The sequence below is a fragment of the Pedobacter sp. UYP1 genome (assembly GCF_040547305.1).
Classification (GTDB): domain Bacteria; phylum Bacteroidota; class Bacteroidia; order Sphingobacteriales; family Sphingobacteriaceae; genus Pedobacter.
The window spans coordinates 230687-288357 of record NZ_JBEPPL010000001.1 but is presented as its reverse complement, the minus strand read 5'-3'; the positions used below and the strand labels follow the sequence as shown (position 1 = coordinate 288357).

Below are 57671 nucleotides of genomic sequence, written 5' to 3'. Positions count from 1 at the left end.
GCTGCGGAATGATTATATTACCAGTTTGGATTTTGTTTTAAATTGGGATTTAGCAGCAGATCCTGACTTGGCAGAGGAAAAAGATAATCTCTTTCCTCTCTGAATGTTTTTGGTGTGTTAGGGTTAATTACGATATGGCCGCCGGCAGATCCGTTTTCCAGGGAGATATCAACATCCAGCTTCAGAAATTGCGCATCTGGCACAGTCGGTTGATTCCCAGTATAAATTACCAGGTCTGTCTTACCATCGCCGTCAAGGTCATAATTACCTGTGCCAGGAAAGTAAGCACCCTTAAATTGTTCTGTAAGCAAATGACCTTCCTTCCAGCGGATCAGGTCATTCCACCTGAATCCTTCCATCACCAGCTCGATCCGTCGTTCTCTTCGCAATTCCAGAATGATTCCTTTATTCGCACTGCTGACCTGTATATACTGTGCCGCAAGATAAGGATCAGGGTTATTATTGGAAAGCATAAGATTAATACCAGGCATATTTACACGGTCCCTCAGTTTTTTAACGGATTTATCGAGGTCTCCTTGTGTTAAAGTACCGAGTTCCGCTTTTGCTTCAGCAAAATTGAGCAACACTTCTCCGTAACGGAAAACAGGAAGGGGATTGGGTGATTTACTATTCGCATCATTAACAGCTGAGGTCACAAATTTAGTAAGCTGATAACCGGTTACTGTACCACTGTAAGAAGGAGCAAGTACCGTGGTGCCATCTACTCTTTTATAACCGGATGTTCTGATGGTTTGCGCGAGACGTGGGTCTCTATCCTTGGTTTCGTCAAAAAATCCGTATGTATTGTATCCCGGTTTGTCTGTAAATCGGGAACCATCTTTCATGAGGTAACTGTTGACTAGTTTTTTTTCTAATCCTGGTTTACCAAAGGAAGGTGATACGGTGTAGTAATTTACGTTATGGTTGATCTGAAGATTGGTGCTGTACTGTCTGGCCAGGATCACTTCTGTTGGATTAATTACCAGGGCATGAAAAAGATCTGCATAAGCCTTGTCCGGACTGCTGGTGTAAACGTTATATGGGCCATTGTCAATCAGCTGTTCTGCTGCATCTGCTGAGGCTTGTAAAAAGCGATTGGCATCTGGCAAACTAAATTCTGTGTGATACTTTCTAAAGGTCCCCTCAAACAGGCATAATCTTGATTTTAAGGCCAATGCAGTCCATTTAGTAACTTCTGAAGCTGTTTGTCCTGTTGGCAAATTAGCAATTGCAAAGTCGATATCCTTCAGTACTGAATCCATAACCAGGGTACGTGGATCTCTGGCTTTAGTGAGCGCTTCGTTGTCATTGGTCTCAATTGGTTTAGCATACCAGGGTACATCCCCATAAGCTGCTACCATATTGGAATAGAAATAAGCTCTGAAGAATTTTGCAACAGCAGCATATTTAATAGCGACAGCAGGACTTACTCCACCACGCTGATAATTTTGAAGAAAGTAATTAATATTTCTCAGGTCTGTCCAGTTCCAGCCGCCACCGGCAACAGGAACCAAGCGGTTACCCGTTATCTTTTTGTCCAATCCATTGAGTACAATATTATCACTGTTTTCGGTATACAAACTTGTAAAGGCTTTATCTTCGTTGTCTGCGTTCGGTAACATCTTATCATAAAATGAAGTGACATAGAGTTTGAGTTCATTTTCTGAATTGAAACTATTGTTTGGTGAGATCTGGGAAAGTGGTTCCAGATCAAGCGATTTTTTACAGGCCGTAATCAGTGTAATGCCTGCCAGGGCCAGGTATATAATTCTTTTCATGTTTTCTGTTAAAAAGTGACGTTCAATCCAAGGGTATAAGTTTTCATGAAGGGATAAGCCCTTCCACCTTTATCTGTACCGTCTGGTGTAAGTTGTTCAGGGTCGATGTATTTTGTTTTAAGTTTGGTCAGTGTAAGCATGTTTTGCCCGGTAAAGAAGAATCTGAGTCTTTCTATTTTCCACTTTTTAATAATCGAAGGGGGCAGATTATATCCTATAGTCAGGTTTTTTAAACGCAGGTAGGCTATGTTTTGTAAGTATTTATCGTTGTTGTAATACAGTTCGCCTCCGTCATAGGCAGCATATCCCCGGTTGATAGGGAAGTAAGAGTCAGGATTTTCAGGACTCCAGAGCTTGCTTTCGAAGTCTTTAGGGATGAAAGAAGAATATGGTCTTCCAAAAGTTCCCCAGAACATGCCGGCTTCTGTATTCGGATACCAGTCTTGCTTACCGATTCCTTGCAGGGAAACAGAAAGATCAAAATTGCTCCAGTTAAAGCCTGCATTAATACCGAATGAATATCTTGGCAGCGAATTCCCGATCTTACGAAGATCGCCGTGATCCTGTAAAGTGTTTTTTCCATCATTGATCACGCCATCTCCATTGAGATCTTTAAATTTCAAATCACCGGCATGTAGTTTACTCCATTCTCCAGGTGAGCCGGTACGCTGTCCGTCCACATAGTCCTGGTTTATTTTCCAGTTTTGTGCTTCCTGATCAGATTTGAAATAACCGTCTATGCTGTATCCCCAGATTTCTCCAAGTTCTTGTCCTGCATAATAATTGCTGAGCAAGTTGTTCGGGTTGTCAAACTTGGTAATCTTTGCGGTATAATCTGAAAGGACTATACCAAAGTTATAGCCAAAGGGTTTCCCCATTAAAGTACCGCTATCTTTCCAGCTTACACTGATATCCCAGCCTTTAGTTAGCAAATCCCCGGCATTCTGCTTCGGTGAGTCAGCTCCGTAAACAGATGGAAGTGTTTTGCCACTGATCAGCATGTCGGTCGTTTTACGTCTGTAGATATCAAGAGAGGTTTGAAGGCGATTATTAAAAAAGGCCATATCTGCACCAAAATTGAGTGATGTAGATTTTTCCCAGGTAAAATCGGGAACAACAGGATTCGGAGCGCTTAGTGTTTGTGCCTGATTTCCATTAACGACCCATTTGGATAAGGTTGAATTCATGACTGGGATATAGGGATAGAGGTTGTTATTCCCAGTACCTACATCCTGATTCCCTAAGGTGCCATAAGAAGCTCTCAGTTTAAATTCTGATACAGCAGGTTTTAATGCTTCAAAAAAAGATTCTTCACTGATTCTCCATCCGCCGGATACTGAAGGAAAGAAACCAAACCTGCTTTTTTCCGGAAAACGTGATGTACCGTCGTATCTGCCATTTACTTCAAGCAGATATTTACCTTTATAGTCGTAATTGATCCTGCCGAAATAACCTAATAATGCCCATTCACTCGCATTACCTGTGGACTGTTGTGCTCCTGTACCTAAATCTATCTGGTTCAGGTCGTCAGATAAGAGGTCGAAACGAAGTCCAGTATTGGTTTTGTATTTCTGTAACTCATAATTATAACCAGCAGTGACTTTAAAGTTGTTTTCTTTAATTTTCTTCTCATAAGTTGCATACAAATTGACAGAGTGATGCTGGTCCATATCAGTTCCTTCTTTGTACTTATCATTTCCTTCGTACTTGATAATACCTGGGTTTACAGACCAGGGGATTACTGCCTGACGCTGGAAATTTGAAGAAGGACGAAGTTGATAAGCGTAATTTCCGGTGAAAACTAATCCTGGTACTATGTTGGCGTTAAAACCAATGGTATTTGTTAAATCATAGTTTTTAGTGCCTCCAAAAGATTTTTTGTTTTGCAGACTGGCGTATTCGTTTGCCCCATAATTATTAAGGTTTGTACGGTAGGTAAATGTGCCGTCCGGATTTTGAGGTACATAGGCGGCCATTGCATGGTTATAGAAACCCGGGCCATCTGATTTATATCCATTACCTGGATAGGTGTAATCTGTGGCGGCAAATTGTGTATTGGAAAAGACAGTCAGCCAATCAGAAAGGTGCGCATTAATTTTTGCCCTGAAATTATAAGCATTGTAAACGTCTTCGCGCAAATAAGATTGAAAAAGTCCTTTTTGCTGATAGTATCTGCCTGATAAGAGAAAGTCTACCTTTTTGTCTCCACCGGTAACATTTAAATAATGTTCCATAGTAGGCGCATCTTTTTTAAACAGAAAATTCCACCAGTCTGTATTTCCGTAATAGGAATACTGGTCTTGTCCGTTCCTGTTTTGTATTACTACCTGTGGTAAGGTTTTATCTGTTTGTCTGAGTTTAAGTTGCGCATAATCATCTGCATTGTAACCGCTGTAACTATTTCCCACATTTCGGGAGAAAGCTTCATCTACTAATCTCATTTGAGTATAACCGTCGGTAATAAAATCTGTTTTTGTGGTTACTTGTTGTAAACTGAAGTTACTGCCGTAGTTTACGCTTATTTTTCCCGCGACAGCTTTCTTAGTGGTAATCAGGATGACACCAAATGCAGCTCTCGCGCCGTAAATAGCTGCGGAAGCCGCATCTTTTAATACAGTTACATTTTCAACGTCATGAGGGTTGATCACATTCACGTCACCAGGTATTCCATCAATCAGGATCAGGGGAGAGCCGCTTACGTTAGTAATAGAAGCGAAACCGCGGACGTTAAATTTTCCAGGGCTGCCGGGCTGACCATCCCCGAAAGTAATATTCAGGTTTGGAATAGCACCTTGCAAGGCCTGAGCAATCCCAGCGACCGGACGATCTTCAAAGACTTTAGAATCTACCTGGCTTACTGCACCGGTAAGATTTACTTTCTTCTGCGTTCCGTAACCAACTACGACCACTTCATTCAACCCGTTTTGTGATGGTAAAAGTTTAATATCCATAGTTACAGTCTGACCTGCTTTAAGCTGAATATTCTTAAGTGTCTGGTTTTCATAAGAAATATAACTCGCCTCAATGCTATAGGTTCCGGCTGCGGCAGCAATCTTATAGTTACCTTTTTCGTCAGTTTGAACAGATTTATTGAGTTCAACGATTTTGAGTGTTGCACCAGGCAGGGGCAGACCCTTTTCGTCCAAAAATTTACCGGAGAGTTTGCCTGGTTCCTGAAGTTTTATTTCTTCTTTACTCAGGGCATTGATCACAATAATTCCGTTCACCTCGCTGAAGCGCATTGGTTTGGATTCGAATAGTTTTTTTAAGATGTTTCCAATTGTTTCGTTTGAAAAAGTAAAATCACCGGAGTAATAGTTTTCCAGCAGGTGGCGATCATAGGCAAAGTTCACTTTGCTCTGGTACTCCAGGTTTTTGATCGCGGTTTCTATGGTTGCATGTTTAATGCTGACCGATATTCTTTTATTCAAGACCTGCCCGTTTCCGGCAAATGACGGAAATAGCAGTGAAATGGTACAAAGAATAGTTAACAAGACAAAAGTGAATCTCATCGCTTGAATTATGACATTGTTAAGTTTTAATTTCATACATTGTATGGCTTTTAATTGTGAAATGATTGAAGTTTTTTTTGCCCTTAACGGCTTAAAAATGAAGACAGTTGTTAGCGCAACTGTCTTTTTTTTATTAGTAGATTTCTATGTCGTTCCTCCTTTTTTTAATTTTTAACTGATGTATTGCCGCAACTATCTCCATGGCTTTTAATGCAGGAGTAGCGGTGCTTATGGTTGTTGTGAAATGTTTTGTTTTGAGATTTTGCTGGTTGGTATAAACCTGGATACCAAAGTTTTTGGTCATCAGGATTGACATCTCTTCAAAAGAGGCATTGTTTAAGACCAGGTTGCCTTTTTGCCAGTTCATATTTTGTTCATCCAGGGGCATGAGTTGTATAGTTTGATCATCGCACTGATAGTTCATTTGTTGTCCTTTTATTAAAAAATGACTGTGTTGTTTGTCTACCCGCACACCAACTTTACCCCGGAGTACGCCAATAGTCATTTTTCCAAGCTGGCTATAGGCACGGATATTAAACGCAGTGCCGAGTACCTGGGTGGTTAACCGTCCGCTTTTGATAATAAAAGGATGTTTAGGATCGTGTTTTACATCAAAGAAAACTTCCCCGTCGATCAATTGAACGAGACGGTTAGCCTGGAAGTTCTGTGCTATCCGTATGGTGGAAACACTGTTTAGCATCAGGTTTGTTCCATCAGGCAGGGTAACATTTTTTCTTTCGCCGGTCTGGGTAGAAACAGTTGTAAAGCAGCCTCCGGGGCAGGCATCTTTCGCAGATTTTCCCGGGACTGGTGTTTTCCAGAACAATAAAGCTAATGATCCTATAGTCGTCAGGATTGCAGCAGCTCTTAGCCAGCTCAGACGGATCTTTCTGGATCCTGTTTTTAGTCCGGGTGTTATGGATGCCCAGATTTCTTCTTTAACCTGTGCTTCTTTTTTAGCATCCATTGGCATGGTTTCTACATCATCCAATTGCTGATACCAGTTGTCTACTACTTCTTTTTCGGCTTCTGAGTTTTTATGTTGCAGGTAATCTTTTAACAATTGCCTGTTCTTGGTACTGTTCATAACTATCCTTTTAACCTACTATCTAAAAAAGTGGTTTTAGGTACTATACGCAGTGTGTGAAGTGTGTGTTAAGTTTTTATGAAGCGGATAAATAGCAAATCATAAACACGGGAATTACCCAGTCACCTTTGTGGTGATCAAGGACTGTGGTACGGAGTCTTTTTAGTGCTTGTCCGATTTGATTTTTCACGGTTTGTTCGGAGAGGTTAAGCTGAGCAGCAATATCAGCGATAGAAAAATTTTCATCTCTGCTCATGCGGAATATTTGCTGCATTTTACCTGGCATCTTTTCTACTGCGGCCTCAATAACGGTTTTGAGTTCTTTGTTTTCGAGCAGAATGTCGGGAGCTGTATCCATTTGGATTTCCAGGAGTTCAGATTTTCTGATCTGACCAGAAGTGTGTGCGTAATAGGTGATTATACGGTATTTTAAAGCTGTGAAAAGATATTTTCCAAGATCGTCTTTTTCTGTTGCCTGGATATGTTGTCTTCTGTTCCAGACCGAAAGCATTACTTCTTGTATCATGTCTTTAGCTTCATCTTCGTCTACTCCTTTACAAGCCCTGAGGTACAGGACTTTCCAATATTTATCATAGAGTAAACGGAATGCGGCCTGATCGTTTGCTTGTATCGCAGCGATTAAGTAGGTATCAGAGGTATGATTGAAGTCCACGATCCAAAATTAGAGAGTTTAATGGTTGGTTGGTGGTAGTGGTATGTTAAGGATTTGTTATAATTAAGGTTTAATTACAGTTGTACCTACGGTGTAGTTCAGATCAGCAATAGCTTTTTGAAGACTGAATTCTTGTTGTAAAAGTTTTAGTTTGGTGTCTTTATAAGAGTCAAAGAAGTCTACAAATTCAACCAGCCCGGTTTTTCCGCTCTCATAGTCCCGCAGGAGTGTTTTAAATAACTGATCGTATTGCTCATTAAACTCCGTATGCCTGCTGGAAAGCACTTGCTTACTAAGCTCATATTGTTGAAAAGTTGATACTACGGCATTTTCCAATCTTAATTCATTTTCTTTGAGCAGACTTTCTTTATTTTGTACAACATAACGGGAAGAACGGATATTACCCTGATTTCGATTAAAAAATGGTAATTGAAATCCTATTTGCATGCCAAAATAATCTTTAGAATAACTATTTGTATGGTCATAGTCTATACCAACAGTTATGTTAGGCACAGCTAATGCCTTTTGATATTCGAGGTTATGTTGAGCATAACTAAAAGCGAGGCCCGAAGAGTGGAAATCTGCCCTGTGAATTTTTGCCTGATTGATAAGCTTATTTAGCTCTAATTTTACCGTCTCTGTTTTGGCTTGTTTGACAATTGGAGCAATGAAGGCAGTAGATTTTGTACGAAGTAATACTTTAAGTTCGGTTTCTAAAATATTAATCTGCCTGCTGTTTTCTATTTTATCATTTTCTAAACCAAAAAGCAGCGCTTTTAACCGGATATAATCTTTGAATTTCGTCTTGTCTGTTTTATAAGTGTGTTCAATTCTGGTAATCAATTGATCACCTGCACTAAGCTCATTCTGATAAACTTTGGCCTGATCATTCAGGTTTGCAAGCTGTGCAAAATCGAGTTGCAGGTTGTAATGTAAATTGCGCATCAAATCATTAAAAAGAGCTTCTTGAATTTCTGCCTGATCTTTAGCGAGCTCAATTTCTTTCCCTCGTTTTCCAGCTGTTTTAATTACCTGACTTACTACAAGGTATACCTCTCCGTTACCATCTGTATGATTGAAAAATTTGCGGGTATTGTCGTATAGATTTTGATCTGTCGCTAAATAGGGATTATCCCAAAGCTTTGCTTGTTGTATCAGAGCTTTTGAAACCTGAATATTATATTTTTGTGCGATCAGGCTAATATTATTTTCTAAAAAAGTTTTTTCTGCACCAGGAAACGTAATCTTCAGGGTATCCAATTGTGCACTGGCTTGAAAAAACATAGAATTCAGAAGTAAAATCAAAAAAATGGTATAAGTTTTTCTCACGGAAATTCTTTTTAAAGTTATTAATGTGATTATTTGATATTCGGATAACATTTCATGTTTTAAAGTAAAAGGCCTCCTGTATGGGGAGACCTTTTACTTTAAAACATGTTCGTTGTTTAGCTGTCCTGTTCCGAAAGACCCGCATATGCTTTGAAGTCTGCTGCTTCTGCATAGGATTTGAAATTTTGGATGTCCTGACGGATCATACGTTCAAATATTCCATTAAACAAAGAAGTGATCCCTCTGCCTACACTGCCAGCGGGAGGGAAGTAATCGATCTCAATTTGCATCTCTGTGCCTGTACCATTTAAAGAGTTTTTGAATTCTATTTTACCTGCGTTGTCAATCATAGATCCTTCAAGGGATTGCCAGCCCAGGTACACGCCTTTTTCTTCACGGGTGATTTCGGCATTCCAGGTCAGATCCAGCAAACCGCCTGGTGTATTGGCCTCCCATAGGGATACTTCATCATTTATTTCTACTACACTTTTGAGGTGTTTCATGAATTTTGGCAGATTGGAAAGGTCACGCCAAAAGGCATATACTTCTTCTTTTGGTGCATTGACGGTGATATGCTCAGTAATATTGATCGCTTGTGGATCGGTCGTATCTTTTCCCAGTTGCTTGTAGATTGGGCAGAACCCGGTAGCGCCACGATAAAGCATAAGCCCGCCTGCTGCTGCACCTTGAATTCCCAGAAATGGGTGCTTCCCGATTTTCTTTATACTTTTATAGACCAGCCATGTTCCGGCTATCAGCGAAACGATTCTTTCGCCCCCGTCGATATTTTCCTTTCCTGTTGACTGAAAGCCAAAAGCTGTTAATTTGTCGATGATTTGAGTGCTCAGTTCGTTTTTCATATGTCCAGTTTTGTAGTACAGAACAAAGCGGGTGTACTTTGGTTTAAAAATTATGAAAAATTATTTCCCAAAACATTTACTGGAATAACCATAGTTCAAATTAGGTGAATAAGGTTTGAGGATTTCGGAAATAAATCTTTGCTGTTAGGTTTTAGTAGCTGAAGTAATTAAATTTACGGGTTTCTAAAAATAAATTTATTTTAGCGCTTCTTTTTAATTCTGATGAATAAAACAACCTTATTGAGCTGTAATCAACTTCTTGATATATTTTCTACATCGCATATTGCCACTGCAATATATACTACCGACAATTTAATTATTGAAGCAGCAACGGATGCTATGATCCGCTTTTGGGGAAAGGACAGATCTATTATTGGTTTGCCATTAGCTCAGGCAGTTCCGGAATTACAAGGCCAGCCTTATATTGATCTGCTAAGAACAGTTTTAAAAACGGGTGTAATGAATACTGGGAAAGGTGTGCCTGCAGTATTGGAATCAGATGGTGTTTTAAAAACGACCTACTATGATTACGAGTATAAAGCTGTGAAAAATGATCAGGGTGAAAGTTATTGCATTTTACATTATGCAACAGACGTAACAGAGCGCGTTTTAGGATTACAGGCATTGGAGAATGAGAAGCAACTACTTGTTAATTTAGAAAATGAGCAGTCTTTAAATGAAGAATTACATGCTATTAATGAAGAATTAAATAATAGTAAACAGGAGCTTTATAAGCTTAATGCTGTGTTGGAAGACCGTGTAGTTGAAAGGACAAAAAGTCTGGCCAGGAGTGAAAATAATCTACGCTATCTTATCAATGATGCTCCGGTAGCTATTGGCGTGTTATATGGGACTGATCTTATCATTGAATCTGCTAATCAATATTTACTGAAAACCTGGGAAAAATCAAGTAAAATTATAGGAAATACACTTTATAAAGCTATCCCTGATCTGTATGAACCTTCTTTTTTCTCGTCATTGGCCGAAGTAATTGAAAGTGGCATTCCTTACGTAGGAAGTGAAGTTCGGGGAATAGTAGAAATTAATGGAAGGAAAGAAGAAATTTATACTGACTTTATTTGTAAGCATTTATTAGATGAATCTGGTCAGACAGGAAGAGTCATCGTCATTGCAACGGATGTTACAGAAAAGGTTAAATCAAGGATTATAATAGAACAGGGAAAACACAGGCTGAATGAGATGATCATGACGACCCCTGTGGCAATGGCACTATTTAACGGTAAAGATCTCATCATTGAACAGGCAAACCATGCCATGCTTGCCGACACCTGGCATCGTCAGAAAGATGAGGTACTAGGCAAGAGACTAATTGAAGCATTTCCAGAACTGGAAGGACAGCAGTTTCCACAATTATTGAAGGATGTATTTGATTCCGGAATTCGTGTGGCCATGCCTGAAGTACCGGTAAAAATTGTACTTTCAGATGAATCGGTTAAAGAAATTTATGTTAACTTTTCTTATGATCCGCTGAAGAATAAGGATGGTCAGGTGGAATCAATTTTAGCTACAGTTATCGATATTACAGCCACTGTGACAGCAAGACAATTGCTGGAAAGGAGTGAAGTTAAACTTCAGGTGTCATTAGAAGAACTTGCCGCAACTAATGAAGAGCTTCAGGCCTCGTCAGAAGAATTAGCCGCAACTGTAGAGGAGCTACAAGCTTCTTCAGAAGAACTGGCTGCTACAAATGAGGAACTTCAGGCATCAATGGAAGAATTAGCTGCAACCAGTGAGGAAATAGCAGCTTCACATGAAGAATTGTTGAGTACGAATGAAGAATTGCTAACTACGCAGGATCAGTTAGAACAAATGGTTTTAAAGATCAGAGAGAGTGAAAACCGCTTTAAATTTTTATTGAATTCTATCCCTCAACAGGTCTGGACAGCATCACATGATGGTGCGCTGAATTATTTGAATGAAAGGGTATGTACTGATTTTGGTTATGAGAATGAAGTGATTATTGGTCATGGATGGCAAAAATTCATTCATGCTGATGATTTGCCAGCGGCTTTGGCTAGTTGGGCAGATGCGCTAAAAAATGGTAAAGAGTATTTAGTCGAATTCCGTTTGTTATTTAATGATGGAACTTATAGGTGGCATCTTGCAAGAGCGCTTCCTTTAATAGAGAATGGCAACATAACTTTATGGATTGGTACAAATACAGATATTCATTTGCAAAAAACCAATGAGCAATTGAAGGACGAATTTATATCAATTGCCAGCCATGAGTTAAAAACTCCATTAACAAGTATAAAGGCTTTCAATCAGTTGATTGTTAAGACTAAAGATCAGAATAGGTTAAATGCGTTTGTGATTAAATGTTCTGATAATATTACCAAGCTGGAGAAACTGATCGCTGATTTGCTTGATGTAACTAAATTAAATGCGGGAAAGATTGAGTATAATATGGCTCCGTTTAGTTTTAAAAAACTATTAACTGATACTATAGAGAGTGCTCAGCATATATTTCCTTCTCATCAGATTATACTGGAGACATGTTGTGATTTTGAATTTACTGGTGACCAGTTCAGGCTGGAACAGGTAATCAATAATTTCCTGACCAATGCGGTGAAATATTCTCCTCAAGGGAAATTTGTCCTGGTTAATAGTAGCCTGGATGATGAACATGTTTCAGTTTCTATAAAGGATTTCGGTATTGGTATTGCTCCTTCCCATATCAACAGGTTATTTGATCGTTATTTCCGGGTTGATAGTACGGCTATGCGATTTGAAGGTTTAGGCCTTGGCTTATTTATTTCTTCTGAAATATTAAAACGACATAGTGGTGAAGTAGGAATAGAGAGTGAACTTGGAAAAGGGTCAACTTTCCATTTCAGACTTCCGTTAATTCCAAAAACAGCAGCACTGGAGATCGGATTTTAATAGTTTACCTGATTTGATATCCTAAAGACTGGAAAGTTTTAGCTGATCCATCGAACATTGGTTATCATAGTTTCGATTGTATCAGCTAAAACATTTATTTCATTTTCAAATCTATACTACTTATCTTTCAGGAAAATCACTTAGTTTTTGAGATTATAAATTTACACTACTGATGCGTATTTTAATTATCGAAGATGAACCTGCGGTTCTTAAAGAATTAGTGTGGTTTATTAAACAAGATCATCAGCTTATTTTACTTGGTACTGCTACCAATGTTAAAGATGCTTTGGTACTAATTAAAGCTACTGGACCAGAGCTTATCTTAATGGATATCCAGTTAGTGGATGGTACTGCATTTGATATTTTAAACCAACTTGCGGCTATCTCTTTTAAAATTATATTTATTACCGCATATAGTCATTTTGCTATTAAGGCGATTAAATACGGTGCCTTGGATTACTTATTAAAGCCATTAGATGAAATGGAGTTAAAAGAGGTATTAAACAGTATTAAACGAGATAAAGAAATTGAAAGTTTACAGTTGAGTGAGCAATTGGCTATTGTGAAAAATAATGTGGAATACAAGGATATTAACCTGGAGAGCAGGATAGTTTTACATTCTTTGGATTTTTTGCAGATATTACAACTTAAGGAGATTATTTATTGCCAGAGCGATGGGGGATATACTACTTTTTTCTTATCAGAAGGACGGAAGCTGATGATCTCTAAACCGTTAAAGTTCTATGATGAACTATTGCCGGAAAAGTGGTTTTTAAGACCGCATCAATCTTACTTGGTTAATGTCCTGCATATCGATAAATTCTTGAAGGCTGGTACCATTGTAATGAAAGATAAAACTGAAATACCGGTGGCTAGCAGAAGAAGAGATTACATTATACAGCATTTCAAACAGATTGTTTAATGAAATGTGATTATCAAATCGTATGGTTACTCGTTATACTTTGCTGCTTTTCCTGCAAGCGTGAAGAAAAAAAGGTCTCAAATGAGGGAAGGCTAAGAAAACTCGCAGCATTAAGAGACACGGCCGAGGTACAAAAGAAAAATGCAGATCTTGATAGTAGACTGGCTTTCTGGAATGAGCAAATAAAGGATCCACACTATATTAATGATCCAGTTTTACAATCCAAAATACATTATTACATTGCAGGAGTCTTTTATGGCAAAAATAAACTGGACTCTATCAAATCCCATATGCACATAGCCTGGGAACTAATGGAGAATCAAGCTGGATACGATGCAGAAATGGTATTGTTGTATTCCGGACTCGGCAATATCGCACATAAAGAGCAAAAACTCCATCAGGAGAATTACTATCTTAACAGAGCCGCCCAAATTCTTTATGCAGATAGCACATTGGATGTTTTACCAAAGGCGAAAACTTCGGTCTATTTTGCAGCTGCACAAACCAGTGCAAGACTAAAGCAATTTCAAACTGCTTTTGAATACAATAGAAAGGCCCTTGCCTTGTTACCAAAGCTGCCAAATGATATTGATGCTAAATTTAGAGGTTATAGCCAAATGGCATTATGTTTTTTCAACTCCAATAGTAATCTGGATTCCCTTCATACCTATATAAAAAAAATGGAAACAGTTTACCAACTGCAACCTGATCTTGAAAAAGAAATTTTTATCGCAGACAGGAAAGTAGGTTATTTTATAAAAAAACATCAAATTGATTCTGTATTCTTTTACAATAGAAAGCGTCTGTCATTGAATCTTACTGATATAACCAAAAATGGAGAAACTGCAAATAGTATTACTTCTGGTAGTCTGTTTTCTATTTATTCGGATATCATATCCTTATTTATCAATCAGAAACAAATAGATAGTAGTTCATACTATCTGAAAAAGTGTGAAGAATTCAAAAAGAAGTATCCCAATGTAATAGATGACGAACAGGCATTGTCCTTGCATAAAAACCTTGTTAACTATTTGTTTGCGACTAAACAATATGCCAGGGCTGAAAGAGAGCAAGAATTGCTTTTGCAAAATAATATCCGCATTTACGAAATTGAAAGTGCCCGCTCTATTTCCGAAATGAGCACAGTTATCAATCTGCAGGCAAAGGATAAATCAATTATTAATTTGAATGCTACTGTTGCATTATCTCAGGAAAGACTTCAGAGTAATCGCTTATGGCTGGCGCTATCTGCATTGGCAACCTTGCTGGCTGGTGTTTTGGCCGCATTAATTTATTACATACAGAAGCAAAAATCATTTCGAAATGAAAATGAAAAAACACAGCTTGAGCAGCGTTTGCTTCGCACACAAATGGAACCTCATTTCATATTCAATACGCTATCTGCACTACAAAGTTTTGTAAGGTTTGATGAGAAAGAGAAAACGCTAAAATATTTAAACCAGTTTGGAAGACTATTGCGTAGTAGCCTGGAACTTTCCAGAGAAAGTCTGGTTCCTTTAAGTGACGAGGTTGAAACTTTAGAAAATTATTTAAGCTTGCAACAAATGCGTTTTGATGACGCCTTTGATTATGAAATTAATCTCCATGACCAACAAGAACTAGATAGCATTTACATACCACCCATGCTAATGCAACCATTTGTAGAGAACGCATTGTTACATGGCATCGACCAGAATGCTAAGAAAGTGCGTATCTGCATTGATTTTATATTTCATGATAATTTACTGGAAGTGACCATTATTGATAATGGTAAAGGGATTACAACCCATCCTGAGATGGAAAAACACACCTCATTATCAACCACTATCAGCAAACAACGATTGGCAATCCTGGCCAAAGAAACTGGGCTGCCTGCAGGTATTATTGTGAAGAGTAAATCTGGTGAAGGAACTAAAATTACGATCACCATCCCTTTCATGGCTACTAAAATCGGATAAAAACTCTTTACAAATAATAAAACCGGGCTGACGTATACTTAGTAAAGGTTAACGAATAATAGGTTGTGAAATCATTATAAAACAGAGGTTGTATTTTTAGTTAACTGATGGATTTGATTCATGCGAATGTCGAAACTCAAATCCAAATAAATATCAAGGGATAAATAGTATGAAAGTCCGTTTATTAACCATTTGTCTGCTGTTAGCGATGCTAAAAACTTTTGCAACTTTAAGTGATAAGCTTGATACTTTACATATAGATCTTGATAAAGATTTGGTAGAGGACAGTGTGATTTTCGATAGAAACAGCGCAAAATTAATTTGCAAACTATCTACACAGCAATTCAAAACGGTATCGAGCAAAACTTTTGATTTTGAAAAAGTATCATCTGGTATTCATGCTACCAAAAAAGGATTTAAGTTTAGTAATAACTATATGCGAACCGGTTACGACAGTGAATTTGCCTATAATAAATATACTGGACAAATACAGCTCATTGAAATGAAAAGGTATGAATTTGGTCCTGCAAATAATGATGGTAGTGGTGAATCTATTATTGATATGCTAACCAATATTTATATCGCCAATTGGAACTATTACGATTTGAAAAAAGACAAGCTGATTAAAATGCCTCCCATTCAACGAAAAATGATTTTGCCAGTAATCTATTTATCAGACTATAGTGACGATATTCTTTTAAAATACCAGGATTTAAGTGTAAATATTTTCGAGGCTCATAAAGCGCTGCTAATTAAGAAAAGTAATACACAGATATCAAGAAAAACTTTCACAAATACGCTTGGTAAAAACGTTTTACAAGTAAATGTCTTTAATCCCTGTGCTTCAAATATCCCGCCATGGGATGCAGATTCATGTACTATTGAGGCTAAATTGACAAATAGTAAAGGAGTGATGAAAGTGCTTTATGATTATCCTGAAGCTAAAATGAGCTTAATATATTTTGATTCACAAGAAGTTATAGTGCGAAAAATAAATGGTTTAAGTGCGGTTATTATTCCGTTTTATTATTGTGGTAATAGTGAGGAGTATGACCGAAAAGTATCTTATATTATATTTTATAAAAACCTATCTTATCTGTGCCATTTAAATTATAGTTGTGAGAACGAAGATGATTGCAGACTCCAGGCCAAAAAGGTTTCAGGCGGGAATCTTTTCCCTTTAGCCTTACAGAGATACTTTCTTCAGTATGTGAGCGCTAAACATCGAAACAAAAAGAGCTTTCATCAAGACTGAAAATTGAATGAAATAATAAACAAATTATTCAAATATTGATCAAAAAATATAGTTATATGAACAAATTGCGCTTGTTATTTTTACTGCTTGTCATTGTAAATTCTTACAGTTCTACGTACGCTTTTGCAGAAGCTGATGAACCGGGTCTGCCTGAAAATGATTTCAATAGAACATTTGTAGGTACGATAAATAACAAAATAGATGTAGTTTTTAGTTTGAAAAATAAAAATGGGCAGTTAACGGGTTTTTATTATTATAATAAAATAGGTGTGGAGATTAATTTGATTGGAAATATTAATCATGGTAATGTTGTGTTGTATGAGCTGGATTACCAGAATATTAAAAGAGCTAAAATTACGTGTCAGCTTCTTAAAAACACTTTTTTTGGTAAATGGGAGGATTTATCAACTGGAAAACTTCTTCCAGTACAATTAAAGCAAACTAATCAAAGTATTCCTCTTTTGCCCAAAACCTTAATTGGAACCTACAGATTGGCTAAAGAGGAAGGCTGTAACTTAACTATAGAAATTTCTAAAAGTAAAGGTGGATATTATTATCATTTTAAAAGTACAAAAAGAACTTTAAAGGGTAAAGTTACATTCAGCAGAAGCTTAAACGAAAAGGTCGTATATATCAATTTAAATGGAATAGAATGGGCCGGGTATAGGGGAGATATAAGCAGATTAGATCCTGAAGATGAAGGTCAAAAAATCGAAAACCTGCCAACAACAGTTGAGGGCTTATTGAGCGATAATGAAATTATAATACAAAATTACGGTAATGCAATGAATTCTTATACGAAACTTGGCGAGTGTAGTGATGAAAAATATATTCACCTCAAAAAGTATTGATAATTGTAAAAACATTAACCTATATAGACTCAAAAATGGATAATAAACCTTTGTCAAAACACCTTAATACCAGAGTTGGAATAATTGTTTTCCTGGTTATCATAGAATTGATTTGTGCTGTTGTATTGGAAAATAGTGCGCATAAAGATGGGGAAACTTACGTGTTAATCTATTCTTATGTCGCTTTTGTTTTTCCTGTACTATTTGGTTTATGGTTTTTAGCACTATTGGCAGATACGATTGTTTTAGCTTTTAAAAGGAAAACTTATTTAAGAAATATCAATTTAATAATCATTTTATTCACTGTAGTTCTATTGTTTATGGTCCTGGCTTTCTTTAGCAAAAAGTAAAACTTAGCACCAATATTATGATATTCATGCAAAATTCAACAAAGAAATCAGAGCCATTATCCGCAATTTTTAAATTAAAATATTGCGTACTGGCAATTTTGTTATATACTCCGACTGGCTGTTTATTTGCACAGGGAGATAATCTTATTGTTGCAATATCAAGTTCAATAACAGAATCAGATATTGTGATCCCAAAGAACTGGAAAAAAATAGTGCAAAGTAAAGGTGATTTAAATAATGATGGTTTAGCTGATTTGGTTATCGTAACACAAGATACTGTAGATGATACTGCTCCCTATAAATTACAGGTGTTTTTTACTCAGCCTGGTGGTCAGCATAAACTAATTGTGGTTTCAGATAAGATCATTAGCCCCCAGTTTCCAAACGGTAAACATGGATTACGGTCGGATGCTGGTTTTGACACTATTACCATCAATGAAAATGTGATTACCATCAAAAATCAGTTAACAAGAGGAATGTTTTTACACAAATTTAGATATCAACATGGAAATTTTGAATTAGTCGGGTTTAAACATGAAGGTTCTGATGGTTTAGGTACCTTTTACAAAGAAGATTTTAACCTGTCAACAGGTATTCATTTTTACAAAGAGGAACGTTACGATACTGGTACCGTCACTCTTAAAAGAAAAGAGAAAAAACTGATCAGGCCATTGCCCAAATTACAAAATTATGTTCCTTTTGAAAAGGATTTTTAATAAATGTCTTTCTTCCAAAGGAGTAATAACTTATCCATTTGCTTTATGAAATTCAAACTCATATTTTGTTTAGTATTTTCTCTATTGATAGTCAAGACTTCAGCTCAAACTCAAAGCGTTTATGAAAAGACTACTGATTCGCTATTTCAGACTGGCCAGCAAGAAAAAATAATCCTATATCTGGAAAAGGAGGTGAAAAAGCATCCCAAAAGTGACACATTATTGCGGTTGATGGGATCATATTATCTCCAAAAGAAGAACTTCGAGCTTGGCGAAAAATACTATCGTGAGGCTTTGGTAGTTAATCCGGCATGTGCACGTTGCTATATGAATATTGGACGTATTAGTGCCAGTAAAAGAGATTTTAGCCAAGCTTTAGCAGATCTGGATAAGGCGGTTAATATGGCGCCAGGAGATGCATTAATTATCTCAAACAGGGCAAAAATAAAAGAGTACACTGGTGATCTTTCTGGCGCATTGTCGGACTATAACAAAGCAATAAAACTAGCGATTGGAAATACTGATAATTATTTGGAACGTGGCTTGATTTATAGCCGTTTAAATCAAAAAGAGAATGCTTTACAGGACTACTCGCAAGCTATTAAATTAAATCCTGTAGATATTTCAGCTTATTTAAACAGGGCAGAAGTTTATTACGAACTAGAGAATCTGGACGCATCTTGTAAAGATTATGGCACTGCTAAAGCACTTTTACAAAAGGGAAAAATTGATAATCCAGCACTGACAAAAGCCATTGAAGCATCAATAATAGATTTTTGCGATGTTAACAGCGCAAGCTATTATTACCAGCGAGGTATAGCGTATTATAATTTAAAACAATATGATAAGGCGCTTAAAATGTATACTTTAGGTTTAGAAAAATTCCCTAAAAATGCGATGATACTATCTTTTAAAGGGAATACCTGCCTTGCTTTAAGAGATTATAAAAATGCTTTGTTAAATTATGCTTTATCGTTAGAAAATAAGGGGAATTTAAGTGCAGAAATACAAAATAATCATCGCTTTGCATCCACTGCTAATCGTATAGATGCACAGGCATTTTATAAGGCTACAATAGCAGCTGTTTATTACAATATTGCAGAGTGTCAGATTTATCTTGAGGATTTTAATGAAGCCTTGATAAAAATGAATGAGGCCTTAGCAGTTGCGCCGAATAAAATCAATTTTAATAAAGAAACCTATTTTAACAGGCGAGGAGTTATTTACTTAGGATTGAACCATTACGACCTTGCACTATCAGATTTTAACAGGAGTATTGAGATCAATAAAAACTATGCCCCAGCCTATGTAAACCGCGCTTTAGCCAGAGTAAGCATTACTGAGAAAGTAAAAAAGACAAGTTTTAGTTTGGTTTCCAACTTACCAGACCAGCCTTTTCACCTCCATTGGCAACCGAAGAAAAAGACATTGTCACAGAAAGAAAATCTCAATATTATTTCAGCACTAAGTGATTGTAATACCGCAATTGCTTTAGACAAAAACCAAGGTTCTTTTTATTATGTCAGGGGACTTGTTAAGCAAATTTCAGGTGAAAATGATTACTGTATCGATTTGCTGATGGCAAAAAAAATGGGGTTCTTAATAGAAGAATCACTGCTAAAAACATGTAATAAGAAGTAAATGTTTAATTAAACTACATTTCGACTGGCAATGAGTTTGTCCCGGATAAAATAAATTGGCTCGAATAATAGATGATCAACAGCGATTTTCACTTTGAAGTCTGCGAATAATAGTTTACGGCAGCTGGCTTTTTTTCTTAAGGAAATAACATATTAGCTTTGATTGAGCAAATAAATTTTTATGACTTTAAAATCTGTTATTTCCGCTATTCTTGTCGCCGTATTTAGTTTGTTTTGTATGCTAGGTACACAAAATGCTGATTTAAACTTAGGTTTTGCAGCACTCTGCTGTTCTCCCTATGTTATTTTGATGACCATGCTCTATTTTCATTTTAACTTTATTCGTAAAAAGCTAAACTTTCTCCAAAAGCCAAATATCTTCCTCGAACTTTTTTATGGTTTTGTGTTTTATCTTGCTTTTAGTCTGCTTTTGCCAGTGCTGTTATTTGTGAATTCAATCGGTGATGATTATGAACACAGGCTATATGCCGGCTTATGGTGGAACATTTCAGAAATGCTTCCTATATTTTTAAGTCTGAGCATCTTCCTGACTCTTTTTAGCAGTATCATCATAGTTTGGGCTCTTAAATCATCTAAAATACTAATTCCTGTTCTTATTGGATGTATTATTTTGACACTGATGGTATCCAGTGTAACGAGTGACATACAGTATCATAATACAACAAAAAAAGAGGTTGCAAAAATTACGGGTAATATACAAGATGATAGATATGAATTCTACGGTTCAATGAGCAATCCGACAGGCTACCCTGTGCAGTTGTACAAAGGTCGTTTTATATTTCAAGACGATGATGGTTATCAATTTACTTTTAGTGAGGGCAACGGTGTAAATTACAAAGCGAAATGGGGGGCAGAAGGAACTAAAACTCGTACCCAAGTAATGTCGCTGCCCAAAGCAATAGATATTACCTGGTATTCTTTTGTAGAAGATGTTTTTTACAGGGTGAATAGCCCTGTAGATTATAATAAGTTGCTTACACTATTCAGCAAACCTTATGCGGAGAAAAGACGCAAACGGATTGTTGAGGAAAACTATAACTGCATTGTGATGGGGTTGGCGCCAGGTGGTGTATTGGTGGTTTGGGCGACTGGTAATGGGCGTCGTAAAGTGGAGATTGGTTGCTATCAAGGTGAAAAAATAGTGATTGCAAAGAAGGTCTCTGATACGAATGAGATGGAATATGGTGACGTGTTTAATCAGAAATGGCGCAAAAAAGTATTAACTGACACCTTGATAGTACCTTCAAAAACTCAGCAACTTACAAAAAACAAACCCATTCCTTACGGGTATTGGGATAAACTAACAACAAGTTATAACTGGCGTCCTAAATTTATAATATCACCTGAAATAAAAGTCTATGATGCGGATTTTAGTTTTTACAACGCTGAGCGCTTTGTGTTCTTTGATGAAGGTTTGCATAATAGTGTATATGAGAAGCGTGGTGTACCGGAAAATGTATATATCAAGTGGTATGATAATAATGACAATCGCTGTGCTGTAGATTTTGATTTTAATGAAGAGCAGGTATTTAAAAAGTTTAATACCTTTTTTAACGTCAAAAAGAACACCCGTGCTGAAATAGAATTTAGCATTGATAAAGAGAATAAAATTGGAAGAGCCATACTGAAAAATGGAGAAAATCAGCTTCTGCTTTTAGAAACTGAAATTCTGGAATATGGGAAGAGTTTTTAAAGGATGGAATAAATAGATAATTTTCAATATTATTTTAATCTGCATTTCTAGTTATTATATTTCTGCTCTGAAATTTTTACCCATTTCTTTACCAAGTGTATAATAATGTCTGAAGTTATATATAAGTGGAGACCATGCAGATGGATTAATATGATCTTGATTGATTACTAAATTTTCATGAGCCCTTACATTGATAACTTTGACTTGTACTGCAGCAATTAAAGGAATTCCGTCAACACCATACTCTATGATATAATAATTTTGCAAAATACATTCTAATTGCATAGGACAATTAGCTAGTGCTGGTGGAGTAACCATTTCAGCATCCATAGGTGAAAAATTTCCTGCTGAAAACTTATCTGCCTCATATCTATATTGGTGTCTTTTACTTTCCGGTACAGGATTTAATCCTGTTAAATTGGAAATCTTTTCAATGTTTTCATATAGGTCAGCAGAAGGTAAGTTGACTACACATTCTTTATTTTCAATGATATTTTGGTAAGTTTTACTATCACAACCTAGTCCTAAAAGTAAATTGTAGCCTAAAGCCCAAACAGAAGATATAGGTCCAATATTTGCCTTTCTCTCTTTATCAATGGTTGTAATTAGTGCTACAGGAGTACCAAAATATAGTATTTTGGGTTTTATAGTTAAAAAAGGGAATTTATCTGTTTTGTACATAATGAAATAAAATTTACTATTCACAAATGTCTGCCATTCCTTGAATATATAGTTCAATCTAAACTGAACTATGTATTGTTGTGCTTGAAAAATGGAAAAGTTTTAGAGACAATGATGTACAAGTTTTACGAGGTTCCCTATGCGTATAAAGATGGTATTAAAGATTGTTTAACAGCTTAGAAAGATGACATGTAACATCAAAAATAGAGATACATGCCATCCTTTATTTTTATAAAAAGCAAATCAAATGATTTTGGTAGTCGAGCAGATAATGATGGTCATTAAAGAACACAAGTGGCAATATGGTCCTGTTTCCTGGACCTGAAACAGTTTTATGCCGGGCATCAACGTAATATTTATAGGAAAAGTCCTTTAGGTTAAATTGCATTTCCGTTCCGGGCTGAACATCTGATACACTGGTGAATGCAGGATTATAAAGATAGGTACAGCCAGGTGTTCCGGTATCAAACAATACATTGGTTTTTATAGCCAGACCATTACATTGTACATCTGTCGTTGCTGTAGATGAATAGGAGCCATTCTTTAATCTTTTCTGTTCATAGATGTGGAGACCACTTTCCATTCTATCAGTTATTCCTATTTTAAGCATCGGAACAGGGTACATACCATCTTTAACATTCCCATAGATATAATCATTAATGGGATCCAATTCAATCCCTGCATGTAAATCGCCTGAATAACTGACATAATCAAAAGGGCTTTTCAGTTGTTTACGTGAGGTTGCGTTATCATCGTTAGAAACGTAGGAACTGAGAACTCCGCAAATGCCGTCGTTCACTGGATCAACTTTTGCTGGTTGTTGTGTAAAAATTACTATTCCTTTGTAGACCAGCAAAAAAGGCATTTCCCTGGTGGTGACATTATTGGATTCATCTCCTAAGGTTACTGTTGCATAAGCGATCTGGCCGAAGTAGCGACGCTTTTTCTCTTTGATTGCACCGTAAGCGCATGAGTCTTGTATATCCGTGATACGAATCCCGTTAATTGTTATTGAGCTTTGACCGTTCATTGTGATTCCATCTTGTGTGATCATTTCTGCGGGCAACACTCTGGAAGCGTTAAGGACGAGTCCTTGTGATCCGGTATCAAATGTGGTGTTTAGTTTGAATCGTTTTGATCCAATTTGCACAATTGGAAGGATCAGTCTTTTGGAGGTATTATTTTTCTTTTTTACGAGTAAGTTAATTGTGACGGGATGATTTAGTGTGTTATTGGGATCTTCATTTTTAACAGGGGTACTGTTGGTTTTAGTGCTAATTAGCAATAATAGTGTAAGTGAAAAGATTATAGCTATGTTTTTAAAGTGAGGCATAGTAGGATAAAATATAAGGGTGTGTTATATTTTTGAGAGTTGGGATTTGTTGAAAAGATTAATCGGTTATTGTAAAATAAATGAGAGGGGGATTAATTCGCAATTTCAGGACATAAAGATTTCTGGCACTAATTGCCAAGTTCCAATTGGTTTTTAACCAGATTGTAGTATTCTTTTCTTTGTTCAACCAATCTCTGGTGACTACCTTGTTCAACAACTTCGCTATGTTTTAGAACAATGATATGATCAGCATTCTTCACTGTTGAAAGACGGTGAGCAATGATAACAACGGTTTTACCTTTAAAAAAGGTTTGTAAATTGTCATGAATTATTTTTTCATTTTCAGCATCAAGCGCAGATGTGGCCTCGTCAAAAAAAATGTAATGCGGATTTTTATATACTGCCCTGGCAATTAAAATCCGCTGTTTTTGTCCTCCGGAAATTCCATTTCCAGAGGCTCCAATTTTGGTATGGTAACCCAATGGCAAATCATTAACAAACGATTTTATATTGGCAACTTCAGCAGCATGTTCCAATCTGTCGTTATCAATATTCAGATCGCCAGTTGCTATATTTCTTTCTATAGTATCAGAAAAAATATAACCGTCCTGCATAACTACTCCACAGTTTTCACGAATGTTTTTGGGAGATAAACTCAAAATATCATCCCCATTGTAAAAAATACTTCCATTCGTGGGGTCATAAAATCTTAAAAGCAGTTTCATGAGGGTAGTTTTCCCACTACCACTGGCACCAACAACTGCTGTAACTTTCCCTTCAGGAATAAATAAGTCAATATCTTTTAGTACAAAAGGTGATTTAGGGCCTTCATATTGGAAAGAAATATTGGCCAGGCGGATGCCTTTCAGCATACCATTGCCTGTTAATGAATTGTTATCAAACTGCAAATCATTAAAATCAGATTTTTCCTCTTCGGGATGATTTTGAACTTCATTAAGTCTGGACAAGCTTAATTTAGCATCTTGTAAGGAACGGAAAAATGTGATTAGCTGACTGACTGGAGTATTCATTTGCCCTATAATATAAGAGACACTAAGAAGTGCCCCCAGGGTCATGTGGCCTGATATAACAAAAGAAGCTGCAAGAAAAGTAACCAGAATATTTTTTAACTGGTTGATAAATTCAAAGCCGGATAGCTGTACTTGATCTAATTTTAATATTCGAATATTTATGTTGTATAATTTAAGCTGTATCTGCTCCCATTGCCTGCGTTGAAAGTCTTCGAATTGGTTAAGCTTCATTTCCGATACTCCATTAATGATCTCATAAATAGATTCTTGATTTTCGCTTCGGCGCTGGAACCTAAAGTAATCTAATGCTTTTCTCTTTTGCATCCAGAACAGAGACCAGGTAATAGATATAATGGTTAAAAACACATATGTAACAAGAATTCTGTAATCATAATACCATAACACAGCAAAAAAAACGGAAAAAGTAAGCATTGAAAAAAGTGTTAAAAGGCTTTGTGAGGTAAGAAATTGCTCTATACGCTCATGATCCTGGATACGCTGATTAAAATCACCTAAGAGTTTTGTATCAAAAAACCTGATAGGGAGCTTCAATAGCTTTCTCAAAAAATCAGAAATAATTTGAATATTAATCTTTGTCCCTACAGTGAGCATAATCCAGTTTCGGAAAATTCCAGTGACTATACTGCCTATGAAAAATGCTAGTTGAGCAAGTAGAATATAACTAATCAAGGATAAATCTTTTTTATTCACTCCATCATCTATGAGCATTTGTGTCAAAAGAGGGAATGCTAATGTAATTAGCGTTCCTGCAAGTAAAAGCATGAATAACCAAAATATATTATGTTTGTGTGGCTGCAGATAACGAAGCATGTATTTAATCGAAAGGTTTTCCTCTTCAGGAGGCTGCTGCTGAAAAAAAACATCTGTTGGTTCAAGAAATAAAGCAACACCCTTTTTGCCATCAGAAAGCCATGCTTTTTTAAATTTCTCTTCAGATAAGTTAATAAGCCCGTGCCCGGGATCTGCCAACTGGTATATGTTTTCACCTGTAATTCGTCTTTTTTTTATTTTGTAGAAAACGACAAAATGATTCTGATTCCAATGAATTATGCATGGCAGCATATGGTTATCGAAGTCTTCAATTTCTAATGTTGCTGCTGTACATTCAAACCCAATCTTGTCTGCCGCTTCTTTTATGCCTAAAAGTGAAACACCCTCCCTTGTAATAAAACTTTGATCACGGAGATATTGTAGACTGAAATCCTTTCCATAGCTGGATGCAATCATCGCGAGACAGGCCGGACCGCAATCCATTTGATCGTGTTGAGGAGTAAATTTCATAAATCGGTTATATCCCTGTTAATAATAATTCATTTAGTATAGGTAGTTCTCTATTATTTCCATGCATAAGTGTAATTCCAATTCCAGCTATTCCCCAAAAAAAAGAATATTTGGCAGACGGATGGATTTCCAAATTATCTTCGTATTCAAATTGAAATCCAGCTAAAGTTTTTTTATTGGGAGTCCAATAATCAGGTATCTGATTGTACCAATAACGCGATGTTTCATAATAGATATTGCTGGAGGTCTTATTAAAAAGATCACTAAAAACATGAAACAAGCCAGAACAGCCATATAAAATACTTGAATCTTGTGTATGCGAACTGTCTAGTTTTCGTAAAGAACTAGCAACTAGCATTTGTTCGGTTATTTGGGTAAACTCATGAAATTTAAATTGTTTTATAGCATTGTGAACAGCAAATAATATCCCAAGATCTCCATAACACATGGAAAATTGAGTTTCTACTATAGAATCTGGCTGAGGAAATCTATAAGGAAAAAAACCATTGATCAAATTTCTCTTTCTATTCATCACAAAAGAAATCGCTTTATACATAACCTCTCTGACATCTGTACAATTCTCTCCATATATTCCGTAGTATGAAGTCTTTGTTAGAAAATTAATAATCATAGCTGAGCCATGTGATAAGCCCAGATAGATTTGATTATCATATGTTGGGGAAGTCCAGTAGACTTCTCTTTCATTATAAACAATAGCACTATTAATAATTGATGTTACAATTTCGTTTAGAACCTGTTTCGAGTAGGAATCTCTATCATGTTTATATTTGTTTAAGAAATAATAGCCTCCCGCCAGACTTCCACTAAAATAGTCAAAATCCTTTCTATCAATCGCCTGTTTAACTGTTTCATGTAAAACATCAGTGAGATATAGATGATATTCTGAAAAATCATAGTGGTGATCAAAGTTGTTTTGTATGAATAAAAGGCCTTTTCCAAAGCTTGACAATGTCTGAGCTACTGAATCACCTTTATATTTTGGTTTATATTCATTGTTAATAGAAACGTCTGAAAGGATATTGATTGATTCTTCAATCATCAATTCCCCTTTTTTTAAGAATTCCTGATCATCAAAATACTTCTCGCAATAATAGTAAAATAAGGATGCACCCATCTTTCCATATTCAATCGATGCATCAGAAAAGATAGGGGTGTTCTCATCTATTTCTTTTATAATACCATCAAGAAGGCCGGAAATCTCATTTTGCTTCATTATTTCTATGTTTAATTGAATAATAGGTTTTAAACATGAAAAAGTAGATGATGAATTCATGCATTCTGGCCTTTGTTAAAAAAACACGGTTCATATTCATATGAACATAATCCTGCAGTAAGGTGATGTATGAAGAATCAGATTTTGTGTCTTTTATTAAAGAGGTCAATTCCCTTATATTTTCTGATCTTCTTAAAAACGGCTCAATAAATTCCATTATTTCTGTATAATCTTTTATCCGCAGGATGGATTCCAGATAATCTCTGTTTTCTCTGTATTTTTTATCAATTGATTTTTTAAACTTTTGTACGTATTCAGCATTTGAAATATCGACATGTTCAGGCATAAATGTCTGATATAAATGTTCAAATAAACGAATTCTATCTTCAAGTGAAACTTGAAAATCGTTCATAAGCAAATCAAGTGAAAATACGCCCATTTTCCACCTTGTATCTTCTGTCAGATCATCAATTCTGAGAAAATCTAATACCGCCAGGCTATCATAATGAAATAATCTCTCTGACAATTCGATGTTTTCTGCTCCGTATCTCTCTATTTCACGATTATAAGTGTCAATCTCAAAAGATGAGATAATTTCATTATCTATAAGATCTGAAAGCTGTTTATTGAAATATTGCAGGCTTTCTTCATTAATTCTTTTCTTTATACGGAACCGCACATGATATTCCGGATCCTGAAATCTAAGAAAAAACCAGGGACATTCTTCGTCATCTTGTTCGAAACTATTGATATAGTCACCAAGTACTTCTTTTATGATAATGTCAGCGTATTTGTGGCTTGTGTAGATTTTATAGAAACTCCATTCGTCGCCAGGAATATATTTTCTTTTTTTCGTTTCTTGCTGCGCTGTAAATTCTTTGGACAACGGAATATTTTCTTCCCTGGAAGTAAAAGGAAAAATAAATTCAGATGCAAATAGTTTACCATTTTCGTCGGGTACCTGAAGTGGTTCAAAGTATTCATATAAGTAAATCGTTTCCTTAGTAATCTGTCTGGTTAAGATATGCAGACAAGTATCATTTTTAGTATCTAAAACCAGAACATTATCTCTTTCTTTGATAGTACATAATTGGGGAATATATTTATCTTTTATGACCTTTCTTAACTTTTCGACAGTCATATCCTTATCCATATCAATTCTCCAGCATGCCTCTTTCAAAATGAATTCTTTATATTCTACTCTTGGAAGAAAGCTGTTTTTTTCCAGAAATCCCCAATTCCATATAAATCCCAAATCGACTCCATAGAATTGAAAATCTCCCAAAAATTTTATAATAGGCAACTGATTCTCACCATAATTGTAAGCATTGGTGAATTTTGGTTTTATTTCTTTATTTAGCTTTTTTGATCTTAACTTTAGCTTGCCATCTTCAAAACGGATGTAAATGTCGCTGATCAGTATAACACTGTCATCATTACTTTTACTTTCCGAAGCATATGGTAATTCATAATTATGAAAATTAGGACGCTGCAGGACATTTCCTAATCTATCTTCCCGATGATGAAGCAGTTCTACATAAATGGTATTCTCGGAATCTTTTTCAGTAACTCTCTTTATATTTTCAGTTAATTCAGCATCATGATAAGCGAATCTTGATAGCACTATATTAGCAAGTGGAGTGGGAATAGGAGATACGGTAAGAAATTTAAAATTTCCAGTATCGACATCTCTTTGTGATTTACAGATAAATGACCCAAATATATGATTGTTAAATCCAAATGAAAGGGGTACGTCCTGTTTTCTGCTCGCCTGCTTTATATCTTGTTCGGTTAAAACTATGGGAGTAAAGGCATTAGAGGAAAAGCAATGGGCATATTTATCAAGAACTAGTTTAACTATAGGGGCAACACTTTCATTATTGTTTGTTTCTTTAAAAGTGAAATAGATTTCTTCCAATAATGGAGTTTCTTCAAGATTACCGCTAACCTGAAAATCATATCCTACTCCAAAATCTGGATCGAGAGCTTTAACAAGTGGCACTTCCCTCATTTCAAACTTTTTGTTGAATCTATTGGTAAAATTAACAAGTCTATGATTAACAGTACTTCTTATTAATGGAATCAATTCTTCGGCTCTTTTAGATAATAGTGAAGTAACATTCTGGTTGACAGATTTATGAGACAATGTTGCTATGGAATCAATTTGAACGATCTGCCTGTTCTCATCTATGATTTGTGTGAATTCATGAGCCTTTTTTTCGATTTCCTTAACAATGATGTTTGAAGTAAAAACATCATATATATTATTTTGAATCTTATTTATTGATTGTAAAGAGTCCGTTTTATATCCATATTCGAGCAGATATTTTTCCAATTCAGACAATGGATCTTCCAGACTGGTCATATAGGGAGGTAATTTATCAACTAATATTTTACCTTCTATCAGGGAATCAATATAGTCCATGACTTCACTGTCCTCAATATCCGGTATTTCTTTTAAAATAAAGTTTCTGATCTCTGATTTTGTAATGCCATTTTGAGATAGATCAATTATAGAGTTCAAAATAGGATTCAATGGAACTTCGGCAATCTCGTAATCATAGCGTTTAGTCCAGCTGATATATCTCCAGTTTTTTCCACTTGTATATAGCGTGTTATTTTGGAAAAAGGGAATATTATCATTGTTTTCAGCTATAATAATGTCTTTCAATTTTCTGAGAAATAACACATCCGTCCGGACCTTCAGAAGAAGGTGACCGCTCTTTAATAGTATATCAGTTTCCCCGTGGCGCATATTTCCCGATGCAAATGCCGCGAATAGACCATAAGGTGTGCATCTTGTACACATCCGGGAATAATATTTGTATAAGCTCTGCAGAACCCGGTCAGATGGATCGAAGATAGTTTTGCTATTATCCAGCCAATTCAATGTGATGTAATAGAATGTTCTTGAAGCAAAGTATAAGGCATTGAGGAAAATTGTTTCACTAAAGTATTTTTTGACTTCATTAATATCTTGTGCCATCATCGCATCATTCAGATGTTGCATATTGGCTAATGGCAGGGTTGATATTCGGACAACAAAGAAGTTGGTGGGAATCAGCGTGTTTAGTTTCAATTTCTTATGTTATAGGTGAGTAGTTCTTTAGAAAAACCAATAAATTCCATGGAAAACTATTGGCTGAATAAAAGGGAAACCATCCCAATTTCTCAATTGGGATGGTTTCAGGGGCTTATAATTGGTTAGTAGCTCCAGTTGTTGAAGTCGTAGTACAATTATTGGTTGTTGAAGTGGTTGTACAATCACCTTCTTTTACTGGTGATATTGATTTATTACCACCTTTTACAGTACTTAACTGAGCTTCGTTTAATTTTGCAATTGTTTTTTTGTTTAATTGCAATTTGCTGAATTTTTGGTCCATGATTTTGTAGTTTTAAAGTTTAATCTCTACTCTCTTAAAGGATTTTCGAGTTCCTCCTACACGCGCGTATCTTTTTATATTATTTAATTTGCTCTTGATTTCTCCTCAAATTTGATACTCTTGCCAGCCCCCTTTACCTTCTTATTCCCAAAAGAATAATTGAGGCTTAAATTGAATCTTCGTTGATCAAAGTAATTGTAAAATTCATTACGATAACCTGCATTATATGAATATCCTTCACTTGTCAATGTTCTGAAAAGGTCACTTACCGTTGCGCTGATATTCAACTTCCTGTCAAGCAGTGACGTTTTGATGCCAGGAGAAAAGTTCATTTGGGTTTTAATTTTTATGTTGGAATATACATAGGGCAGGTCATGCCAGAAATTCAATAACACAGACCATGTTTTTGCTTTGTTCAAATTGATCGTGTTATATATGGAATAAGAAAAAGAGGATATCCTGAGCCTTTCAGCCTCCAGAATAATGGGTTTGGTGGCCGTGTATGTTCCAGTCGCGCTCACTGATGTTTCCCATACATTGAAAAAAGTTTCATTATAACTTAATTGCAGTCCGGTTTTATTTTCATTATAGGCATTTTCAATCAAATTGGTATAAAAGCCATCAATAAGACGGGCAATATTTGAAAGTCCATCTTTGTTATACTGATTGTAAAGAGTTGCACTAAACTTGCTTTTTAAAGTATAAGTTAACTCGATGTTATCATTAAAAGAAGGGGATAACGAAGGTGTACCTGTGAAGTACATGTAGGGGTTTGTATACCATCTGAAAGGATTAAGAACCTGAAAACCTGGGCGTTCTATTCTTTTGGAGTAGCTAAGAGTAAACGTGTGAGCATCATTAGCCTTGTATCTGATATATGCTGTCGGAAATAGCCTCCCATATTCATCTTTAGCAATATCATTCAGTGACCCGGGCGTTGTACCATTAAGCTTGGTATATTCGTACCTCAGACCTGCTTTCGCAGACCATTTTTCATTGAAATCCTTTTGAATACTTAAATAGGCTGCATAGTTATGTTCTTTGTAATGAAAAACACTACTATTAACAGGTTCAATTATGTAATCAGATCCAATAAGATTGTAATATTCAACAGTAGACTTATTATCAAATGAAGTATATTTAATTCCAGTTTCAATATTGCCCCATTTGTAGGGAAGTGTAAGATCTGCCTGTCCTGAATAGATATTATATTCCATATGACTGCTATTCCGGACATTAGATTCATTACTTGTAAAATTATTCAATGTATTGAAATCGTTTACTTTATCGGGAGCATTGCTGAGGTAATTTGCTGTTATACTAAGTTTTTTCCCCAGCGTGTCTAGTTTAAAATCATAATACGTATTAAGGGTATGAGTTGGAGTTCTCCATCTTTGCTGCTGAACTGTACTGAGTGTCGAGTCTATAGCTCCATGATATTGATAGGTACTCGCTCCATTAGCATCCATATTGTTATGACTTTTATTGAAGTCATAAATGATGCCGATATTTTGTTTTTCATTTATCTTATAATCCAGGCTATAATTAAGACCTATTGCATTTGGGTGGTCTTTCCTTGTCTCGCTGGTATAGATACTGTTATCCGTACCTATCAGGTTACGTGTTCCTGTCGGCTTATAGGATTGATCGTATTGACGGAGTTTAAGGGAAGTACTTATCTTTTTCGATTGATAATTGAGTGTACTGCCAAAACCAAATCCATAATAACTTGTTTTTTGATAAAATCCATTTACATTTCCACTCCAACCGAGATTTGGATTTTTCTTTAATATGATGTTTATCAATCCGCTATTACCCTGAGCTTCATATTTTGAAGGAGGAGTAGTAATTACCTCTATTTTAGCTATATCATCTGAACGAAGCGATTGTAGATATGCCGTTAATTCACTCTGTGAAAGATTAAGCATCCGCTCATTGATCATTACCAACACATTGCCCTTTCCCACAATGGATATATTTTCATTTTGAATCCTGATTAATGGGGTATTTCTTAAAGCATCAATTCCACTCATCCCCTGTGAAGCAATGGAATTCTCAACATTGAAAACCAATCTATCCACTTTGCGCTCAATCATTTTCTTACCTGCTGTAATCTGTACCCCATCCAACTGAACAAACTCGTCAATTTGCAGTTTACCTAAATCAGTGTCAGCATTTAAATGAATTGTTCTTTTAATAAATTCATTCTTAAATTGTTCAATTAATAAGATGTAATTACCTTGTTCTACTTTAAAAGAAAATGACCCAAATTTATCAGTTACTGATTTTTTTACCGGAATTGTGTCATTTATCAGTAAGCTAACTTTAAGGAATTCAACAGGTAAGTTGCTTTTATTAAGTATGTTCCCTTTTAATATATACTGATGTTGTGCATAAGCAAAATCACACCATAAAGTGAGGACAATTATAAATAAATATATTTTATTTGCCGTTTTCATACTTATTTGGTAATAACTTTATCTGCATAGAGAAATGTTTCTATTTATTCAATATTACAATTTTTTTTTGATTAATTATGAGATAAGTAAAAAAAATGAAAATTATTATCATTTATCATTAACAGACTGATTTATATTAATAATTTTATTTTTTTTATGGGTTTAATTTCAATTATTTTCATGATTCATTGAAATTTATTTTCAATATTATATATTTTTATTAATCAATAATTCATATTAAAAAAAATAGAAATCCATCAATATAATTTGAAAAGATATTGGATAAATAATGTGATCAAGAAAGTCCAGTTGGGATATCTCGCAAAAGGGATTAGCTCAGTACTCTCGCTGATCCCTCTGGGGGGAGGCTTCAGTCAAAAATGCTTTTCGCTGCGCTCAATGGCAATTTTTTGTTTTTAATCTGGCCTTTGAGCTGAAGGGCTCAGGCCTGTTTAAAACAAAAAATGCCACCCGAAATGGGTAGCATTTTTGTTTGGCGGAGAGTGGGGGATTCGAACCCGCGGACCCTTTGACAAGTCAACAGTTTTCAAGACTGCCGCAATCGACCACTCTGCCAACTCTCCGCGACAAAAGTACAAATAATGTTCATTTCTGCAAACAATGGCCTGGGTTAATTGTTTAACAACCTCATTATGAATTATAAAAAATGCAATTAGCGCTTTAAAAACCTACTTTTTAATGAATTTAAAGGCTCCAGAGTTCATGCAATACCGTAATCCGCCTTTATCTTTTGGCCCGTCATCGAATACATGACCAAGATGAAGGCCCGTTTTTGCTTCTACAATCTCGTCTCTGGACATTCCAAAGGAGTTATCACTGACCACTTCCACGGCTTTATTATTAATGGGTTTCGTGAAGCTTGGCCACCCTGTTCCTGAGTCATATTTATCATCGGAGCTGAATAAGGGTTCACCTGTCGCGGCACTCACATAAATTCCTTTTTCGTGGTTATTATAGTAAGCGTTGTGGTATGGTCTTTCTGTTCCTCTTTCTACCATGATCTGATAGGCGGTAGGGCTAAGTACCTTTTTCCACTCTGTATCTGTTTTAGTAAGGGGATATTTTTTCTGATGAGTACCATTTCCTGGCTGCTGCCCGCATGCGGTTAAAAACATCAGGACAATTATTGTTATACTTGCTATCTGTTTCATAACTTCTGTATTTATTATCTTTATAAACGTTAGCGAAGTATCCATGGATTTTTAATCACCTATTATGATGTTATCCTTACAAATTTAACTCTGGCCAGATTGTTTGAATTTTGCAATTAACGGTTTGAATAGCGCAATTTCTCTTAAACCATATCACACTATCTTTGTAAAGAAAATTGCTTAAATTCATATGATGGATAAGACACAAACATTAGAACACTTTTATCAGCAAAAGTTTAATAGTGTTCCCCAGACCTTACAGAATGGTGTAGGGCATTTTAATGTTTTTCGTATTGAAGATTGTCATGGGCCAGGTGCTACTCCTGTCACCTACAGCCGCAGGGATTTCTATAAAGTGAGCCTGGTACGTGGAGAGTATTTGTATCACTATGCAGATAAAAGTTTGGTAGTTAAGGGCACGACCTTAATATTTTTTAATCCTAATGTTCCTTATACTGTACAGGCACTTTCTGAAAGTACTACTGGCTACTTCTGCATCTTTACAGAATCTTTTTTTACAGAGAAAATCCGTGGGAGCCTGAATGAATTGCCGATGTTTAGTATAGGAGGGAAGCCGGCTTATTTTTTAAGTGATACGCAAGAACAATTTGTTGCTGGCATCTTTGAGAAAATGCTGGAAGAAATAAATTCCGATTATGTATTTAAATATGATCTGCTGCGTAATTATGTGACAGAATTAACGCATTACGCATTAAAATCTGAGCCTTCCGAAAGTCTGTACCAACATCCAAATGCGCAGTCCAGGATCACTGCTGTATTTACGGAGTTACTAGAGCGCCAGTTTCCAATTGAAACGCCTTCTCAGAGATTTGCACTTCGCTCTGCCAAAGATTTCGCGGAGAAGCTGGCAGTCCATGTAAATCACTTAAACAGGTCTATTAAGGTGACTACTGGTAAAACAACCACAGACCTGATTTCTGAGCGTGTGCTAACAGAAGCAAAGTCTTTATTAAAACACACCGATTGGAACATTTCTGAAATTGGCTACTGTCTCGGCTTTGAGGAAGCAGCTCATTTCAACAATTTCTTTAAAAAGCAGACAGCCTTTACTCCGGGACATTTTAGAAATGTTTGATTTTAACAGTTTCTAAAATCGAATAAAACATAAAAAGCCTGAACATATTAAATGTTCAGGCTTTTTAAATAAAATAAATAATGGCCTAATCCATGGCGGGTATACCCATTTGTGCCCATTCTTCTTTAGCCGGACCGTATACACCTGGAACTGGCAAATCTACCATACGCATCACTATTGTCATTTGAGCACGGTGATGTGTCTGATGCGCAACAAATACAGATAGTACCTGTCCTTTAGTCCAAACCTGGCCATACATATCTACCTTATCTCCTAAAGTAGAGTCTGTCCATTTTGACTTCACTCTTTTGAGTAACAGGGTATTGTATTCCTGGTATACATTAATAATTTCTTCAAAGCTTTCTGGTATTGGTAGTCCATCCAGCAAATTTTCTGTCATCAAGCCAGCATGTAATCCCATTTCAGGAATAGTCTGGGTAATATGCCAGGCTAATCTGTCTAATGCTCTTACATTCTCGTGGATTTTGATGGATTTAGTTTCATCCGTAATGTTGCGGAATATCTGAAGGGTACTATTCTCTTCATTTTTCCAGTCATTTTCGAAATCTTCAATACTACGGTACATAGGGGTAAGGATTTAATTAGTGTCTTTCAAATTGTTTAATGGGGGTAAAGCCCAGTAAATATGGCATAAGTTTTAGGTGGTAACAATATAGGAATATTTGCAATTATCGTCTGCAAAACAGGAATATTTAAAAATATTACAAATTATTTTATCAATTTATTTGTATCAAGTCTAAATAATGTGAATCTTTGTGTTATAATCATAAATGTGAATGCAAAACGTAGCCGTAGCACCTTCAGTTGAATTATTAGAAGTATTCCAAACCAGGAATGGATCTGTATCTCAGTCGGATTCTCAAAAATGCTGGTACGTAAATTTCGCAGGTCATAACAATCGTTTCGATTACCGTTCGATTATGAAGCTTAGAAAAGCCATTTATGGTATCGATATCGAAGCTTTACTGCTAAGTTCTGATAAGGCTCCTGATTTGGAAATTGTTTTTATCTGTGCTTGTGATCATTGCTATGTATTAACTTTACTGGAAATTATCGCCTTCAAAGAATTAATCGAAGGTACGTTTGTAATGTTAGAGCTTAATCGCATCCTCCACGATAGGGTATATAGTCTAACTGCTTAAGCTTCTTTAGACTTAGAATCTTTCCATATTTCTTTTAAATGCTTTAAAATTGATTTATAGCACTACTTTTGTCATACGATATAGGTAATAATTAATTTATAATCATATGAAAGACATCATCCGCGTTAAGTGTTTGCTTTCTACTGAAGTAGAAAAACTCTTAAATCAACAAATAAAAAAAGAAGCTCAATCTTCATCAGCATATTTAGCAATGGCATCTTGGTGTAACCAACATGGCTACGATTTCTCTTCTGACTACTTTTTCAAACAGTCGGACGAAGAAAGACAACATCAGCTTAAAATCTATAAATATGTTTTAGATATGGGCGGTACTGCAATTTCTCCTGAAGTATCAAACATCAAACTTGAATACAACTCTTTCAGAGAAGTTTTTGAAGAAGCTTTAGATCAGGAAATCAGCGTAACTCAATCTTTGAAAAATATCGCAGCTAACTGCCATAAAGAACAAGATTACATCACTGTTGAATTCTTAAACTGGTTCTTCAAAGAACAACGTGAAGAAGAATACAAAGCTAGACGTGCTCTTGAATTGTTCGATGTTATCGGAGAAGAAGGTACTGGCAGATGGCAGATCGACAAACATGTTGGTGGCATTGTTTATGACAGCGAAGCATAGTCTGAATTAAACACTAAAACATATAAAACCGGTTATCATGAGGATAACCGGTTTTTTTATGCCCTAAAATCAATACTTAAATGTGTTTCCTATTTCATAGCTTAGTGTAATATCTACATCTATTAATCCATTAATCCTATGAAAATGAACAGAACTAAATCCTGGCTGATTTGTCTCGGCCTGGTACCACTCACAGCATTTATGATCCAGTGTAAAAAAAATGTGGCTGCTGACGGTGCAAGTGGCACAGCCAGTAACCCAAGTTTAAACGGGGCACAGGTAATTGCGTTTGTACATCCTGCACTGCTGAATACTCAAGCTAGTCTTGACTTGATTGCCTCACAAACCAATGGTGGTGATGCTGATCGCACTGCGGCATATCAAAAAGTGACTGATTTTATCAACAGTCATAAATATCCGACATCCTTCCCGGCAACCGTTGTGGTGGGCTCAAACGGAGCAACATCTCCTTCAAAAAATCAAATTAGAAGCGATTCTGAACTCGCTTATGCGACTGCTTTACGTTGGGCTAAGACAGGAAATGCAACTTATGCTACACAAACTATTGCTATTTTAAACGGTTGGGCCAAAAATTTCAAAGACTATGCTTTACTGGACGGGGATACAAATGCTAACCAGCCAGATCTGGAAGCTTCCTGGACAACGCCTACTTTCGTTGCTGCTGCAGAAATTATCAGGTATTATAAAGTAAATGGACAATCAGCTGGTTGGTCTGACGCCGATATAAACCAGTTTTCTGCATTTCTGACCCTTGTTAAAGACAATTACATCAATAAGATCCCTAAATATAATAACAACTGGGATGCTTCTGCCGGATATGCTAAAATGGCTATTGGGGTTTTCTTAAACAGTACAACAGTCTATCAGAATGGATATGATTTTGTTAAAACTTATCTTCCTGTTGTGATTAATCCAGACGGTACTTTACTTGAGCTTTGTGATAGAAAAGATTGTGTACATTACCAATATTCTCTAACTGCCTTTGCTTATGCAGCTGAAATTGCAAGGCTTCAGGGAGATAATTCTCTTTGGACGATGAACTCAAACCTGATTAGCAAAGGCTATGATTTTATGAGAAAAGCTTATGACCGTACTACAGGCTGTAATTATTGCACCGTGAATAGCCCAGTGTTTCCAGGTACTGAAGTGGCTTACAATTATTATAAAACAGCAAATCTTAAAACTTTAAGAGAACTGCAGCCGCCTCTTGGTGTGCCGAATGACAATACCTTTTTAGGCTTTACTACCTATACTCATTTCGGAGTTACAGGGCTTTAAATTATTAATCGGGAGCTGAATAGCGCATTAACTATCTAGCTCCTGATTTATTTAAGCGATCAGATCTCTTAAATCCACTTAGATAATCCATTGCATTACTGTAGATCCGATCAAACCGACAATCCCCTTTAAATTTTGTGTTTGCTTTTCTGATGAACTTTTCGAGTCTATAGTAATCACTGCCGAAATCAACTTTATCGTTAACAATTACAAAGGAAACCGGGTTGGTTACCGTATCTGCGTAATTGATATAATTCTGATTATATTCCTGATACAGGGAAGATAAAGTAGTGCTATCATTTATTCTGGCCGATTGAACAATCTTTTCTTGTATCACAGCTTGTTGATGCTGAAAATTAATCAGACTATTTGTAGCCGGAGAGCCTTTCACCTGGTAAGTTCTTGCAAAAAAGTCTGTAAGAATTGTTTTATTTCCTTTATCATTAATGAAGAATACACTGAAATCATTGAACGTTGAACTCAGGGCATAAATCTGTTGTGTTGCAGAATAAATAGGAAAGGTAATTTCTTTGCCGTTTTCCAGAACAGTGATTGAATCTATCTTTTTGTATTCACCATCTATGGTTACGGTATTCAAATAGATCTTTTCGCCTATACCAATTTTTGGATATATTGATATTTTTTGGCCTCCGTTGGAACATCCGGAGGCCAAAAAATAGAGAGCTATTAATATAGAAATTATTGTTTTACCCATTTTTCATAAACTTGACGGCTCCAGCTTGACTGACCAGTACCACCTGAACCTATATATCCATAAGCCAGGTAAAATGTATTTTTCGAAGCATCATAAGAATTAGTATAGGTCGATGCTACCCATTGGCCCTGTCCCGGCTGATCTGCACTAGCCGGATTATTGCCCCAGCTTGAACTGGCTTCAGGATGATCTGCGGTCAAAAATCCAGAGTTTAAACCTGCAGGAGTTGCACCTGATGCTTTATACCCAGTTAGCTTTGAACCGTCAACAGTGAATTCTATAGCGTAATTTGAACTCCCTAAGTCTCCCAGTGCAGCGGATACACTTTGTTTGCCTGTTGTAGCTAGTTTTTTTACCAGGTTCAATGCTCTGCCAGCAGTAGGATGGAAGAACCACCCTGTAACTTTATAATCACCTTCATACGCGTTTTTAGCAACTACGCGATAGATTCCTGTGCTATAATTACCACTAACTACTCCGGCTGATGCAGTTCTTATGGTAACTCCCAACGCATACGATTTTGTAAAATCAAATTGACTCGTTTTTAGTTTGATCAGAAAAATTCCAATCTTAGTGCCCTTTGGTATAATTACATTGTTTGAAGTAACTGTATAAAGAGTTGCTGGAAGTGGCGTATAAGCGGTTTTTAAAGAGGTGTTATATTCCGTTACTGCATTGTTATTAATTTCAGTAGTGACTGTTACATCATTAGGAGTTCCATTTACGCCTGTATAATTGATCGTTATAGGGAAGTCAATTTCATCCTGCGCGGCAAAAGAAACCGTGGCAATTGAATAAATAGTTGAAGTTGTTCTTGCTGGCAAAGTCAGTTCAACTATTCCGCTGGAACCATTATCCTTAAACACACCTTCTTCTTTAGTGCAAGAAGATAGCATAACTGTGGCCAAAATCAACAGGCTTGTGTATTTGATTAAATATCTTTTCATTTTTTTATGTTTAAATAAGTTTATTAATTAAGATCCCAGAAAATCGGATTGGAAAATGCATTATTAATAACTGGAGTATTCGGATTCAGATTATATTCCGTTTGTGGATAAACGTCACGTACTGGCAATTTATCTGGTCTTGGAGACGCAGAGGAAATAGAAACAAATGTAGTTGTAGGAGAACCATTTGCCTGTATTTTAGGGTAGGTAGTTCTTCTGAAATCAGACCAGGATTCAAAGCCATTAATCGTATTGGAAGCGATATATTTCTGCGTAATAATTGCTTCCAGACGTTGCTCTTTACTGGATGCGAGATCATAATTGACCAGGTAATTGTTCTGATTTGCAAGTTGATATGCTTTTAAGTCAGTCGAAGGATTTTGTCCGTTTTCGATTGCATTATTTGCATTTGTTTCCAGATATTGATAGGAAGCCAATATTCCTTTGTCAAAGTTCGATTTGGCATCGCCTGATAAAACATGACCGTTTAATGCCGCTTCTGCCAGTAGAAAATAAATATCTGAGGCGAGAAAAACCGGCATGCCGAATGCACGGCCTTTCAGTACGCCAATTGTATTTGTTGCCGTTAAACCTGTACCAGTTCCTGTATACCATGCAGAATAAGTTGGAATTGCATTTGGGTTGTTTCTTTCGTCTCCAAGTTGTCCGGTTGGTGTGGCAGGAAAGTTCCTGTAAATCAACGATCCTCTTTTAGGATCGGTCAGTAATGGCCCATTATAAAAGGTATAGATATATTTAGAAGGAATATAATAAGTAGCTATACTGGTGGCTTCACCTGTTACTGAACTATGGTAAGAATTCCAGAAAGGGTTTTGTTTGGAAGACGCATTATAACCAGGGTTAACTATTGCATTTTCCAGCAAGAAACCTTCTGTAGAAAAGGTTGTGTAAGCTGCAGTGACAAAACTGCCTATGGATGAACCATCTGCACGAACCAGCAAACGAAGTTTAATATTATTAGCGAACTGTATCCATTTGGTTAAGTTCCCACCAAATAATACATCAGAACCGCCATTAAGCTCTGTAACAGTTGTTCCAGCATTAGGCGCATTCGTTTTAATTTTAGCGATGGCCTCATCTAGTTCTTTAACAAGGCTCTGATAAACAGTTGCAGCAGGATCGAATTTTGGGGATACATTTTCGGCTCCTGATAAGCCTTCGGTATAAGGGACATCTCCATAAGCGTCTACCAATCTTTGATAGTTAAACACTTTACCAATATGCGCTATAGCATTAAATAACGCAAGTTGAGGATCGTTCTGAGATTTAGAAATAATATATTGATAGTCTTTAAGATTCGTAAATACATTATCCCACAAGGCAGTATTCGAGGAAGAAGTAAAGTTGTAAGAATATATATCGTTAAAACCACTTACGCCTCTGCCTGGTAAATGATAACCAATCAAAATAGAGGCATAATTGTTATAGGTGAGCGTATTAGCAGCCGTTACAGTAATTGCATTAGGTAATATTAGTGCAGGCTGTATGTTAGAGCCAGTCGCACTGTTTGGGTTATTATTGATGTCAAGATCTTTTTTGCAAGCGCTGAGTAAGCTTAACAGGATCAGCAGGGTAAATATGTTGAGATATTTTTTCATGGTCTGTGGTTAAAGGGTTACGGATAGTGTGGCTCCAAAATATCTGGTAGGAGGGGTTTGATCCAGCGTGGATACACCAACTGCGTTATTGTTATTTGCACTGTAATCCGGATCTGTATATTCATTTGATTTTGGAACCCATAACAGCAGGTTACGGCCCTGAACACTTATAGTCACTGCTTTTACAGCTTTCATATTAGTCAAAAGACTTTTAGGCAAATTATAAGCTAAAGATACTTCTCTCCATTTCCAGTAATTTCCTGAATACACGTAATTACTTGATATACTTCTATTTGGAGCTCCACTGGTCCAGAAAGCTGTTCCTCCATCAGATGTAGTTATACTATTATTGGCGACATATTTACCAGTTGCAGGGTCAAGATAGGAGGAGTTTGGAAACACAAAACGTTCTCTGTTATAATATGCGCTTCTGGCAGATGCTCCGGCGAAATCCAGGTTATTACCTAATGATATTGCCGCTACTTTATAACCGCCTCTGTATTCAAAGAGTGAGGTTAAAGTAAAGTCTTTCCAGGAAACCTGAAGATCAAGTCCCAAGCGGTATTTTGGAGAAGTATTGCCCAGATTTTGAGTTGTAGGTGCTTTACCAGGATATCCTGTATTTGGATCAACGATAACACGGCCCTGGTCATCACGCAGATAATCAGTTACAATAATCGAATTGACTTGCTGGCCTTCGACCGCATAAATTACACTGCTTTTATTGATACTAATTGTTTTTAGGGTAGGATGCAGGGACTTCAGGAGGTTTTTATTGCTGGTAAAATTACCACCGACAACCAGTTTCCAGTCTTGTGTTCTGATTGGGGTGAAATGTAAGGTGGCTTCAAGACCTTTATTGGTAACTTCTCCTGTATTGATCAGGTAACTTGAAAAACCAGTAGAAATTGGAATACCTGCATAGATAGCCTGACCTTTAGTACTGGTATAGTAATAGCTTAAACTTGCATCTACACGATTGTCTAAAAGTCTGAAATCTGTTCCCAGCTCATAACCTGTAGTTGTTTCTGGTTTAAGGTCTTTAGACGCCAGTGTCCCATTTTGTGTAAAATAAGTACCATTAGAAAAGCCTGTTACTGAATCGAAAACAGGATCAAGAGCGTAAGGGTCTATATTGACTAATCCGGTTTTAGATACGGCACCTCTGATTTTAAGGTAATCAACAATTTTATTTTCTTTTAATTCGGGGAAAGCATCTGATACGACAAATGATAAATCAGCTGAAGGATAAAAAAACGACCTGTTATCTTTATTTAGTAACGAAGTCCAGTCATTTCTGCCACTTAAATGCAGATATAAATAGTTCTTGTAGCCCAGGGTCGCATCTGCCCAAAGTCCATATAGTTTACTTTTAGTATTCGATTCCGAAGGGATATCTACACCTGTGCGGTTACCGATGTTATACAAATCCGGAATCACCAATCCATTACCAATTAACCCAATGTCTTTAGAAGTCTTGTTCACTGAAGAAGCGCCTAATATTAAATTCAGCGAGAAATCTTTGACATCTTTTTTAATATTCACCAGGAAATCGTTGCTGAATCTTGAAGTCTGATCAGCATCATCACCTACAGAACCGGCAAAGTTTGTTTTACCTAAAGACTGAGAATAACTACTGTAAATACCTATCGCAGAATGCGACTTCTGTGTAAAGTACCTGTTTGATAAACCCGCACGATAAGTGAAGTTAAGCCATTGAAGTGGAGCCCAATTTAATTCTACTTTTCCTGTAAGATATGCGTTCTTTGATTTTTGACGTTGATTTGCAGCATCCCAATAAGGATTCAAATAAAAAGGGCTGTAAAAACCATCTAATGATGCATATTTATCATTTTGCCAATCTTTATAATTTAGTATAGGAATATTTGCCGGAACATTTACTAAATCAGCATAAACTGTGGCTGTTGCACTGGTAATATCATAATTGTTTTCTACATAATTGCTGGAATAACTTACGGTCAGGTTTGGAAGAATTTTTCGCGTTCCGTTAACTCTAAGAGAGAGCCTGTTAAATTTATCACCTGGCGTTGTTCCTGTGCCTTTCAAATACTGTCCGGCAAGATAGGTAGTAGATTTGCTATCTCCAGAAGATGCTGAGAAATCTGATTGATTGGTCACGCCTGTCTGCCAGAAATCTCTCCGGTCTGATCTTGCAGAATAAATAGCCTGTTGTTGTTCACCATTTGCCAATGGGAAACCTAATGGTTTTAAGCTTCCATCAAATGCAGGGCCGTATTGTTGATTCTCTGTAGGACTGAAAATTTGCCCGTCGGCAGTAGACCCGGCACCAAACCTGGTTTGAAGTTTAGGGTAGAAACTTACTTGTTCCAAAGTAGTTGTATTAGAGAAACGGATAATTGGTTTTCCTTCTTTACCTTTTTTAGTGGTCACAAGCAGCACTCCGTTAGAGGCTTCTGAACCATACAATGTAGCGCCGGCAGCACCATTTAAGACAGAAATTTCTTCTACATCTTCTGGATTGATATTGCCTAATATAGAACTGGGTACCACGACATTATCTACAACTACCAAAGCCGTATTGTCTCCTGTGAGTGAGCGGTTACCTCTTAAAACAAGCCTGTAGTTAGGGTTAACTCCGCTGGTAATTGCGTTTGCTTGTAACCCGGCAACTTTTCCGACCAGACCGCCTGCAATGGTAGGGGACTTACCCGCAGTCAGCTCTTCGCTGTTTATCCTTGTCGCAGTATACCCTTGTTCTTTGGGTTTACGAAGGATACCCCCAGCAGAAACAACAACTTCATTCAGATTGTTATCATCTGGTTTAAGGCTTACATCAGCAGTACTTTTTCCATTTAGTTTGAATTCGTGTTTCTGGAAACCTATAAAACTGATGAGCAGTATATCATCTGGTCCAGGGTTTTTAATAATAAATGAAAACTTTCCATCTGCACTAGTTACAGCACCCAGACCTGTGTTTTTTAGTTTGATACTTACGCCTGGTAATGGCAATCCATCTTCTTTAGAAGTTATTGTACCGGTTATTTTTCTTTCTTGTTGTGCTTGAGCAATATTTGATATTACAATTACGGACAGAAATATAAAGAGTTTGAGTAAATTCTTTCTCATTGCATAGTTTTAATAAAGTTTGGGGTATAGTCGTTCAGGTCAGTTTAGAAGACTAAATGACTGGGTTAATAAATCGGGAAATGTGCAGGTGCTAATTCAACTCCAAACAGTTATAAAGAGGACATGTTCTGATGAAAAGAATTTCCAGGGATATACAATTCTGAGTACAATAAGGTGTCAGGCAGGTAGTCGTAATTTTCATTATATTTGTTTGAGTGGTTTAAAACATTAATTCGCATTTGTGTTCGATGACCGTTATAACTCAATAAGGGGCGGGCTCTAACCGCTCCTTATTTTTTACGGTATTTTTTTGAAATTTTAAGAATTGTAATTTATTGCATAATGCTCCTTTCCTAAAAGAATTTATTTGTTAAACGTTAATTTTATTCTTCTCTCTATAAAGCCAATATGGTTTTATAGCTGAATCAGGAAGGGATGAATGCTTCATTGAATTGAATACTTCATACTTATCTTTATCACTTGTGTAATAAGGAATTAGCACCTTGTAAGAAACAGGTTGCTAAGACATCGATGGGCCTTTCCCTCCGTCTTTCTTGATAAGAATTATAATAATAAGAACTGCTTATAAAGCAAAAGTAGTCATAAATAATAAAAACTACTAATCTGGTATACTATTATTTTTAAATGGTCGTTATCTCTGTTTTTCTGTATAATCATTGTGTATTTATACAGAAAAACAGGAATATGCTATTTTGATTTTGCATCAAGTATCTCTGCAAGTTTCTTCTGAAGATCTTCTTCTCTTAAACCTTTAGCTATAATTTTTCCAGAAGGGTCAATCAGAAAATTAGCAGGTATCGATCTGATACCATAAAGTTTTGCTACTGCGTTATCCCAGAATTTTAAATCTGAAACATGAGTCCAGGTTAGCTTATCATCTTCGATTGCTTTTAACCAGGCTTCTTTTTTACCAGGCTGATCTAAGGAAACTCCTAATACTGTAAATCCTTTATCTTTATACTTATTATAGGCAACAACTACATTTGGATTCTCTCTTCTGCAGGGACCGCACCAGGAAGCCCAGAAGTCAACCAAAACATATTTTCCTTTAAAGTCAGCTAATTTTACAGGTTTATCATTTACATCATTCTGCGTAAAATCCAAGGCTTGCTGACCAATTTTCGTCTTTTTTGCAGCTTCAAAGAAACCTGCAATACTTTTCCCTGTACTGGTTTCACGAACTTTTGGTGAAAGCCCATTGTAAAGCTGTTCTGCTTCTGATTGTACTTTATCGTCTGTGGCTAATTGAGATAAGACAACGAGACTTACATAAGATGATGGGTTTTTACGGACGAAGTCCAGATAAATCGGGGTCAGGCCTTCTGAGATTTTATCATAACGATCAGAGAAATTTTCCACGAACGCTTTATCATTTTTTTGTTCTGGAGTGAACTTTGAATATTCTTCATTAAGTGTGTTCAGCTGATCCTGAATAGATTTAGAGTTTGCTTTTAGTTTACTGTTATCAGCATTGACTAAAGAACCACTCACAATAGCGTGTTTAAGAGAGTCTGCAGAAGTTACTTTAATATTTGCAGGCTCTATATAGAATGATAAGGCATCGCTTTTGGTTCCTTTAGTGGGAGACTTTTTATATAAGACACTTCTTACCGGATCTTTAATTTTGCCAGTGAAGGTAAAAACACCTTTCCCTGCAATTGCAGAATCCAGTATACTTTTTCCATCCGAATTATAAGACAGGAAAATTTTATCTCCTGGTAATAGTCCTTTTATTTCTCCCTTAATGCTGAATGGTTCCTGGGCAAATAAGGCGAATGGGAGCAGGGCTCCGGCGAGCAGTGTAGAAGTTTTTTTCATTTATGGTTGGTTTAACAGGATTAGTTCACAAAGATAAATAAAACACTACTATTTTAGTATACTTTATTTATAATAATATTTTTTACTCATTTATTGGGATCAAGTCATCAACTTGTGGATCAGGGATTAAATTTCAAGTTTTGGGTTTGATATTTTTTGAGTTCAAAGCTGCTGGTTACGATTTTTTAATAAGCTAATTGCTTCCTGATTTTATAGTTCAATTTATCCTTATTAAACGCTCCTGATTACTTTGATAAGAGATCGGTCAACCCTTCAGCGGAATTCTCAGGGGGAGGAAAGATCCTGATTTTTCCAGGCTTGCTACTTTGACGAAAGTTCTCTGATGCCTTTCGGTTTCCCATTGATTTTTTCATTGTGCCCGGTACAGAACTTTTGAAACAACCTGTACTCCAAACTGCTGCTTTAAAAATGAAATCGTTCAGGATTCCCTTTGAAAATTTACCCGTTAAACTTCCCATAATAAATAAATGCCTTTCCACCAATGTAAGCCATTAGCGTTAAAGATTATCCTGATACGTAAAAAATGTCCGCAATTGTCCGCAGCTGTCTGCAATTGTCCGCAGTTGTCCGTGGGTTAGTCAAAGGGAAAATTATAATTCCATTAATCTTCATCCGGTTATGCTTTGGTTGTGCCTGAGTGGTGGTCGGTGTAAGACCAAGCTATAAACGGCCTTTAAGCATGGATACTCTAAGCCATTTCAACTAGTTGTTTTGACCTGGACCTGCCATGCTCTCGCGTTACTTTAGCACTGCTCTTACCCTAACGAGTACTCGGACAGTACTCAGGCAGTACTCAGGCAGTACCCGGCCGATATAACTTTATTATTTAGCTATTTTGAATTTATTTACGAACAGCACGGCCTTGTTTCCACTGAGTCATTCCCATGCAAATTGAAAGTTTTCAGCGCAACTTCCAGAGGCATAAGAGCATCCGTGATCGTAAAGACTTTCTGTTTAGCGTGTCAAATTTATGCTTAAAAAAGAGCCTGCTCCACAAGTTTATGACTTGATCCATTTATTGTAAGATCCGGGCAAGAATTGCAATTATAAAAAAAGCCCTTTCACCATTGAAATCAATCATTGGCAAAAGAGCTTTCCTTTAATAAATTTACGATCAGGCTAAACTACTGAGTCTTAATTCCGCTTCATCCAAATCTTCATCATGATCTATACAGAATACTTTAAAATCTGGTGTCTTAGGTATTTTCTGAAATTCTTCTGACTTCGTAAATTCTATTAATGTTTTAGAAAAATGCAACAAAAGATTATCAGTTATTGCATTTTTCGGTTCCCCATCATCTTTGTCCTCATTTTCATCTTCTTCATCACCAAATAATTCATCCTCAGAAAGCACATACTGAGTTGAAAAAGATTGGTATTCCCAATCTCCGGTATTATATCTCAATTCATTAATCTGTTCTTCACTTTGATAAGAAGCTTTATACTTTCCACTTTGAGATTCTTGCAGGAGCGCTGAAAAAGCACTTTCTGTGTTAAAACACAGGTTTACCTCAGCATATTCTGCGTTACAGTCAAATGCAAATGCATAAAAAACTTCATTTGGGTGCTCCGCTAAAAAATTGCTTACTTCAGTTTTTGTGAAAGCCAGCAATTCTTCTTGTATTTTATTGTAATCTATTTCTTGCATAAGTTTAATTTTATATAAGCGTATATATTTTTAAACGATATATTTATTATTTTATGATACAAATCAAATAATAAATTGAGATATTAACTGCATCCTGTAAATTAACGTTATTTATAAGGAGTTATTCATAATGAATTGGTTATGGCGATATATTGCAACAGATATTCAAGCAGAATCTGGGCCTGAGGACCACCAAATATTACTTTTTATATTTTTAAATAGTTAATAATCTATTAGTTGTATTAATGTTTTGATCTTCTGAAAACCAATAGTATATCATCTGTCGTAAATGTGGTTAAATATCAAAACTCAGATGAAAAAAACATTTATATCAGCATTTGCTTTAGTAGCTATCGCATTTGCTTCACAAACACAAGTTCAGGCACAATCAAAAATGAGTATGTCTGGTGGTACTAAAATGGTGGGTGGTGCAGCAATGTATCCTACAAAAGATATCATTGATAATGCGGTAAACTCTAAAGATCATACCACATTGGTTGCCGCTGTTAAAGCTGCAGGTTTAGTGGAGACTTTAAAAGGAGCCGGTCCATTTACTGTATTCGCGCCAACTAATGAGGCTTTTGACAAATTACCAAAAGGTACAGTGGCTACATTAGTTAAACCTGAAAACAAAGCAGCATTAACTAAAATTCTTACCTACCATGTTGTTGCTGGTAAAATGGATAGTAAAGCCATTGCAGCTGCAATTAAAAAAGGAAAAGGAAAAGCTGAACTGACTACTGTTGAAGGTGGAAAACTTTGGGCCTGGATGGAAGGTAAAAAGTTGGTGCTGAAAGATGAAAAAGGTGGAATGAGCACTGTGACTATTGCAGATGTTTACCAGAAAAATGGTGTAATACATGTGGTAAATAGTGTATTAATGCCAAAATAGATTTAGTTATCTTTATATCAGAAAAGCCGCTAAACAATTAAGTGGCTTTTCTGATTATTACTTGTAAGGTTTTCTGTATTTAACAGACTAAATGATAAAAAGAAGATTATGAAACCTATATTAAGTTCCGCAATTCTGTTATTGTTCTTTTACACTGGCTACGGTCAAAGTAAAACCACAAAAAACCCTTATTATTCAAGAACGGACACTACCGTATTAAAAGTGAGTAACGCGGTATGGAAAAAAATACTTCCTGCTGAGCTTTACGCAGTCGCAAGAACAGGGGCAACCCAGCAGGCTTTTACAGGAAGTCTTTGGAATTCTGAACGCAGAGGAATGTATTATTGTGCTGTTTGTGGAAATGCATTATTTAAATCAGATGCAAAGTTTGCCAGTACCTGCGGATGGCCAAGCTTTTTTGAGCCCATAAGAACTAAAAGCACAATCTACAAAGCAGATAACTCTTTAGGTATGGAAAGAACTGAAGTGCTTTGTGCACGTTGTGGCTCACATCTTGGACACATCTTTGATGACGGGCCAGCACCAACACATAAACGTTTCTGTATGAACTCTGTATCTCTTGACTTTGTACCTGATGGTTTAGGCAAATAAAGATTAGCTCATCAGGAAGAAACCGGACGCGAAAAATGCATGCTGGTAATGATATATTTATGATTTAAATATAACCGGTGTGCATCATTTCTGGCAGGCCCACTATCGAGTTCGACTTTATTCATACCTGCTGCTTCTGCTTCTTGTTGAATATAGGTTAATAAAGAAGCGGCATAACCTTTACCACGGTATTGAGGCAGGGTAAACAGATCATCAATATAGATCGTTTTTCCTGTAAAAAGCTTCTGGATGTACCGATATCCAGCAAAACCTGCAATTTCCTCATTATCTATAATGTAAATTAAATGAAAACCATCTTTAATCATTTCTGATAATTCCTGTTGATAAGTATCTTCAGTAAGATTGGTTCTGAAAGTACTCAGCACATTCCAGAATCTGGAAAGCTCATCTGTTGGTTTTAATCTTAATATTTCCATGTTTTAAGTTGTTTTTCGTAGTTTACAATGTTTCTTTGGAAAAATAATTATCCAAACTCCATTTGTACACAGGGACACTGGCCAGTAAAAGACTTGCCGCGCTGTCTGCGAATACTGAATAATTAAATGGTGCTCTTATCCCTAAAAAAATGGCCATACAAAGTCCAAAGCTTAAGGTAAGTAAAAAGCTACCTTGCGCCGCTAATCTGGTTTTATAGCCAGTGATTAATAATACTGCAAAAACTGCTTCAGCCAGCGTTGCAATCATTCCCATAAATCCAGCAGCAGACCTGCCTAAGAAGGGCATAAGTGTATTGGTGTAACCGATAAAATTTCCCCAGTTCCCCCAAGCGACATTAGTTGTACCTGCAGGCCCAAGAATTCCCAGACGATCTAAAACAGGAAGGATAAAACCCAGACCTAATGCCAGGCGTAGAAACAATTGTGGAATCGAAAATTCGTTTTTCATTTGCTATTGATTTGATCATTCAAAATTAGCTTGCAATTTTAAAAGATTCATGTACCAGTTCTGCCTGATTGGATAGTCCAGAATAATAGGGAGATTAATCATACTAGTTTACCGGGATAAAGAAATTTGTATCTTTAAAATCGGCTGAGTCATATTGAATCGGCTAAGTTATGTTGAATTCATGCTCTTCCGCAGGTTCTTATTATAAATTACAGCTTAAAATAAATGCTCCCTTTTAAAACCCTGATCACAATTGACGAAAGCAGTACTATAGCTGTATATAGGCAAATTGCTGATAGTCTTATTGTTTTGATTACAGATGGAGTTATACAACCCGGAACCTTTTTACCGAGTACAAGGGAGATGGCTGCGCTGCTTGATAAACATCGCAATACAATTGTTGCTGCCTATGAAGAACTGATTACACAAGACTGGATCGAGACATTACCCAGAATAGGGATCAGGGTTTCTATACATTTACCATTAATTAAACCCAGATCTTTTCAGGAAGGTGGAAAAAATCAAACCTATTCCAGCCCTGCAAAATTCAGTTTTAAACATATTCCAGGTCCTGAACAGTATAATTTTCCATTAAAGCGTACATCAATAATTGTCAATGATGGCTTTCCTGATGCAGATCTTGCTCCATTTGATAGTATGCTCAGAGAATACAGGAAACTAATGCAAGGTTCCAGCCTCAAAGCATTAATGTCTCTTAAAGATTTTGGAGGTACAAAAGCACTGAAAAACTCTACGGTTAATTTCCTGAATGATTCCCGCGGTTTAAATATCTCAACTGAAAATATTCTGATTACCAGAGGTGGGCAAATGGCCATTTACCTCGCCGCAAGTATGATTATTAAACCTGGTGATCATGTGCTGGTTAGTGATCCCAGCTATTATATTGCTGATGAGGTTTTTAAACAGATGGGAGCCCATCTTATCCGTATACCGGTTGATGAGCATGGTATGCATATTGAAGAAGTGGAGAAGGCTTTAAAAAGCACAAAGATCAGTTTACTTTATATTATTCCTCATCATCATCATCCTACAACCGTAACGATGAGTCAACAACGCAGAATTCGGTTACTTGAATTGATAAGATCCTATCAATTACCTGTCATAGAAGACGATTACGACTATGATTTTCATTATAGCAATAGCCCCGTTCTTCCGCTGGCAAGTTCAGCTCACGACAGTAACGTAATCTACATAGGTTCTTTTACAAAGCTTTTAGCACCTTCGTGCAGAATTGGTTATTTGATAGGCCCTGCCAATTTTATCACTCAGGCTACCAACCTGAAAAGATTAATTGACCTGAGAGGGGATACCATAATGGAAGAAGCCCTGTCTGTTATTATAGATAGTGGAGAGTTAGACAGGCATATCAAAAAATCCAGAAAAGTATACAACGAGCGTTGTGATCAGACCTCACTGGTGATAGCCGATCAGCTTGCTCATGCAGTAGATTTCACAAAACCACAGGGAGGTTTAGCACTGTGGCTGAAATTCAAAGCAACATACCCACTTGGAGAGGTTATCGCAAAAGCACGAGCATCGGGACTGTTATTTACTGGGACTGCCTATTATGAAGGAGCAGATCAAAAACATAATGGAATGCGTTTCGGTTTTGCTTCCTTAAAGGAAGGTGAAATGCAACGTGCGGTAGACATTCTTCGTAAAATCACAATCTGATCAGGAAAACTAAATAAAAAAACCGGCCTTATAATTAAATAGGGCCGGTTTGATTAAGCTGATAAAGCTGTATTATTTAGGATCTTGTGTTGATTTTTCTTTAGCAGCTGCTTCAGCTTTAGCTTTCTTTTTAAAGAATCCTCTTAACAGGAAGTTATGTTGTAAAGCCTCCATATTTTCATCCAGTTTTTTAGTACTTGATTCCAGATTAGAAACTGTATTTTTCAATTTAGCAGCAGTTTGTTCATCATTCAGTAAAACACCGACGGCATTTTTATCCGAATTAAGTTTATTGCTGGTTAACTTTAGATTATTCGTCATTTCAGAGGCCGATGCCGCTGTATTCTGTAAACTTTTAACTGCTGTTTTCAAACTCGCAAATACAGTAGTATCGGTTAACAATTCGTTAGTCAAAGTACCTTTGGTATTCAATTTAGATGTATACTGCGCAACTGCTGATGTTACTCTTGCAGTACTTGCCGAAGCATTTTCCAGGTTAATTGTCATTTGACGTAAGCGGCCTGCCATAACAGTATCGGCTAATAAAGTCCCTAATGTTCCTTTTCCTTGTAGCATATCGGTCGTTACCTTTTTAAAGTCTTCAGTAATCACCAGGATATTTTTATTGTTTGCCTGTAAAGTCTTCATGATATCTTCCGGGCCTAAAGCAGTAGCGACATTAATTCTATCTCCGTCTTCTACTTGTGGCGCATCACCCTGACCTGGCAGGATCTCAATCATTTTATTTCCTATAAAACCTTCAGAACCTTGTTTAGCTACAGAGTTCTTGTGTATATATTTTTGTGCAGCTTCTTCGATGTGCATCGTAACTTCAACTTGTGCGTTCCCGTAAAAGTTGATTTTGCTCACTGTTCCGATTTTCACCCCCGAAAAGAAGATATTATTACCAGCCTGTATACCATTTACATTATTGAAAACTGCTTTTAAAGTAATACTACTTACAAATCGTTTTTGCTTTCCACCTAAAGTAAGTACAGCGGCGATGAAAATAGCAAGTCCGATAAAGATGAAAATTCCTACAACTATTGATCTTTTGTTTTCTGTAGCGCTCATTTATTGTGTAAAATTATAATTGTAAAAAGATTGAACACGTTCGTCTTTACTTGCAAAGACTTCATCAAATGTTCCCTGTATAGCAAACTGACCATCCAAAAGCATAGCAATTCTGTCGCCAGTTTCTTTGGCACAGGTCAAATCGTGTGTAATAATAATAGATGTTGTTTTATATTTTTCCTGAACTTCGTTGATCAGGTTGTTAATTTCTATACAAGTAATAGGGTCAAGGCCGGCTGTTGGTTCATCATAAAGCATAATTTCTGGCCTCAGGATTAATGTACGGGCAATACCAATTCTTTTACGCTGTCCACCGGAAAGCTCTGAAGGCATCTGTTCAATCGTCTGTGACAGACCAACGGCATCCAAGACATCTTCCACTTCACGATTGATTTCTTTACGTCTCAGATTTCTTGAATTTCTCACTAAAGGGAATTCAAGATTCTGACGCACGGTCATACTATCATATAAAGCGCTGTTCTGAAATGAAAAGCCTACTTTAAGCCTTAATGCCATCAGTTCTCTGGTACTTAAGTGTTCTACGCTTTGTCCCAGTACATCTACATCTCCTGCATCAGGAAGGAGTAAACCAGAAATTACTTTGATCAATACAGATTTACCTGTGCCCGAACGCCCCAGTACAACCAGGTTTTCTCCCTGATACACCTCCAGGTCAACACCCCTCAATACTTCAAGGTCACCAAAAGCTTTCTTTAAACCTTTGATAGAAATAACTGCATTATTTCTGTCGATTGCTTTCTGTTCTCTTACCATATTAAATTAACGGAAAGCATTTACAATTTGAACAATAATAATTTCTTCTACAAAGATCAGGAACATCGCAGCAACTACTGCCGAATTCGCTGCTCTTCCAACACCTTCAGTACCTTTGGAAGAATTGTATCCATGATAACAGCCAACTACACCGATCGTAAAACCGAATACAGTTGATTTAAAGGTCGTTGAAAATATATCTAAAAAGCTGATCGTATCAAATACTTGTGAAAAGAACATCGAAAAACTGGTTTGCTCATTGCTGTGAACACTTAAAAAAGCACCCATTAAAGCCACACAAGCCGTATACATAACCAGTATAGGGATCATAAAGGTAGTGGCTAGTATTCTGCTAACTACCAGATATTTAAAAGGATTTGTTGCCGATACTTCCATCGCATCAATCTGCTCCGTAACCTTCATTGATCCAAGCTCGGCACCCATGTTAGAACCAACTTTACCGGCAGCAATCAATGCCGTAACTAAAGGAGCTAAGGCGCGGATGATTGCAATAGAGATTAGTGAAGGTAACCAGGAAGTTGCACCAAAATTAGCCAGCGAGGGCCTGGACTGATTCGTAAATACAACCCCGGTAATAAAACCAGTAAGTGAGATCAGGGGCAGGGATTTATAACCCACTTCATAACATTGATGTATGATTTCTTTAAACTCGTAGGGCGGTACAAAGACTTCTCTAAAAAAGCGAAGTACAAACTGATAAGCGTGATATATACCGAAGAACATGCTGTCAAGTTTTTTAGAAATGACGTATTTGCGAGGCGTGATGTTCGGATTTTCTGTGTTAGGATCCATTCTTTAGGTTTGTGCAGCCAAATATAATTTAAATCAGGGTTTTATTTTTTCTATTTATAGGTAAGCAATAAAAGCGCAAAATTGTTTTGGTTTTATGCTGACTATGGCTGCATTTTGGTCAAATGTAATACATCAGCAATTATTCACAAGTTGGGTTACATTAAAATGACAAAACAATGATGTGTTTGTTTAAACAGTGGTAACTAAAAAACAGGCCTTTTAAATACCATAGACCTGTTTTTTTCGGAATGATGATAGCTTGTGTAACATTATTATAAATTGACTCTCAATGAATGCAGGGCTTAAATATAATTTTAAACCAAGGCTTCATACAGTACTTCTATTGGATGTAAAGCCTTTTTGCTGGTACCGTCTTTAATCTGATGCCGGCAACTCGTTCCAGTTGCAGCGATGATCACATGCTCAGCTTGCTTTCGGACTTCAGGAAAAAGGACTAGTTCTCCAATTTGCATAGATAATTCATAGTGTTTTTTTTCATAACCAAATGAACCAGCCATACCACAACAACCACTGGGAATGACTTCTACTTTATAGTTTTCAGGAAAAGAGAGGATTTGTTTAGAAGCACCCATAGCAGCCCATGCCTTCTGTTGGCAATGACCATGTAGCTGGATCAATTTGCTTTCTTTACTGAAACTCGACTGGGAAATATTTCCATTGGCAATCTCTCTGGCGATAAATTCATCTATTAGTAAACTGTTTTTAGCTAATTCCTGAGCCATTTCCAACTGTGGCAAATCTACAAGATCAACATACTCATCCCTAAAAGTTAATATCGCAGAAGGTTCAATCCCAATCAAAGGCGTTTCTTCTGTAATAATTTTACTCAGCTGGAATACATTATGCTGCGCAATCTTTTTGGCTTTGCGGAGCAAACCTTTGGAAATCCAGGTTCTTCCACTCTCCAGATGTTTTGGAATAATTACCTGATAACCTAATTTTTCCAGTAAAAGAATAGCTTTAATACCAATTTCTGTATCCAGATAATTTGTGAATTCATCACAGAAAAAGTAAACAGTCTTCTGTTTTACCGTAGTAGCTGTTGTAGCCAATGGTTCAGCAATTTTCTTATACGCAGCAAACCATTTTTTTAAAGTTGTTTTATACAAGAGCGGGAGGGAACGTTCCTGAGCAAAACCGCTGATTTTTTTTATAAACGCATTTGTGGTTTGATGATTAATACTCCAATTGTACAGGCGTGGAGATAAAGAGGCCAGCCCATTAATCTGGTTAAAACCAGCTACAATTCTTACTTGGAGTGGAACACCATTCGCATCATAATAACCCTGTAAAAACTCAGCTTTAAGCTTAGCCATATCTACATTCGAAGGACATTCTGACTTACAACCTTTACAGCTCAGACATAAATCCATTACGTCTTTAAGTTCCTGATGATCAAAACGATTGATTTTAGTAGAATGAGTCAGCATTTCGCGCAGCATATTGGCCCTTGCTCTTGTGGTATCTTTCTCATTCCGGGTAGCCATGAACGAAGGGCACATCGTACCACCTGCTAAATGAGACTTCCGGCAGTCGCCTGAACCATTACATTGTTCAGCGTGCTGTAAAATATTCTGATTCTGATAACGGAATACAGTCTTGATTTCAGTAGTCTGTTGACCGGGCTCATATCTAAGCATGGTATCCATAGCAGGCGTATCAGTAATCTTTCCAGGATTAAAGATGTTTTTCGGGTCCCAGGTTGATTTAATTTCTTTGAGCATTTTATAATTGCGTGGACCAATCATCTGCTCAATAAACTCACCACGTAGTCTGCCATCACCATGTTCACCACTTAATGAACCATTATATTGTTTGACCAGTTTGGCTATTTCTTCTGCGATTACCCTGAATAAGCGGTTACCTTCCACTGTTTTCAGATTTAATATAGGCCGCAAATGTATTTCTCCAGAACCCGCATGCGCATAGTGAACAGAGAATAACCCATGCTTTTTAAGGATTTCATTGAAATCACGGATGTAAGCAGGTAAATCTTTCACATCAACAGCCGTATCTTCAATTACCGCTACAGCTTTTTCATCTCCGGGAAGGTTACTCAATAAACCTAAACCCGCTTTTCTTAAAGACCAGATTCTGGACATATCAGGACCAAATACTAAAGGAAAATGATATCCCAGTCCATTGGCTCTCATCTCGGCCTCCACTTTGGCTGCCTTTTCTGTAATTTCCTGCTTATCCTTACCCGAATACTCTACGACAAGAATAGCAGCAGGATCACCCAACACAAAGAAGCGGTTTTTTGACTGCTCCATATTTTCTTTCGTGCATTCCAGAATAAGGTGATCTATTAATTCACTCACTCTTGGTTCATATTTTAAGGCGATCAGATTGGCCATCAGTGCTTCATCAATACTATTGAAATGGATGCACAGTAATGCCGTTTCTTCTCTTAAAATAGGCTCCAGATTAAGTTTTATCTCTGTAATGAATGCAAGTGTACCCTCAGAACCAGCAATGAGCTTACAGAAATTAAAGTCAGCAGTTTCTGCAGTAAAAGGAGAGGAGTCCAGCAAAATATCAATTGCATAACCCGTATTTCGTCTGTGGATGCTTTTGGCAGGAAATTGCTCACGGATGCTGCATTGATTTTCATAGTTGCTCAGTAAAGCTCTGATATTTCTGTATAA

The 57671-nt window shown here is 36.6% G+C and carries 43 protein-coding genes, 1 tRNA gene and 1 riboswitch (1 of these 45 cut by a window edge); of the genes, 16 read left to right on the top strand and 28 right to left on the bottom strand.

Annotation, left to right across the window (positions count from 1 at the left end; genetic code table 11):
- Positions 1 to 17 precede the first annotated feature (17 nt).
- The 6 genes from ABIB30_RS01210 to ABIB30_RS01185 form a co-directional block, all read right to left on the bottom strand.
- A complete protein-coding gene (locus ABIB30_RS01210) occupies positions 18 to 1778 on the bottom strand; it encodes a RagB/SusD family nutrient uptake outer membrane protein (protein WP_354298919.1) in 1761 nt (586 codons plus the stop codon).
- Positions 1779 to 1786: 8 nt separating this feature from the next.
- Positions 1787 to 5326, bottom strand: a complete 3540-nt coding sequence (locus tag ABIB30_RS01205) for a SusC/RagA family TonB-linked outer membrane protein (protein ID WP_354298918.1) — start codon at positions 5324 to 5326, stop codon at positions 1787 to 1789.
- A gap of 97 nt (positions 5327 to 5423) precedes the next feature.
- The gene (locus tag ABIB30_RS01200) at positions 5424 to 6377 is read right to left on the bottom strand and encodes a FecR family protein (RefSeq protein ID WP_354298917.1); all 954 of its coding nucleotides are present in this window, start codon (positions 6375 to 6377) and stop codon (positions 5424 to 5426) included.
- A gap of 76 nt (positions 6378 to 6453) precedes the next feature.
- Complete coding sequence (locus ABIB30_RS01195; RefSeq protein WP_354298916.1) at positions 6454 to 7050, bottom strand: sigma-70 family RNA polymerase sigma factor; 597 nt, start codon at positions 7048 to 7050, stop codon at positions 6454 to 6456.
- Between the two features lie 63 nt (positions 7051 to 7113).
- Positions 7114 to 8334 carry a TolC family protein gene (locus ABIB30_RS01190; protein ID WP_354298915.1) on the bottom strand — a complete coding sequence of 407 codons (1221 nt, stop codon included), beginning with the start codon at positions 8332 to 8334 and terminating at the stop codon, positions 7114 to 7116.
- A 161-nt stretch (positions 8335 to 8495) separates the two neighbouring features.
- Positions 8496 to 9239, bottom strand: coding sequence for an SRPBCC family protein (locus tag ABIB30_RS01185; protein ID WP_354298914.1), 744 nt, complete (start codon positions 9237 to 9239; stop codon positions 8496 to 8498).
- Between the two features lie 222 nt (positions 9240 to 9461).
- Between ABIB30_RS01185 and ABIB30_RS01180 the strand changes: the two genes are divergently transcribed.
- The 9 genes from ABIB30_RS01180 (at position 9462) to ABIB30_RS01140 (ending at position 21549) form a co-directional block, all read left to right on the top strand.
- Positions 9462 to 12143, top strand: coding sequence for an ATP-binding protein (locus ABIB30_RS01180; RefSeq protein WP_354298913.1), 2682 nt, complete (start codon positions 9462 to 9464; stop codon positions 12141 to 12143).
- Positions 12144 to 12315: 172 nt separating this feature from the next.
- A complete protein-coding gene (locus ABIB30_RS01175) occupies positions 12316 to 13065 on the top strand; it encodes a LytR/AlgR family response regulator transcription factor (protein ID WP_354298912.1) in 750 nt (249 codons plus the stop codon).
- Entirely contained in the window at positions 13065 to 15023 is a 1959-nt protein-coding gene (locus ABIB30_RS01170; RefSeq protein WP_354298911.1) for a sensor histidine kinase, read from the top strand. The genes ABIB30_RS01175 and ABIB30_RS01170 overlap by 1 nt, the downstream gene beginning before the upstream one ends.
- Before the next feature lie 169 nt (positions 15024 to 15192).
- Positions 15193 to 16278: a hypothetical protein gene (locus ABIB30_RS01165; RefSeq protein WP_354298910.1), complete on the top strand. Its 1086-nt coding sequence runs from the start codon at positions 15193 to 15195 to the stop codon at positions 16276 to 16278.
- 35 nt (positions 16279 to 16313) lie between these two features.
- Complete coding sequence (locus tag ABIB30_RS01160; RefSeq protein WP_354298909.1) at positions 16314 to 17129, top strand: hypothetical protein; 816 nt, start codon at positions 16314 to 16316, stop codon at positions 17127 to 17129.
- A 35-nt stretch (positions 17130 to 17164) separates the two neighbouring features.
- Positions 17165 to 17479 carry a hypothetical protein gene (locus tag ABIB30_RS01155; protein WP_354298908.1) on the top strand — a complete coding sequence of 105 codons (315 nt, stop codon included), beginning with the start codon at positions 17165 to 17167 and terminating at the stop codon, positions 17477 to 17479.
- 26 nt (positions 17480 to 17505) lie between these two features.
- Positions 17506 to 18195 carry a hypothetical protein gene (locus ABIB30_RS01150; RefSeq protein WP_354298907.1) on the top strand — a complete coding sequence of 230 codons (690 nt, stop codon included), beginning with the start codon at positions 17506 to 17508 and terminating at the stop codon, positions 18193 to 18195.
- Between the two features lie 45 nt (positions 18196 to 18240).
- Positions 18241 to 19836, top strand: a complete 1596-nt coding sequence (locus ABIB30_RS01145; RefSeq protein ID WP_354298906.1) for a tetratricopeptide repeat protein — start codon at positions 18241 to 18243, stop codon at positions 19834 to 19836.
- 180 nt (positions 19837 to 20016) lie between these two features.
- Entirely contained in the window at positions 20017 to 21549 is a 1533-nt protein-coding gene (locus ABIB30_RS01140) for a DUF2931 family protein (RefSeq protein WP_354298905.1), read from the top strand.
- 54 nt (positions 21550 to 21603) lie between these two features.
- On the opposite strand, the gene ABIB30_RS01135 is transcribed toward ABIB30_RS01140, so the two are convergent.
- The 9 genes from ABIB30_RS01135 to msrB (ABIB30_RS01095) form a co-directional block, all read right to left on the bottom strand.
- Positions 21604 to 22230, bottom strand: a complete 627-nt coding sequence (locus ABIB30_RS01135; RefSeq protein ID WP_354298904.1) for a flavin reductase family protein — start codon at positions 22228 to 22230, stop codon at positions 21604 to 21606.
- 229 nt (positions 22231 to 22459) lie between these two features.
- Positions 22460 to 23563, bottom strand: coding sequence for a hypothetical protein (locus ABIB30_RS01130; RefSeq protein ID WP_354298903.1), 1104 nt, complete (start codon positions 23561 to 23563; stop codon positions 22460 to 22462).
- Positions 23564 to 23691: 128 nt separating this feature from the next.
- A complete protein-coding gene (locus ABIB30_RS01125) occupies positions 23692 to 25896 on the bottom strand; it encodes a peptidase domain-containing ABC transporter (RefSeq protein ID WP_354298902.1) in 2205 nt (734 codons plus the stop codon).
- A gap of 7 nt (positions 25897 to 25903) precedes the next feature.
- A complete protein-coding gene (locus tag ABIB30_RS01120) occupies positions 25904 to 27130 on the bottom strand; it encodes a lanthionine synthetase LanC family protein (RefSeq protein ID WP_354298901.1) in 1227 nt (408 codons plus the stop codon).
- Positions 27117 to 30209 carry a lantibiotic dehydratase gene (locus ABIB30_RS01115; RefSeq protein ID WP_354298900.1) on the bottom strand — a complete coding sequence of 1031 codons (3093 nt, stop codon included), beginning with the start codon at positions 30207 to 30209 and terminating at the stop codon, positions 27117 to 27119. The genes ABIB30_RS01120 and ABIB30_RS01115 overlap by 14 nt, the downstream gene beginning before the upstream one ends.
- A 115-nt stretch (positions 30210 to 30324) precedes the next feature.
- Complete coding sequence (locus ABIB30_RS01110) at positions 30325 to 30513, bottom strand: class I lanthipeptide (RefSeq protein ID WP_354298899.1); 189 nt, start codon at positions 30511 to 30513, stop codon at positions 30325 to 30327.
- An 83-nt stretch (positions 30514 to 30596) separates the two neighbouring features.
- Positions 30597 to 32972, bottom strand: a complete 2376-nt coding sequence (locus ABIB30_RS01105) for a TonB-dependent receptor domain-containing protein (RefSeq protein ID WP_354298898.1) — start codon at positions 32970 to 32972, stop codon at positions 30597 to 30599.
- Between the two features lie 494 nt (positions 32973 to 33466).
- Positions 33467 to 33556 (bottom strand) — tRNA-Ser (locus ABIB30_RS01100).
- Between the two features lie 105 nt (positions 33557 to 33661).
- Complete coding sequence (gene msrB, locus ABIB30_RS01095) at positions 33662 to 34144, bottom strand: peptide-methionine (R)-S-oxide reductase MsrB (RefSeq protein WP_354298897.1); 483 nt, start codon at positions 34142 to 34144, stop codon at positions 33662 to 33664.
- 190 nt (positions 34145 to 34334) lie between these two features.
- Between msrB (ABIB30_RS01095) and ABIB30_RS01090 the strand changes: the two genes are divergently transcribed.
- Complete coding sequence (locus tag ABIB30_RS01090; protein WP_354298896.1) at positions 34335 to 35240, top strand: helix-turn-helix domain-containing protein; 906 nt, start codon at positions 34335 to 34337, stop codon at positions 35238 to 35240.
- Between the two features lie 85 nt (positions 35241 to 35325).
- Here the strand turns inward: ABIB30_RS01090 and ABIB30_RS01085 are convergent, their stop codons facing one another.
- Positions 35326 to 35826 carry a DinB family protein gene (locus ABIB30_RS01085; RefSeq protein ID WP_354298895.1) on the bottom strand — a complete coding sequence of 167 codons (501 nt, stop codon included), beginning with the start codon at positions 35824 to 35826 and terminating at the stop codon, positions 35326 to 35328.
- 211 nt (positions 35827 to 36037) lie between these two features.
- On the opposite strand from ABIB30_RS01085, the gene ABIB30_RS01080 reads away from it, so the two are divergent.
- From ABIB30_RS01080 to ABIB30_RS01070, 3 genes are all read left to right on the top strand, one after another.
- Positions 36038 to 36403, top strand: a complete 366-nt coding sequence (locus ABIB30_RS01080) for a hypothetical protein (protein WP_111633874.1) — start codon at positions 36038 to 36040, stop codon at positions 36401 to 36403.
- Between the two features lie 106 nt (positions 36404 to 36509).
- Positions 36510 to 37040, top strand: a complete 531-nt coding sequence (locus ABIB30_RS01075; protein ID WP_183869676.1) for a ferritin — start codon at positions 36510 to 36512, stop codon at positions 37038 to 37040.
- 144 nt (positions 37041 to 37184) lie between these two features.
- Positions 37185 to 38339 carry an alginate lyase family protein gene (locus ABIB30_RS01070; protein ID WP_354298893.1) on the top strand — a complete coding sequence of 385 codons (1155 nt, stop codon included), beginning with the start codon at positions 37185 to 37187 and terminating at the stop codon, positions 38337 to 38339.
- Between the two features lie 31 nt (positions 38340 to 38370).
- On the opposite strand, the gene ABIB30_RS01065 is transcribed toward ABIB30_RS01070, so the two are convergent.
- The 6 genes from ABIB30_RS01065 to ABIB30_RS01040 all read right to left on the bottom strand — a co-directional run bounded on the left by ABIB30_RS01065 (position 38371) and on the right by ABIB30_RS01040 (position 48236).
- Entirely contained in the window at positions 38371 to 38937 is a 567-nt protein-coding gene (locus ABIB30_RS01065; RefSeq protein ID WP_354298892.1) for a hypothetical protein, read from the bottom strand.
- A gap of 101 nt (positions 38938 to 39038) precedes the next feature.
- The gene (locus ABIB30_RS01060) at positions 39039 to 40001 is read right to left on the bottom strand and encodes a DUF1735 domain-containing protein (RefSeq protein WP_354298891.1); all 963 of its coding nucleotides are present in this window, start codon (positions 39999 to 40001) and stop codon (positions 39039 to 39041) included.
- 23 nt (positions 40002 to 40024) lie between these two features.
- Positions 40025 to 41620 (bottom strand): SusD/RagB family nutrient-binding outer membrane lipoprotein, encoded by a 1596-nt coding sequence (locus ABIB30_RS01055; RefSeq protein ID WP_354298890.1) that lies wholly within the window; start codon positions 41618 to 41620, stop codon positions 40025 to 40027.
- Between the two features lie 9 nt (positions 41621 to 41629).
- A complete protein-coding gene (locus ABIB30_RS01050) occupies positions 41630 to 44728 on the bottom strand; it encodes a SusC/RagA family TonB-linked outer membrane protein (protein WP_354298889.1) in 3099 nt (1032 codons plus the stop codon).
- Between the two features lie 464 nt (positions 44729 to 45192).
- A riboswitch (SAM riboswitch) is annotated at positions 45193 to 45292 on the bottom strand.
- 144 nt (positions 45293 to 45436) lie between these two features.
- Positions 45437 to 46567 (bottom strand): redoxin domain-containing protein, encoded by a 1131-nt coding sequence (locus ABIB30_RS01045; RefSeq protein ID WP_354298888.1) that lies wholly within the window; start codon positions 46565 to 46567, stop codon positions 45437 to 45439.
- Between the two features lie 1135 nt (positions 46568 to 47702).
- Positions 47703 to 48236, bottom strand: a complete 534-nt coding sequence (locus ABIB30_RS01040) for a DUF4303 domain-containing protein (protein WP_354298887.1) — start codon at positions 48234 to 48236, stop codon at positions 47703 to 47705.
- 313 nt (positions 48237 to 48549) lie between these two features.
- Between ABIB30_RS01040 and ABIB30_RS01035 the strand changes: the two genes are divergently transcribed.
- Positions 48550 to 49128, top strand: a complete 579-nt coding sequence (locus ABIB30_RS01035; RefSeq protein ID WP_354298886.1) for a fasciclin domain-containing protein — start codon at positions 48550 to 48552, stop codon at positions 49126 to 49128.
- Positions 49129 to 49236: 108 nt separating this feature from the next.
- Positions 49237 to 49740 carry a peptide-methionine (R)-S-oxide reductase MsrB gene (gene msrB / locus ABIB30_RS01030; protein ID WP_354298885.1) on the top strand — a complete coding sequence of 168 codons (504 nt, stop codon included), beginning with the start codon at positions 49237 to 49239 and terminating at the stop codon, positions 49738 to 49740.
- A gap of 11 nt (positions 49741 to 49751) precedes the next feature.
- Here the strand turns inward: msrB (ABIB30_RS01030) and ABIB30_RS01025 are convergent, their stop codons facing one another.
- Positions 49752 to 50177 carry a GNAT family N-acetyltransferase gene (locus ABIB30_RS01025; RefSeq protein ID WP_354298884.1) on the bottom strand — a complete coding sequence of 142 codons (426 nt, stop codon included), beginning with the start codon at positions 50175 to 50177 and terminating at the stop codon, positions 49752 to 49754.
- Between the two features lie 22 nt (positions 50178 to 50199).
- Positions 50200 to 50646 (bottom strand): hypothetical protein, encoded by a 447-nt coding sequence (locus ABIB30_RS01020; RefSeq protein ID WP_354298883.1) that lies wholly within the window; start codon positions 50644 to 50646, stop codon positions 50200 to 50202.
- Between the two features lie 225 nt (positions 50647 to 50871).
- Here ABIB30_RS01020 and pdxR point away from each other — a divergent pair, with 225 nt between their 5' ends.
- Positions 50872 to 52341 carry a MocR-like pyridoxine biosynthesis transcription factor PdxR gene (gene pdxR, locus ABIB30_RS01015; protein WP_354298882.1) on the top strand — a complete coding sequence of 490 codons (1470 nt, stop codon included), beginning with the start codon at positions 50872 to 50874 and terminating at the stop codon, positions 52339 to 52341.
- Positions 52342 to 52413: 72 nt separating this feature from the next.
- Here pdxR and ABIB30_RS01010 read toward each other — a convergent pair whose 3' ends face one another.
- The 4 genes from ABIB30_RS01010 to ABIB30_RS00995 all read right to left on the bottom strand — a co-directional run.
- Positions 52414 to 53415: an MlaD family protein gene (locus tag ABIB30_RS01010; protein ID WP_354298881.1), complete on the bottom strand. Its 1002-nt coding sequence runs from the start codon at positions 53413 to 53415 to the stop codon at positions 52414 to 52416.
- Positions 53416 to 54189 carry an ABC transporter ATP-binding protein gene (locus ABIB30_RS01005; protein ID WP_068407297.1) on the bottom strand — a complete coding sequence of 258 codons (774 nt, stop codon included), beginning with the start codon at positions 54187 to 54189 and terminating at the stop codon, positions 53416 to 53418.
- 6 nt (positions 54190 to 54195) lie between these two features.
- Positions 54196 to 55002 (bottom strand): MlaE family ABC transporter permease, encoded by an 807-nt coding sequence (locus tag ABIB30_RS01000; RefSeq protein ID WP_354298880.1) that lies wholly within the window; start codon positions 55000 to 55002, stop codon positions 54196 to 54198.
- 314 nt (positions 55003 to 55316) lie between these two features.
- Positions 55317 to 57671: the 3' portion of an FAD-binding and (Fe-S)-binding domain-containing protein gene (locus tag ABIB30_RS00995; protein WP_354298879.1), read on the bottom strand. It continues 570 nt past the right edge of the window; the window shows 2355 of its 2925 coding nt (coding positions 571–2925); its start codon lies off the right edge, out of view — the gene reads right to left on this strand; the stop codon is at positions 55317 to 55319.

Bases quoted from the DNA above. Each gene is read 5' to 3' on its own strand.
- msrB (WP_354298897.1), bottom strand. From the start codon at position 34,144: ATGAAACAGATAGCAAGTATAACAATAATTGTCCTGATGTTTTTAACC.
- ABIB30_RS01070 (WP_354298893.1), top strand. From the start codon at position 37,185: ATGAACAGAACTAAATCCTGGCTGATTTGTCTCGGCCTGGTACCACTC.
- ABIB30_RS01210 (WP_354298919.1), bottom strand. From the start codon at position 1,778: ATGAAAAGAATTATATACCTGGCCCTGGCAGGCATTACACTGATTACG.
- ABIB30_RS01040 (WP_354298887.1), bottom strand. From the start codon at position 48,236: ATGCAAGAAATAGATTACAATAAAATACAAGAAGAATTGCTGGCTTTC.
- ABIB30_RS01060 (WP_354298891.1), bottom strand. From the start codon at position 40,001: ATGAAAAGATATTTAATCAAATACACAAGCCTGTTGATTTTGGCCACA.
- ABIB30_RS01010 (WP_354298881.1), bottom strand. From the start codon at position 53,415: ATGAGCGCTACAGAAAACAAAAGATCAATAGTTGTAGGAATTTTCATC.
- ABIB30_RS01120 (WP_354298901.1), bottom strand. From the start codon at position 27,130: ATGAAGCAAAATGAGATTTCCGGCCTTCTTGATGGTATTATAAAAGAA.
- ABIB30_RS01055 (WP_354298890.1), bottom strand. From the start codon at position 41,620: ATGAAAAAATATCTCAACATATTTACCCTGCTGATCCTGTTAAGCTTA.
- ABIB30_RS01205 (WP_354298918.1), bottom strand. From the start codon at position 5,326: ATGAAATTAAAACTTAACAATGTCATAATTCAAGCGATGAGATTCACT.
- pdxR (WP_354298882.1), top strand. From the start codon at position 50,872: ATGCTCCCTTTTAAAACCCTGATCACAATTGACGAAAGCAGTACTATA.
- ABIB30_RS01125 (WP_354298902.1), bottom strand. From the start codon at position 25,896: ATGAAATTTACTCCTCAACACGATCAAATGGATTGCGGTCCGGCCTGT.
- ABIB30_RS01020 (WP_354298883.1), bottom strand. From the start codon at position 50,646: ATGAAAAACGAATTTTCGATTCCACAATTGTTTCTACGCCTGGCATTA.
- ABIB30_RS01185 (WP_354298914.1), bottom strand. From the start codon at position 9,239: ATGAAAAACGAACTGAGCACTCAAATCATCGACAAATTAACAGCTTTT.
- ABIB30_RS01140 (WP_354298905.1), top strand. From the start codon at position 20,017: ATGACTTTAAAATCTGTTATTTCCGCTATTCTTGTCGCCGTATTTAGT.
- ABIB30_RS01150 (WP_354298907.1), top strand. From the start codon at position 17,506: ATGCAAAATTCAACAAAGAAATCAGAGCCATTATCCGCAATTTTTAAA.
- ABIB30_RS01155 (WP_354298908.1), top strand. From the start codon at position 17,165: ATGGATAATAAACCTTTGTCAAAACACCTTAATACCAGAGTTGGAATA.
- ABIB30_RS01090 (WP_354298896.1), top strand. From the start codon at position 34,335: ATGATGGATAAGACACAAACATTAGAACACTTTTATCAGCAAAAGTTT.
- ABIB30_RS01180 (WP_354298913.1), top strand. From the start codon at position 9,462: ATGAATAAAACAACCTTATTGAGCTGTAATCAACTTCTTGATATATTT.
- ABIB30_RS01175 (WP_354298912.1), top strand. From the start codon at position 12,316: ATGCGTATTTTAATTATCGAAGATGAACCTGCGGTTCTTAAAGAATTA.
- ABIB30_RS01045 (WP_354298888.1), bottom strand. From the start codon at position 46,567: ATGAAAAAAACTTCTACACTGCTCGCCGGAGCCCTGCTCCCATTCGCC.
- ABIB30_RS01000 (WP_354298880.1), bottom strand. From the start codon at position 55,002: ATGGATCCTAACACAGAAAATCCGAACATCACGCCTCGCAAATACGTC.
- ABIB30_RS01050 (WP_354298889.1), bottom strand. From the start codon at position 44,728: ATGAGAAAGAATTTACTCAAACTCTTTATATTTCTGTCCGTAATTGTA.
- ABIB30_RS01135 (WP_354298904.1), bottom strand. From the start codon at position 22,230: ATGTACAAAACAGATAAATTCCCTTTTTTAACTATAAAACCCAAAATA.
- ABIB30_RS01165 (WP_354298910.1), top strand. From the start codon at position 15,193: ATGAAAGTCCGTTTATTAACCATTTGTCTGCTGTTAGCGATGCTAAAA.
- ABIB30_RS01025 (WP_354298884.1), bottom strand. From the start codon at position 50,177: ATGGAAATATTAAGATTAAAACCAACAGATGAGCTTTCCAGATTCTGG.
- ABIB30_RS01075 (WP_183869676.1), top strand. From the start codon at position 36,510: ATGAAAGACATCATCCGCGTTAAGTGTTTGCTTTCTACTGAAGTAGAA.
- ABIB30_RS01130 (WP_354298903.1), bottom strand. From the start codon at position 23,563: ATGCCTCACTTTAAAAACATAGCTATAATCTTTTCACTTACACTATTA.
- ABIB30_RS01080 (WP_111633874.1), top strand. From the start codon at position 36,038: ATGCAAAACGTAGCCGTAGCACCTTCAGTTGAATTATTAGAAGTATTC.
- ABIB30_RS01145 (WP_354298906.1), top strand. From the start codon at position 18,241: ATGAAATTCAAACTCATATTTTGTTTAGTATTTTCTCTATTGATAGTC.
- ABIB30_RS01170 (WP_354298911.1), top strand. From the start codon at position 13,065: ATGAAATGTGATTATCAAATCGTATGGTTACTCGTTATACTTTGCTGC.
- ABIB30_RS01105 (WP_354298898.1), bottom strand. From the start codon at position 32,972: ATGAAAACGGCAAATAAAATATATTTATTTATAATTGTCCTCACTTTA.
- ABIB30_RS01085 (WP_354298895.1), bottom strand. From the start codon at position 35,826: ATGTACCGTAGTATTGAAGATTTCGAAAATGACTGGAAAAATGAAGAG.
- ABIB30_RS01190 (WP_354298915.1), bottom strand. From the start codon at position 8,334: ATGTTTTTTCAAGCCAGTGCACAATTGGATACCCTGAAGATTACGTTT.
- msrB (WP_354298885.1), top strand. From the start codon at position 49,237: ATGAAACCTATATTAAGTTCCGCAATTCTGTTATTGTTCTTTTACACT.
- ABIB30_RS01110 (WP_354298899.1), bottom strand. From the start codon at position 30,513: ATGGACCAAAAATTCAGCAAATTGCAATTAAACAAAAAAACAATTGCA.
- ABIB30_RS01005 (WP_068407297.1), bottom strand. From the start codon at position 54,189: ATGGTAAGAGAACAGAAAGCAATCGACAGAAATAATGCAGTTATTTCT.
- ABIB30_RS01035 (WP_354298886.1), top strand. From the start codon at position 48,550: ATGAAAAAAACATTTATATCAGCATTTGCTTTAGTAGCTATCGCATTT.
- ABIB30_RS01200 (WP_354298917.1), bottom strand. From the start codon at position 6,377: ATGAACAGTACCAAGAACAGGCAATTGTTAAAAGATTACCTGCAACAT.